The organism is Sulfitobacter sediminivivens, from assembly GCF_042611115.2.
In the GTDB taxonomy this organism is placed as follows: domain Bacteria; phylum Pseudomonadota; class Alphaproteobacteria; order Rhodobacterales; family Rhodobacteraceae; genus Sulfitobacter; species Sulfitobacter sediminivivens.
Genome location: NZ_JBHGAR020000008.1, coordinates 1 through 57671, shown reverse-complemented (window position 1 = coordinate 57671; position 57671 = coordinate 1). Strand labels below are relative to the sequence as shown.

49 protein-coding genes are annotated in these 57671 nt (G+C 55.1%); 30 read left to right on the top strand and 19 right to left on the bottom strand.

Annotation, left to right across the window (positions count from 1 at the left end; translation table 11 throughout):
* Positions 1-249 precede the first annotated feature (249 nt).
* On the top strand, positions 250-780 hold the full coding sequence (locus tag ACEWL3_RS10230; protein WP_386183384.1) for a flavodoxin domain-containing protein: 531 nt from the start codon (positions 250-252) through the stop codon (positions 778-780).
* A gap of 477 nt (positions 781-1257) precedes the next feature.
* On the top strand, positions 1258-4269 hold the full coding sequence (locus ACEWL3_RS10225) for a cyclic nucleotide-binding domain-containing protein (RefSeq protein WP_386183386.1): 3012 nt from the start codon (positions 1258-1260) through the stop codon (positions 4267-4269).
* A 115-nt stretch (positions 4270-4384) separates the two neighbouring features.
* Here ACEWL3_RS10225 and ACEWL3_RS10220 read toward each other — a convergent pair whose 3' ends face one another.
* From ACEWL3_RS10220 to ACEWL3_RS10210, 3 genes are all read right to left on the bottom strand, one after another.
* Positions 4385-5815 (bottom strand): NAD-dependent succinate-semialdehyde dehydrogenase, encoded by a 1431-nt coding sequence (locus tag ACEWL3_RS10220; RefSeq protein ID WP_386183388.1) that lies wholly within the window; start codon positions 5813-5815, stop codon positions 4385-4387.
* 105 nt (positions 5816-5920) lie between these two features.
* Entirely contained in the window at positions 5921-6865 is a 945-nt protein-coding gene (locus ACEWL3_RS10215) for a LysR substrate-binding domain-containing protein (RefSeq protein ID WP_386183390.1), read from the bottom strand.
* On the bottom strand, positions 6862-7638 hold the full coding sequence (locus ACEWL3_RS10210) for an aspartate dehydrogenase (protein ID WP_386183392.1): 777 nt from the start codon (positions 7636-7638) through the stop codon (positions 6862-6864). Before ACEWL3_RS10210 ends, ACEWL3_RS10215 begins: the two co-directional genes overlap by 4 nt.
* 159 nt (positions 7639-7797) lie before the next feature.
* Here ACEWL3_RS10210 and ACEWL3_RS10205 point away from each other — a divergent pair, with 159 nt between their 5' ends.
* From ACEWL3_RS10205 to ACEWL3_RS10185, 5 genes are all read left to right on the top strand, one after another.
* A complete protein-coding gene (locus ACEWL3_RS10205) occupies positions 7798-8751 on the top strand; it encodes a dihydrodipicolinate synthase family protein (protein ID WP_386183394.1) in 954 nt (317 codons plus the stop codon).
* A gap of 87 nt (positions 8752-8838) precedes the next feature.
* A complete protein-coding gene (locus ACEWL3_RS10200) occupies positions 8839-9381 on the top strand; it encodes a 3-hydroxyanthranilate 3,4-dioxygenase (protein ID WP_386183396.1) in 543 nt (180 codons plus the stop codon).
* Between the two features lie 33 nt (positions 9382-9414).
* On the top strand, positions 9415-10389 hold the full coding sequence (locus tag ACEWL3_RS10195; protein ID WP_386183398.1) for a TRAP transporter substrate-binding protein: 975 nt from the start codon (positions 9415-9417) through the stop codon (positions 10387-10389).
* Between the two features lie 65 nt (positions 10390-10454).
* Positions 10455-10982: a TRAP transporter small permease gene (locus ACEWL3_RS10190; RefSeq protein WP_386183400.1), complete on the top strand. Its 528-nt coding sequence runs from the start codon at positions 10455-10457 to the stop codon at positions 10980-10982.
* Positions 10979-12238 (top strand): TRAP transporter large permease, encoded by a 1260-nt coding sequence (locus tag ACEWL3_RS10185; RefSeq protein WP_386183402.1) that lies wholly within the window; start codon positions 10979-10981, stop codon positions 12236-12238. The genes ACEWL3_RS10190 and ACEWL3_RS10185 overlap by 4 nt, the downstream gene beginning before the upstream one ends.
* 61 nt (positions 12239-12299) lie before the next feature.
* Here ACEWL3_RS10185 and ACEWL3_RS10180 read toward each other — a convergent pair whose 3' ends face one another.
* The 3 genes from ACEWL3_RS10180 to ACEWL3_RS10170 form a co-directional block, all read right to left on the bottom strand.
* The gene (locus ACEWL3_RS10180; protein ID WP_386183404.1) at positions 12300-12974 is read right to left on the bottom strand and encodes a type 1 glutamine amidotransferase domain-containing protein; all 675 of its coding nucleotides are present in this window, start codon (positions 12972-12974) and stop codon (positions 12300-12302) included.
* 692 nt (positions 12975-13666) lie between these two features.
* Entirely contained in the window at positions 13667-14749 is a 1083-nt protein-coding gene (locus ACEWL3_RS10175) for a phosphatase PAP2 family protein (protein WP_386183406.1), read from the bottom strand.
* Positions 14750-14778: 29 nt separating this feature from the next.
* Entirely contained in the window at positions 14779-16452 is a 1674-nt protein-coding gene (locus ACEWL3_RS10170; RefSeq protein ID WP_386183408.1) for an adenylate/guanylate cyclase domain-containing protein, read from the bottom strand.
* A 424-nt stretch (positions 16453-16876) separates the two neighbouring features.
* Here ACEWL3_RS10170 and ACEWL3_RS10165 point away from each other — a divergent pair, with 424 nt between their 5' ends.
* The 8 genes from ACEWL3_RS10165 to ACEWL3_RS10130 all read left to right on the top strand — a co-directional run bounded on the left by ACEWL3_RS10165 (position 16877) and on the right by ACEWL3_RS10130 (position 26613).
* Positions 16877-18250: a S8 family serine peptidase gene (locus tag ACEWL3_RS10165; protein WP_386183410.1), complete on the top strand. Its 1374-nt coding sequence runs from the start codon at positions 16877-16879 to the stop codon at positions 18248-18250.
* Between the two features lie 263 nt (positions 18251-18513).
* Positions 18514-19269, top strand: a complete 756-nt coding sequence (locus ACEWL3_RS10160) for a c-type heme family protein (RefSeq protein ID WP_386183412.1) — start codon at positions 18514-18516, stop codon at positions 19267-19269.
* Entirely contained in the window at positions 19266-21965 is a 2700-nt protein-coding gene (locus tag ACEWL3_RS10155) for a response regulator (protein WP_386183414.1), read from the top strand. Before ACEWL3_RS10160 ends, ACEWL3_RS10155 begins: the two co-directional genes overlap by 4 nt.
* The gene (locus tag ACEWL3_RS10150) at positions 21962-22327 is read left to right on the top strand and encodes a response regulator (protein ID WP_386183416.1); all 366 of its coding nucleotides are present in this window, start codon (positions 21962-21964) and stop codon (positions 22325-22327) included. Before ACEWL3_RS10155 ends, ACEWL3_RS10150 begins: the two co-directional genes overlap by 4 nt.
* Positions 22328-22332: 5 nt before the next feature.
* Positions 22333-23883, top strand: a complete 1551-nt coding sequence (locus tag ACEWL3_RS10145) for an adenylate/guanylate cyclase domain-containing protein (RefSeq protein WP_386183418.1) — start codon at positions 22333-22335, stop codon at positions 23881-23883.
* Between the two features lie 313 nt (positions 23884-24196).
* Complete coding sequence (locus ACEWL3_RS10140) at positions 24197-24394, top strand: hypothetical protein (protein ID WP_386183420.1); 198 nt, start codon at positions 24197-24199, stop codon at positions 24392-24394.
* Between the two features lie 276 nt (positions 24395-24670).
* Positions 24671-25918, top strand: a complete 1248-nt coding sequence (locus ACEWL3_RS10135) for an AGE family epimerase/isomerase (protein WP_386183422.1) — start codon at positions 24671-24673, stop codon at positions 25916-25918.
* A gap of 518 nt (positions 25919-26436) precedes the next feature.
* Positions 26437-26613: a hypothetical protein gene (locus ACEWL3_RS10130; RefSeq protein ID WP_386183424.1), complete on the top strand. Its 177-nt coding sequence runs from the start codon at positions 26437-26439 to the stop codon at positions 26611-26613.
* 269 nt (positions 26614-26882) lie between these two features.
* Here ACEWL3_RS10130 and ACEWL3_RS10125 read toward each other — a convergent pair whose 3' ends face one another.
* Positions 26883-27359 carry a TVP38/TMEM64 family protein gene (locus tag ACEWL3_RS10125; protein ID WP_386183426.1) on the bottom strand — a complete coding sequence of 159 codons (477 nt, stop codon included), beginning with the start codon at positions 27357-27359 and terminating at the stop codon, positions 26883-26885.
* A gap of 439 nt (positions 27360-27798) precedes the next feature.
* Here ACEWL3_RS10125 and dctP point away from each other — a divergent pair, with 439 nt between their 5' ends.
* Genes dctP through ACEWL3_RS10110 form a run of 3 tightly spaced genes read left to right on the top strand, consistent with a single transcriptional unit; the run spans position 27799 to position 30586 of the window.
* Positions 27799-28764, top strand: a complete 966-nt coding sequence (gene dctP, locus ACEWL3_RS10120; RefSeq protein ID WP_386183428.1) for a TRAP transporter substrate-binding protein DctP — start codon at positions 27799-27801, stop codon at positions 28762-28764.
* A 6-nt stretch (positions 28765-28770) separates the two neighbouring features.
* Positions 28771-29265 (top strand): TRAP transporter small permease, encoded by a 495-nt coding sequence (locus ACEWL3_RS10115; protein WP_386183430.1) that lies wholly within the window; start codon positions 28771-28773, stop codon positions 29263-29265.
* 4 nt (positions 29266-29269) lie between these two features.
* Entirely contained in the window at positions 29270-30586 is a 1317-nt protein-coding gene (locus tag ACEWL3_RS10110; RefSeq protein ID WP_386183432.1) for a TRAP transporter large permease, read from the top strand.
* A gap of 140 nt (positions 30587-30726) precedes the next feature.
* Here the strand turns inward: ACEWL3_RS10110 and ACEWL3_RS10105 are convergent, their stop codons facing one another.
* Positions 30727-31605, bottom strand: coding sequence for a LysR family transcriptional regulator (locus ACEWL3_RS10105; RefSeq protein WP_386183491.1), 879 nt, complete (start codon positions 31603-31605; stop codon positions 30727-30729).
* Positions 31606-31713: 108 nt separating this feature from the next.
* Between ACEWL3_RS10105 and ACEWL3_RS10100 the strand changes: the two genes are divergently transcribed.
* The 4 genes from ACEWL3_RS10100 (at position 31714) to ACEWL3_RS10085 (ending at position 37500) form a co-directional block, all read left to right on the top strand.
* Positions 31714-33273, top strand: coding sequence for a proton-conducting transporter transmembrane domain-containing protein (locus tag ACEWL3_RS10100; protein WP_386183434.1), 1560 nt, complete (start codon positions 31714-31716; stop codon positions 33271-33273).
* A gap of 23 nt (positions 33274-33296) precedes the next feature.
* Positions 33297-35699, top strand: coding sequence for a YbcC family protein (locus tag ACEWL3_RS10095; protein ID WP_386183436.1), 2403 nt, complete (start codon positions 33297-33299; stop codon positions 35697-35699).
* A gap of 183 nt (positions 35700-35882) precedes the next feature.
* A complete protein-coding gene (gene hemC, locus ACEWL3_RS10090; protein ID WP_386183438.1) occupies positions 35883-36833 on the top strand; it encodes a hydroxymethylbilane synthase in 951 nt (316 codons plus the stop codon).
* A gap of 319 nt (positions 36834-37152) precedes the next feature.
* Positions 37153-37500: a hypothetical protein gene (locus tag ACEWL3_RS10085; RefSeq protein ID WP_435000810.1), complete on the top strand. Its 348-nt coding sequence runs from the start codon at positions 37153-37155 to the stop codon at positions 37498-37500.
* A gap of 333 nt (positions 37501-37833) precedes the next feature.
* On the opposite strand, the gene ACEWL3_RS10080 is transcribed toward ACEWL3_RS10085, so the two are convergent.
* From ACEWL3_RS10080 to speB, 5 genes are all read right to left on the bottom strand, one after another.
* Positions 37834-38616, bottom strand: coding sequence for an amino acid ABC transporter ATP-binding protein (locus tag ACEWL3_RS10080; protein WP_386183442.1), 783 nt, complete (start codon positions 38614-38616; stop codon positions 37834-37836).
* A 30-nt stretch (positions 38617-38646) separates the two neighbouring features.
* Positions 38647-39327: an amino acid ABC transporter permease gene (locus tag ACEWL3_RS10075; RefSeq protein WP_386183444.1), complete on the bottom strand. Its 681-nt coding sequence runs from the start codon at positions 39325-39327 to the stop codon at positions 38647-38649.
* Positions 39328-39336: 9 nt separating this feature from the next.
* Complete coding sequence (locus tag ACEWL3_RS10070) at positions 39337-39999, bottom strand: amino acid ABC transporter permease (RefSeq protein ID WP_386183446.1); 663 nt, start codon at positions 39997-39999, stop codon at positions 39337-39339.
* Positions 40000-40083: 84 nt separating this feature from the next.
* Positions 40084-40929: a transporter substrate-binding domain-containing protein gene (locus ACEWL3_RS10065; protein WP_386183448.1), complete on the bottom strand. Its 846-nt coding sequence runs from the start codon at positions 40927-40929 to the stop codon at positions 40084-40086.
* A gap of 34 nt (positions 40930-40963) precedes the next feature.
* Positions 40964-41941: an agmatinase gene (gene speB / locus ACEWL3_RS10060; protein WP_386183451.1), complete on the bottom strand. Its 978-nt coding sequence runs from the start codon at positions 41939-41941 to the stop codon at positions 40964-40966.
* Positions 41942-42025: 84 nt separating this feature from the next.
* Here speB and ACEWL3_RS10055 point away from each other — a divergent pair, with 84 nt between their 5' ends.
* Entirely contained in the window at positions 42026-42955 is a 930-nt protein-coding gene (locus ACEWL3_RS10055; protein ID WP_386183454.1) for a LysR family transcriptional regulator, read from the top strand.
* 402 nt (positions 42956-43357) lie between these two features.
* Here the strand turns inward: ACEWL3_RS10055 and ACEWL3_RS10050 are convergent, their stop codons facing one another.
* Positions 43358-44284, bottom strand: coding sequence for a LysR family transcriptional regulator (locus ACEWL3_RS10050; protein WP_386183457.1), 927 nt, complete (start codon positions 44282-44284; stop codon positions 43358-43360).
* Positions 44285-44487: 203 nt separating this feature from the next.
* Between ACEWL3_RS10050 and ACEWL3_RS10045 the strand changes: the two genes are divergently transcribed.
* Positions 44488-46923 (top strand): GcvT family protein, encoded by a 2436-nt coding sequence (locus tag ACEWL3_RS10045; protein WP_386183460.1) that lies wholly within the window; start codon positions 44488-44490, stop codon positions 46921-46923.
* 288 nt (positions 46924-47211) lie between these two features.
* Here the strand turns inward: ACEWL3_RS10045 and ACEWL3_RS10040 are convergent, their stop codons facing one another.
* The 4 genes from ACEWL3_RS10040 to ACEWL3_RS10025 form a co-directional block, all read right to left on the bottom strand.
* Entirely contained in the window at positions 47212-47790 is a 579-nt protein-coding gene (locus tag ACEWL3_RS10040; protein ID WP_386183462.1) for a hemerythrin domain-containing protein, read from the bottom strand.
* A gap of 155 nt (positions 47791-47945) precedes the next feature.
* Complete coding sequence (locus tag ACEWL3_RS10035) at positions 47946-48971, bottom strand: TRAP transporter substrate-binding protein (protein ID WP_386183465.1); 1026 nt, start codon at positions 48969-48971, stop codon at positions 47946-47948.
* 26 nt (positions 48972-48997) lie between these two features.
* The gene (locus ACEWL3_RS10030; protein WP_386183468.1) at positions 48998-50173 is read right to left on the bottom strand and encodes a cytochrome P450; all 1176 of its coding nucleotides are present in this window, start codon (positions 50171-50173) and stop codon (positions 48998-49000) included.
* A gap of 1 nt (position 50174) precedes the next feature.
* A complete protein-coding gene (locus ACEWL3_RS10025) occupies positions 50175-50984 on the bottom strand; it encodes a GntR family transcriptional regulator (protein ID WP_435000808.1) in 810 nt (269 codons plus the stop codon).
* A gap of 510 nt (positions 50985-51494) precedes the next feature.
* Between ACEWL3_RS10025 and ACEWL3_RS10020 the strand changes: the two genes are divergently transcribed.
* The 6 genes from ACEWL3_RS10020 (at position 51495) to ACEWL3_RS09995 (ending at position 57196) form a co-directional block, all read left to right on the top strand.
* Positions 51495-52589, top strand: coding sequence for a TRAP transporter substrate-binding protein (locus ACEWL3_RS10020; RefSeq protein WP_386183472.1), 1095 nt, complete (start codon positions 51495-51497; stop codon positions 52587-52589).
* 109 nt (positions 52590-52698) lie between these two features.
* Complete coding sequence (locus ACEWL3_RS10015) at positions 52699-53289, top strand: TRAP transporter small permease subunit (protein WP_386183474.1); 591 nt, start codon at positions 52699-52701, stop codon at positions 53287-53289.
* Positions 53290-53319: 30 nt separating this feature from the next.
* Entirely contained in the window at positions 53320-54687 is a 1368-nt protein-coding gene (locus ACEWL3_RS10010) for a TRAP transporter large permease (RefSeq protein ID WP_114880655.1), read from the top strand.
* Entirely contained in the window at positions 54684-56024 is a 1341-nt protein-coding gene (locus ACEWL3_RS10005; RefSeq protein WP_386183476.1) for an amidase, read from the top strand. Before ACEWL3_RS10010 ends, ACEWL3_RS10005 begins: the two co-directional genes overlap by 4 nt.
* Before the next feature lie 15 nt (positions 56025-56039).
* On the top strand, positions 56040-56234 hold the full coding sequence (locus tag ACEWL3_RS10000) for a hypothetical protein (RefSeq protein WP_114879497.1): 195 nt from the start codon (positions 56040-56042) through the stop codon (positions 56232-56234).
* A complete protein-coding gene (locus ACEWL3_RS09995; protein ID WP_386183478.1) occupies positions 56231-57196 on the top strand; it encodes a 2-hydroxyacid dehydrogenase in 966 nt (321 codons plus the stop codon). The genes ACEWL3_RS10000 and ACEWL3_RS09995 overlap by 4 nt, the downstream gene beginning before the upstream one ends.
* A 310-nt stretch (positions 57197-57506) precedes the next feature.
* Here ACEWL3_RS09995 and ACEWL3_RS09990 read toward each other — a convergent pair.
* Positions 57507-57671, bottom strand: a 165-nt coding sequence (locus ACEWL3_RS09990) for an ATP-binding protein (RefSeq protein ID WP_435000849.1), incomplete at its 5' end; no start/stop codon positions are given.

Here is a 57671-nt window from a genome sequence, read left to right as displayed (position 1 = left end):
AAGCCTGTTCGATTGCATTGTAAGGGACTGGTAAGCCGCAGATCGGATCTGTTGCGCTGCAACTATCAGGAACGGCACGTTCGTTCTGTGCTTGCGGATTCGGGCATCGCATCGTCCGCCACTCTATTTGGAATTCAATAAAGAACTGCTCCTATTTGATCTCGAACAAAGCCAGCGCGGGCTGCCCCCCTTATTGTCTATGCAGAGTTGGTGCCTGATGCGCCGCAAATATAGACAAGGAGAGACCAAATGCCGGTACTCATTCTGTTTGCCTCCATTGAAGGACAGACCCGCAAGATTGCCCAGTTCATTGAAGAAACGGTCAGCGGCGCAGGGTACGAGGCCACGATCGTTGATGTCTCGGACAAAATGGCCGACGTGACATTTGACGGGTTTGACACCGTCATTCTGGCTGCCCCTGTACATGAACGCAGGCATCCACCCAACTTTGAAGTCTTACTGACAGCGAGCCGGGCTGATCTGGAGGCGCGGCGCACGCTGATGATTTCTGTCAGTCTAGGTGCCGCTTTCCCTAAGTTGATGGGGGAGGCACAGGAGTACCTGGATGAAATGAAAATGCGCACTGGGCTCAAGCCAAATGCTGAGGCGCTTGTCGCCGGGGCGGTTCGGCCCAGCAGCTATGGCTATTATGAAACTGAGGTTCTGCGCCACGCGATATTGCGTCACCAGACCATTGATCCGCGCACCCAGGAGCGTGAGTTTACGGATTGGGACGCGCTTGGCGAAGTGGTGACGAATTTTCTTTCTGCCGACAAGTAAGTGAGACCGTCAGGTCATTGCGAGGGCCAACAACCTGCGCGCTTTGGGTAAGCCGCGCAGAACGTCATGATGGTGGCTCATTACTTTGACCTGTCCGTCTCATCGGCATTGGAAGGTGGTGGCCCATGGTGTGATCGATCTGACCGTGATGTGCTATCGTCATACCCAAGAACTCAATAATTAAATCTCAGGTAGAATTTTAATTGGCAATCCCGGTTTATTTGCTGTGCCGGGCCCCATTCCGATGCGCATTGAGTGTCCAAACATAGACGCAGTGCTGTTCATGCATTATCGTTTAGGTGTAACGTTAAATTTTTTTTGCTGCTCAAATTTATCTTAACCTAAATGTGGATCACTCAAAGCCGATGCTGAAAATATGTGATCTCGCCGTCATTGCGAAACAGAGCCATTCTGACGATCCCGTTTCCAGCATTGCCACTTCGATATTGCCCCCTGATATGAACGCATGACCGACTGATGCAAAAATCCCTCATTGCTTTTATCTGGCACCACTCCCGGCGCGAACAATTCATCCTTGTGATTGTGACGCTCCTGCTGTTTCCGCTGCTCTATCTGACGTTGGAACTGCCAAAGCGGATCATCAACGACGCCATCGGTGCTCAGTCAGATGCGGTCCTGTTCTATGGGTTTGAGATTTCACAAACCGCGCTCTTGCTGACATTGTGCTTTGCTTTTCTGGGCTCTGTGATCGCGCACGGGCTGTTGAAGATGCGGGTCAACACCATGAAGGGTGTCTTGGCCGAACGGTTGCTCAGGCGGTTTCGATATACGCTGGTGGGGCGTATTCTGCGCTTTCCAAGAAGCTATCAGGCGCGCGTGTCCGAAGGCGAGCTTGTGGCGATGGTCACGGCAGAGGCAGAGCCGCTTGGAGGGATCATGGGGGATGCATTTGCAAATCCTTTGCTGCAGGCAGGGCAAATGATCACGATTCTGCTGTTTCTCTTTGTTCAAAACGTCTGGTTCGGCTTGGCTGCAGTGGCTCTTATTCCAGTGCAGGCATGGCTGATCCCGCGGATGCAAGCCAAAATAAACGTGCTGAACCGCAGCCGTATTTTGCAGATGCGCAGCCTGTCTTCAGAAATCGGGGAGATGTCTGAGGGGGCACCAGTTTTGCGGCAGCATGGTGGCTGGCGGTACCGTCAGGCAGCGATGAGCGCGCGGCTCGGAAAACTCTTTGAGACCCGGTTCGAAATCTATCACCGCAAGTACTTCATGAAATTCACCAATAACTTTCTTACTCAGCTGACACCGTTTTTCTACTTTCTTGTTGGGGGTCTTTTGGTCATCAACGGCCAGCTCACGATTGGGGCGCTGGTCGCTGCAATCGCCGCGTTCAAGGATCTGTCGAGCCCCTGGAAGGAACTGCTGACCTATTACACCGCCGTGCAGGAAGTGTCGCAACGCTACATCATGATTGTGCGCCGGTTTGCGCCCGCAGATTTGCTGAAGTCCCTGCCGACAGAGGCCGAGCCGACCGCCACAAATGCTGGGGCACCGACGATCAAGCTGGACCGTGTGGAACTGGAAGATGGTGATGGCAGGCATGTCCTGTCAGGAGCTGAGCTGACCTTGGAACCGGGAAGCTGGACCTGCGTGACAGCACAGGATGAAGGCGATTGCACGACGTTGGCGCTTTTGCTGATGAGAGAGCTTTCAGCGCATTCCGGCAAGGTGCTGTGGGATGATGTGCCTTTGGCTGACATGTCGCAGCAGGCCATTGTTGGGCGCATCGCGCATGTGACGTCATCATCGCATATTTTTGAGGGAACGCTGGGTGAGAACGTCATGTTGCCCTTGCGGCAAATGCCCAGCGAGGCGCTGCAGGGTAAACTGCGAGACGAGGCAGAGCGCAGCGGAAACAGCACCGATAGCGCATTGACGGCATGGCATCCTGCCCAGGTTTCGGCGGATGTCATTAAGCGCGCAGAAGACGGGTGGCGCGAGCTGATCGAGATGACAGGTGGTCAGCGGATGCTTCTGGCCCGTGTTCTCGACCATCCGCTGGATGCGGCCCAGGACGCAGCCTTTTTCGAAGCGTTGGTTGCCGCGCGGGCCCATGTGGCGGTGCAACTTGAGCGTCTGGATTTAATGCCTGCAGTCCAGAGATTTGGCTCGGATACTTATGTGGACGCGCTGACCTTGCCGGAGAACCTGCTTGGTGGAACCGCGATTCAAAACCGCTGGCTTGACCCCAAGGCCGCAGCGGCGTTTGAGGTGCTGCTGAGTGATCTGGGACTACGTGATGCGGTATTGGCGCAGGGCAAGGCGATTGCCCAGACCCTGCTTGAGGTTTTCGATACCGTAGAAACACAAAATGTGCCGTTTCAGCGTCTCGGCCTGCCCGATGGGACCATGAAGGAACTTGAACTGGCTCTGCAAAGGGCTGAATTGACACCCCAATCCAAGCCGCGCCAACGGCGGGCGGACGAAGCGCTTTTTCTGTCTTTGTCAGTCAATATTGCTGCCGCACAGCTTGATGGGGTATATTCAGACGACCTCAAAGCATCCGTTGTCGCCGCGCGAAAAGCAGCGGCTGATGTGTCTTCTTCCCTCAGCGCTGACTTTATTGCCTTTGATTTGACGGCTTGGCATCCTGGGATAAGCCCGCTTGAAAACCTGATATTCGGAAAAATCGCGCCCACTTCGCGGGCACGCCGTGAGAAAATCAAAGGGGTAGTTGTCGATGTGCTGAACGGCCAGGTTGATCACGCGACATTGATGGATTTGATCCATAAACTGCCAACAGCTCGGCGCGGCAAGAACTTGCCGCAGCAGGTGCTCGAACAGGTCAGTATTGCTCAGGCGGTGGTAAAGGGGCCGGATCTGGTGATTTTGGACCGGGCATTGGCAAGCCATGACCCGGCCGCACGGACCCGCACACTGGCGGCATTCCGAAGCTTGCTGCCGGAGGCGACCATCTTGCAGCTTGAAACGGAGACGCCGAAAGATGGTCTGCATGACCGCGACATCGAATTGCGTCAGGGACAGTTCAGGGCGGTCGGTCAAGAGGACGAAGACGCCGTTCAGACGCCGGAAACGAGCGATCTGCAACGTAAATTGCAGGCTTTGCGCCGGGCCCCGCTTTTTCGCGAACTCAGCCGTCAACAACTCAGGCTCTTGGCGTTTAGTGCACGCTGGGTCACCTTCAAATCGGGATCGTATGTGTTTCGCAAGAATGACCTGCCCGATGGCGCGTTCCTGATTTACGAAGGGAATGTCGCATTGATTGAGCGTACTGAAACGGGAGAAGAGGCGTTTGCCCTTTATCCCACCGAAGGCACGCTTGTAGGCGAGTTAGGGTTGATCCGGAACGATCCTCGGCGTCTGGACATGCGTGCAGACAGCGACATCACCTTGCTGCGGATTGAGGCTGATGATTTCCTGCCTATTCTTGAAACGGATGCGCGGACGGGTTTCAAACTGATCCAGAGCTTGATCGGGTATCTTGACCGACCGGATCGCCGCTGAGGGTGCGCTTTAGAGGTTTCGACTAAAGACCCAGGATAAAAAATCCTGGCGCATTCAGATTGCCAAAAAGGTCGGATTTCCGGTTGGATGACAGCGATCTGGATCAAGGGGCCAATCAGGTAACTTTGGCAGAATGCCAAACATGTTTGACGGTCATATAATTATCTAACCCTTCCGAACCGCCCTCACGACCATAGCCACTCGATTTGACACCCCCGAACGGGGTTTCGGGCATTGAGGCTTCGAGTGTGTTGATCGACAGATTGCCGACCTCAATTTCGTCGATCATGCGATCAATGTAATCGGCGCGGTTGGTAAAGGCGTATCCGGCCAAGCCGTAAGGGACCGCGTTTGCCTTTGCGATCGCGTCGTCCAGCGATCGAACCGGGTTGATAACAGCAATGGGGCCGAATGGTTCCTCCTGCATGATCCGGGCATCATCAGGCACGTTCATCAGCACTGTTGGCTCAAAGAAATAGCCTGTTTCACCAAAACGCGCGCCGCCAGTTGCAATGGTTGCCCCTTTGGCGTGGGCATCTTCGACCAGGTCGGTCAGCACCGGTACACGGCGTTCATTGGCCAGCGGTCCCATTTCAACGCCGTCATCCATGCCGTTGCCCACGACCGTCGCTGCGGCCCGTTCAACAAAGGCCGAGGCGAAGTCATCAAAGATGCGTTCATGTACAAAAAACCGTGTGGGCGAAGTGCAGACCTGACCCGCATTGCGCATTTTTCGAACGGCCCCCGAAACCGCGGCCATGTCGACGTCAGTATCTTCGCAGACAATTACCGGCGCGTGGCCGCCGAGTTCCATCAAAACCGATGTCATATTCTCGGAGGCCAAAGTTGTCAGGTGACGACCGATGGCCGTCGAACCGGTAAATGCCACCAGCCGGACCGGTTCTTGTGGGATCAGATAACCGGAAATTTCAGACGGTTCGCCAAATATCAGGTTCAGAACGCCGGGCGGCAGCCCTGCATCTTCAAAAGCGCGCGCGATATGGATCGCGCCCGCTGGTGTTTCCTCGGCTGCCTTGAGGATGATGGAACAGCCTGACGCCAATGCCCCGGCAATCTTGCGTGCGGGCTGGCTCATCGGAAAGTTCCACGGCGAGAAGGCTGCAACAACCCCAATGGGTTGATGGTGAACCGAGAATTTATGCCCGTGGGCTGCGGGAATGACCCGGCCATAGGTGCGCATGGCTTCGCCAGCGTCCCATTCGAAAAATTCAGCACCACGAATGACCTCAAGGCGTGCCTGCGGCAGCGGTTTTCCATGTTCGAGTGTTATGGAGTGTGCAATTTCTTCCTGACGCGCACGCATCAAAGCAGCGGCACGCAGGATGACGTCAGACCGTTTGCGCGGCGATGTGCGGCTCCAGATGCGAAAGCCCTTTTCCGCCGCCTCCAGCGCATCATCCAGATCGCTCTTTGCGGCACGTGGGAGACGCCCAATTTCCTGTTCTGTCGCGGGGTTCACCACCGGCATGTCACTGGCAGTTGTGCGCCATTCACCTGCAATAAAAAGCTTGAGCTCGGGATACATAGATCATGTGCCTCCTACAGGTCATGCGTTCAGATCATTCAAAGCCGGACATCACTTCAAGTGAATTGGGTGAATACTGATATCAATTTGGCGAATACCAAGGGGCTATCTTTCGCGGGCGGCACGGTGCAGTGCTTGCCTAAAGGCCTGCCCTGCCGGTGAAAGGCTGGTGTCGGAGCGATAAGAGATGCCAATGGGGCCCTGACCAAAGGGGACGATCCAATCGAGTTTCGAAAGATGACCATTTCCGATATCCTGTGCGATGACCTCGGCGGGCATGAGAGAGATCAAATCGCGTGTTTGTAAAAGCGCGCGGTTGGCAAGGTAAGAAACGGATTCGATTGCCATAGGAGGGTGATATTGCTGCTGGCCTACGAAAAAATGGTCAATCTGCCGACGCAAGGTTGTTTCCAGCGGTGGCAAAATCCACCCGTAGGGTTTGATCCGCTCAAACGAGACCGACCGTTTAGCTGCCAGCGGATGTTGGTTGCCCACAACGGCCAACACGCGATCTTCGAACAGTTTTTCCTGTTTGATCTTGTCGCGGTGCCGATGCGAGGGAAGACGCCCGAGAACCATGTCAATTTCACCAGAGAACAGCGCGGGCATTAAAACCTCGTTGGTGCCTTCGTTGATCTTTATCGCAACCTTGGGGCGTTCGGTCAGCACGATATCAATCGCAGCCGGAAGCAGCCCTGTGGACGCCGCAAGAAGGGTGCCAACGACGACCCGGCCTGAATTGCCTTCATTAAGGTCGTCCAGCTCCTGTGCCGCGTTTGAAACCTGCGCAAAAATGAGTTTGCCATGACGGATCAGCGTATCGCCAAAGACGGTCGGGACAACGCCCCGATTGGTGCGGTCGAACAGCTTGACCTCAAAGTCGAGTTCCAGATCCTGGATCATTTTTGTGGCTGCAGGTTGGGAAACACCCAGTTCACGTGCGGCACTTTGGATGTTGCCGTGGCTGCCGACGGCCACCAGAAGGCGCAGTTGGCGCAGTTTCAGCCGGGTCAAAGCGCGGTCAACGATGCGGGAATGCCGGGCAATCATAGGGTTATCGGCTGGATGATTTGATCCAGCTTGCTCACTACGCTCATCGCGGCAAGGGCGGAACTGCGCGGGTTATCAGGCAGGGATTTTCCGCTGATCCGAAAGTGGAAATTTCCAAATTCACCCGAGGCGTCGATCTCGTGGATGTTATCGGTGACATTTGCATCCGCGATCAATTGAACCTGCGTGGCATCAAAACCGATTCCGGCCAAGGCAACCGCAGCCGCAACATTTGCATTTTTCGGATAGGCCAATGCGGCCTCACGGGCGGTGCCCTGAAAATGGGTCACGGCTCCGTTTGTCAGCGCATAAAGATCCAGCTTTTGCTCGGCCGGCGACCCTTCCCACCCTTTTGGCGGTTTGCGCCCGACATAGGTGACACTGTTTAACTGCCCAATGCGGGCGGCTTGCAGGCAATCAAGCGCGCCAATGGCCCCACTGGCGAGGTGCAGTTTCGACCGCCCTTGTTTGGCCGCGGTTTCGAGGGCCGCATAGACATCATGATCCGCTAAGGCACCCAATGAGACCGTGATAAGGTCTGTTCCGCGCGACAGGATCGCAGGCCCATGTTCGGTCAGCGCCGCGTGTCCTGCGCAGTCGATCATCAGGTCAAGATCGGTGGGCAAATCCTGAACCGATCCAACATAAAAATCAGGCTTTTCAGCCACGCGTGCGGGCCGTAGCAGAGTGACGGCAATCGAGTGGCCCCGCTTTTCCATAGCCGCGCTTACATAATTCGCAATAGCACCTTTACCAATGAGACCTATTTTCATGACCATACCTTTTGCCTGAAGAGCATCTAACCTGAATTGAGGGGCGCTTGGTATATTTATTTTTGATAGCCAGTTTGTTCATTTCTCGTTGGCTGTCCCGGTGAATTACATCCTGTTGGGACATGAAAAAACCAATCTGTCCAGCTTAAGGTCGCGTTCATGAAATACAGTAAATTCGACGCAAAAGAGTATGCGCGTGAGAACATGAAAGGCATTTGGGCGGCCGCGCTGAACCCGTTTAACGATGATCTGTCGCTGAACGAGGCCGGATTGCGGTCAAACATTCGCCATTGGATTGATGATCTGAAAATCCAGGGATTGTTTGTGGCCGGAAAACAGGGCGAGTTTTTTTCGATGAGCGTGCCAGAGCGTAAGCGCAATTTCGAGATTTCCGTTGATGAATGTGCGGGCAAAGCGGGGGTGATTGTCTCAGTCTCGGACCAGAATATGGAGGTGGCATTGGACTTGGCGCATCACGCACAGAATTGCGGTGCTGATTATATCGTTCTTCACGCGCCCGTCCTGAGCTTTGTGCATGATCGTGGCGACGTTCTGTATCAGTACTACAAGCGGTTTTGTGATGAACTTGATATCGGGATCGCAATGTGGAGCCACCCTGACAGCGGGTATCTGATGCAACCTGAAGAATGCGCGCGCATTGCTGAACTGCCGAACATTGTCGCGATCAAATACTCGGTTCCACGCGAGATGTACGCCAGGCTCCATCATATGATTGGTGATAAAATCCAGGTCTCGACGTCTGCCGAGGACGAATGGCTCGATAATATCGAAGAACTTGGATGGCAGCTTTATCTGTGTTCATCACCGCCGTACCAGTTGCAAACAGCCAATGATTTGCGGATGCACGACTATACGCAGTTGGCCTTTTCAGGCAGGTTTGATGAGGCGCGCAAAGTGCGAGACAGCCTCAATCCCGTGCGGGATGCGATGAAGGCAACGCGGCCACCGGGCAAACCGACGGCGTTCGGCAAGTATTGGCAAGAGTTGCTGGGGCAGGTTGGCGGGCGGGTTCGCGCGCCGATGCTGGAACTGACAGGTGCCGAGAAAGACGTCATTCGCAGAGGTTTCGCAGAGTGCGGTTTAAGGCTGTGATATAATTATTTCTGATATCTGAATAGGGAATGAATCTTTGCGGTTAAGAGCAAAGTCGCAGAGGTTTTTCAAAACAGGGGGAGCGATATGTCCAGACTGAAAGCCTTTAATTTTCAAGCGTGGATTGACGAGCATCGCCACCTTCTCAAGCCGCCCGTTGGCAACCAGCAGATTTGGGAAGATGCCGATTTGATGGTCACTGTTGTTGGCGGGCCGAACAAACGTACTGATTATCATGATGATCCGGTTGAGGAATTCTTTTATCAACTTGAGGGCAATATGGTGCTCAAGATCTATGATGGAGAGGAATTTTACGATGTTCCAATCCGTGAAGGGGAAATTTTTCTGCTCCCTCCGCACGTTCGCCATTCGCCACAGCGCCCCGAAGTAGGATCCATCGGCCTCGTAGTCGAACCCAAGCGCCAGAAGGGCGAGTTGGATGCGATCGAATGGTATTGCTTTGAGTGTGGATCGCTTGTGCATCGTGCCGAGATGCAGTTGCAATCCATCGTAAAGGATCTGCCACCGGTCTATCAGAAATTCTACGCTTCCAAAGAAGACAGAACCTGCCCACAATGCAACGCTGTCCACCCCGGAAAAGAACCGCCCGAAGGGTGGGTAAAAATATAATCCGTAGTCAAAAATACGAAACAGGGAAGAAAAATGAAACATTTCACTAAAATACTTGCCTCAGCCACACTGGTTGCGGCATCTGCATTCGCGGTACAAGCCGACGAATTCCGGCTGGGTCTGATCACACCCCCGCCGCATATCTGGACGAAAGCGGCCGAGGCATTTGGTGCCGAACTGTCGGAAAAAAGCGGCGGAGCGCATAGCGTTGGGGTTTTTCCATCCCGACAGCTGGGCAACGAAGCCGAAATGCTGCAGCAGCTTCAGACCGGTGCATTGGACATGGCCTTTATGACAGTGGCGGAAGTCTCTAACCGGGCGACGGATCTGGGGTCTTTCTATGCACCTTATCTGGCGAATGACATCGCACATGCGGGCCGCATTCTGCGCTCCGATACTGCGGCTGCCCTGCTTGAGCCACTGCCCGCGCAGGTCGGTGTGGTTGGATTGGGCTATGGCATGGCTGGTCTGCGCCAGATCGTCAGCCGTGGTGACGTCAGCAGTTCTGCTGACCTTGCAGGTAAAAAGCTGCGGATTACACCGTTCACGCCTATCCTCGATTTCTACAACGCTCTGGGTGCTGCCCCAACACCAATGCCGCTGCCTGCTGTTTATGATGCGCTGGCCAACGGTCAGGTGGACGCGATTGATATGGATGCCGAGCTGATCTGGGTGCTGAAATACTACGAACACGCGGACACGATCATTCAATCTGACCACATGATGTTCCCGATGGTCGGGTTGGTTTCTGCCAAGGTATGGGCGGGACTTTCTGATGATGACCGTGCAATGATCGGTGAGTTGATGGCTAAACATGTCGACAGTACCATTGACAGCTATATCGAAAAAGAAGCTGGCTGGCTGGAGCAGATCGAAGGCACCGGCAAGACCTATACCAAGGTTGATGCCTCGTTCTTTGGCGACGCGATTGATCAATGGAACACCATCTGGTCTGACAAGGCCGCATCACTGGAAAAATTGCGCGCTGTTGCTGCCGAAACCGAGTAACGCTAACACATGACGTATTGGGGCGCGGGGCAAACCAGCGCCCCTTTTCACATGAGGGAACGTTAATGCTCTATCGTCTATCTGCCGCCTGGGCGCGCGTCGAATTATGGTGTGCAGCCTTACTGGCCGTCTGCGTGACATTGCTCGTCCTGCTCAATGTCGTGACGCGCACCGCTGGCAACGCGCTATTTTGGGTAGATGAACTGGCGATCTACGCCATGGCTTGGATGACTTTCCTTGGCGCTTCCGCCGCATTGCACTATCGCAATTCCGTGGCGATTACGCTGTTGCCCGATGCCGTTTCGCCCCACCTCAAAACTGTAATTACCAAAGCCGTTGACGCCGTGATCTTTGTATTTGCTCTTTCGATGCTCTGGTTCTGCTGGCGTTGGTTCATGCCGTTGGACTTGGCAAAGGCGGGATTTGATACAACTGCGTTTCAGGGCCAGACGTTCAACTTCATCTATGCCGAACCCACCTCAACGCTCGGCGTGCCGAAATATCTGTTCTGGAGCGTGATGTGGCTTTTTGCGCTTGGTGCAACGCTTCATTCGGCAACGCATTTGATTAGCCCGGCGGAGACAAAAATATGAGCCCGGTCGTCTTTCTTGCTGCATTGTTCCTGTCTGTTCCTGTGGCAATCGTGTTGGTGATTACGGCCATCTGGTACATCTGGGAAAGCGGCAACACAGTTCTTTACGACAGTTTTGCGCAAAAGATGTTTGCCGGGCTTGAGAATTACGGCTTGCTGGCAGTTCCGTTGTTCATGCTGACCGGCGAGCTGATGAACGAAGGTGGCATGACCAAGCGCCTGATCAACATGGCGCGGGTGTTTGTCGGCGGGTTTCGGGGCGGGTTGGCCTATATCAACCTGTTGGCCAATATGTTCATGGCGGCCATCATCGGCTCCGCCACTGCTCAAATCGCGGTTATGTCTCGGGCCATGGTGCCTGCGATGGAAGAAGAAGGTTATGACAAGGGGTTTTCCGCCGCCACAACTGCTGCCGGTGGCCTGTTGGCACCGGTTATTCCGCCTTCGATGATGTTCGTCATCTATGGGGTTCTGGCACAGGTGCCGATTGGCGATATGTTTATTGCGGGTATTATCCCCGGACTACTATTGTCGCTGGCATTTGTCATGGTGATTACCATCGTCGGGTGGAGCCAGCAGTTTCCAAAGGGCGTTTGGATGACCCGCAGGGAAGCTGGCCGCGCATTAATTCAGGCTTTGCCCGCGTTATTGATCCCTCTGGCGATCATCGGCGGCATTCTGTTTGGCGTGGCAACACCGACTGAATCTGCGGCGATCGCATCGTTGATCGCGTTTCTGGTTGGCTGGCTGGTTTACGGTGAGTTGAAGCCCGGGCATCTGGGCGAAATGTTCAAACGCACCGCAATCAATGCTTCGATGATCATCTTCATGATCTCGGCGGCCAGCGTCTTTGGCTGGGTGATCATATATGAGGAAGTGCCACAGAAGCTGGCTGGTCTCATCACTTCGGTGACCTCCGATCCGTTCATGTTCTTTCTGATTGTGAATTGCGCGCTGTTGTTGGTTGGTATGGTGATTGATGGCATCGCCGCGATCATTCTGATCACACCCATCCTGCTGCCGATCGCGACGGGCTCGTACGATATCAGCCCCTATCAGTTCGGTGTTGTGATCTGCCTGAATCTGGTTCTGGGTCTGTTGACGCCGCCTGTTGGCATCGGCCTTTATATCGCGTCTTCTATGAGCAACACACCACCCGGTGCAATTCTCACGGCACTTTGGCCGTTTCTTTTGGCTGTCGCCTTGGTTCTGGTTCTGCTGAGTTACTTTGCCAGCTTGTCGACTATACTGATTTAGAAACTGAATTGGGTGTATGGGCATCGAGGCCGCCGTTTTCGGACGGCCCCGACGCGTCGAATTACAAGAGTGCCAACAACTTATTCGCGGCTTCTTCGGATGATGCGGGATTCTGACCGGTCACAAGCTTGCCATCGGTCACCACATACGAGGCCCAGTCGTCGCCTTTCTGATAGTCGCCGCCGTTTTCTTTCAGCATGTCTTCGACCAGAAATGGCACGACGTCGGTGAGGCCGACACCTTCTTCTTCGGTATTGGTAAAGCCGGTCACGGTCTTGCCCGAGACAAGCGGCTTGCCATCCGCGCCTTTGGGATGTTTGAACACTGCAGGGGCATGGCAGACGGCACCGATGGGTCGGTCACTGGCCGCAAAGGTTTCAAGCAGTTTCTTGCTGTCGGTGTCTTCGGCCAAATCCCAAAGCGGACCATGGCCACCGGGATAGAAAATTGCGTCGAACCCATCGGAAGAAATGGTGGACAGAACTTCAGTGTTCGCCAAATGCTTTTGCGCGGCGTCGTCCGATTTGAACCGCTGGGTGGCATCCGTTTGGGCGTCATCAGTATTGCTTGAGGGGTCGAGTGGCGGTTGACCACCCTTGGGCGATGCCAAAGTAATGTCCGCACCCGCGTCTTTGAACACGTAGTAGGGTGCCGCAAATTCTTCGAGCCAAAATCCGGTCTTTTTGCCTGTATCGCCCAACTCATCGTGCGATGTGAGTACCATGAGAATTTTCATCGGAATACGTCCTTTTTGTTTTTCTATCAGTCGCATTGCATCATGAGACATTTGCCAAATGCCTTGCCATTGATAGATTAACGAACGCGGTCGGGCCTTGTTCCAACCCGGTGGCCATTTCCTTGTGAAAACTGATTTTACCTTGCGTCAGCCACCACTTGTTCATGAGAAAACAGGGATTGAATACAAGATCGTCTGATCCAGCCAACCATCTTCATAGGCAGCCTGCCGTTTCTTGCCGCGACAGGCGCGAGAGATACCCCAACTTTGCCGGGAGTAACGATACCATTGCCAATTAGAATAGCTGTCACGTTCACCCAGAGGCTCGCAGTCCGCACCACGCCCAAGGTTACGGCGATCAAAATTGGGAGCAATCCGACCATCAGAAAAGGTGTTCCCGAAAGCTTTCCTTGTCAAAACAGATCCGGATGAATGGTGATATCACATGATGAAATCCAAAGAACCACAGATCGATTACGAGTATTTGATAGAATCGGATTGGATTCATCAAGATGACCAGGCCGGTCACGCAAGAAAGGCCAGGGAGATCAAATACGAAATCCGTGTTTAGTATGTTTTCCAGTGGGTTGATGTTTCACTCAACGAACGGGCACCTGCCATTGGGACACAGGCGGTACTTCGTTAGAAAAATGATCCAACGCTCTGGAAATTTCTGTTAATTAGAGAGAGCTTCAAGGTGCCACAGATTTCGTCCCCGCCCATTCTGCCCGCGCCTTATCAAGAAGCTTATTCCCGCCGAGTGCCAGAACAGAAGGGCATTTTTTGACAATTGGAAAAGCGCGTAAGGCCAGCCGTTTTCCTGCTTCGCTGTCAGAGGGGAAATGCACGCCCAGCACTTCGCGGTTTCTTGCAATGCGGCTTGCCATGTCGTGCAGCGCATTGCGGGTCGGCTCGCCTGCCGTGATGGTTTCCATGATCTTACCGTCTGCGCCGTTTCCATCGCGCATAACCTCGTCAAGACAAACGGCTGTGAGCCAAGCCTCGGTTGCATGTGCGCTTGGATACGAGGCGTGCTGGGGCACGTCTATCGGTGGCATCAGAGCCGGATGCAACTGAGATGGACGCGGACGGTTGAATTTCTTCTTGAAGTGAAATGCCAGAAATTGCGCAACGACCAATGCGTTGTGGCATAATTTGTAGGTGTAGGGATGTGACAGATAGGTGAACGGCACAATTCCTTGAAAATAACCGATCAACGTATCACGCTGCTGCAAAGCCTCACTCATCACCCCGGCGCGATACTCAATCAGGCCGACCAACTCGGTAAGCTCATCGTCAAGATCCCACTTGGGCTGACCAGCACCAAAGTCGGTCACGCCCGTTTGATTGTTGGTGGTGCGCGCAGGGTCTGGCAGAACAATGTCTATCCAGTCTGGCTTTTCCTGCGCATTAGAGGACAGTGCCGCGAATTCTGACAAAAAAGCGATGGCGTCATTGCCCGGTGACCAGTTTTTGAATTCGGCCGTGTTGTAGGACTTGTAAATCTTGTGCAGCCGTTTTGGGTTGCCAGTGCCATCCATTACTTCCGGCGACGTCTGCGGCCATTGAAGGCCTGCCCACCAATGGTCCTCTACCGCTGCCGCCGGATTTTCCGGCGCTGTATGCGGCGATATTCCGACGCCAAGATAATCGGGACTGCCCCCATATTGTGTCACTCCTCTCGCATCCCTCGCATCACGTGCGTCCCGCGCATCACGTGCGTCTCTGGCGTCGCGTGCATCAAAAGTTCCAATCGGTCCGTTTGGTCCTGACATGGCTTTCTCCTAATTAAATGCCGCTCCGATTACTGTGGAGCACCAGCCTGACGCAGACGGTCGCGAAAAAGGTTCGCCTGTACAGGGTCGCTGTAAAGTCTTCGGGTACGCCCGTACGCCGAAAGATTAAAATTTGGTTCCAGTTCTAAAAGTTGGGCGATCGCTTCGTTCGCCTTTTCACCATTTCCCAAGGCGATCTGTGTCACCGCCAATGTGCGTAGCGCGCTGGTATAACGGGGATTTTCGGCAAGGCCGCGGGAAAGCCAGATCAGCGCTCTTTCGTGATTGCCGGCATCGTAATTCACAATTCCCAGAAATGCGTAGTGAATGAACAACCACTGATCGAATGGCGACAGCCGCAATGACCGTTCGGCAGCTGCGATGGCTTCTTCATGCCGACCGAGACTGGATAGTGTGACACTGGACAAGAGCCATGCCGTTGAACTGTTGGGATTGATCTGGGTCGCGTGTTCCATGTGGCTGATCGCGGTTTCGAAATCGCCGAACAAATAGGATCTTACGTGTCCGTAGGTTGCCTGCGCCAGCGCGTTGTTTTCGTCGATACGAATAGCCCGCATGGCAAGCTCTGCTGCTTTGGCTGAATCGTCGTGAGGATCTTTGGACCAACCCTGTCCAACGTTCAGACTGTACCACCGCGCCGCCCATGCCAGCGGCAAAGAAAACCCCGGATCGGCTTTGATGGCTTGATTGAGATGGCTTAGGGCGCTCTCGAACTGTTCTCGTTGCAAACTGCCGATCAGATCAAGGGCCTTGAGGTAGTTGTCGTAGCCAGACAGGGACGACGGCCATTTTCGAAAGACCCGGCGTCTTTCGGCCGAATGCACTCCCGGCAACAAATGGGTCAGCGTTGTTTCGACAATCTCGTCCTGAACAGCAAAGATATCTTTTGCTTCAAAATCCCGCCGCAGGCTGGTGAGTTGCTGTCCGGCACCGGCGTCAAGCAACTGGGCGGAAATCCGGATGCGGTCGTTTGAACGACGAATTGTGCCAGTGATCAGGTAACGGACATCCAGAACTTCGCCAACGGCCTTCGGGTCTATCGGCTGTCGTGCAAATGCCAGCGTTGAAGAGCGCGAAATGACGGTCAGGTCTTCGTGGCTGGAAAGGGATACGACAATGTCCTCGACAATGCCGGCACCGAGATAGTCATCCTTTTCCCGCCCGCCTAAGTTCACAAACGGCATCACTGCTATTGAGGGCAATCTGGTGATGCCGGGTGCCGGTTCGCTGTGGTGGCGCCCGTCGGTCATCAGTTCAAAGGCCATCACATCGCCGTCAATGTTACGCAGGGTGACGGGACCGAACGGGCGTGTTTCAAATTCGGCGTGATCTTTGATTTCTTCCTGCACGGACTGGGTCAGAACCACGCCGCCCGTCGGTGTGAGTTCCTGCAATCGAGCGGCGACATTTATACCATCACCCAGCAGGTCCTTGCCATCGCGCAAGACGGTGCAGTAATTCAGGGAAACCCGCATCGAAAGCCCCTGACGGCGTTGTCTTGCCTTGGATTGAAGCTCGCGGCTCCATTGCACGCCGTCTACGGGGTTTTCAAATGTCGCAAAGATGCCATCGCCTGTGGTGTTGACCAGAACGCCGCCATGTGATGCCAGTAGCGGCAATATCAATTCTTCGCGCAGTCCCGTCCAGCGATGAAACGTCCCTTCTTCGTCTGCATGCATCATAGCCGAGAAACCGACCACGTCGACGATTGCGAGGCAAAGCAGTTGCCGTGCCGCAGTCGTTTGCGTTGCGCGTCCAGGTTCGGGTAGGGAGGTCAATGCCACAGGTGTGTCGTCAGTGCCGGTTGTTGGGCTGTTATTGACTGAGACTAAAGCCGCGTAATCAGTACCATTTTCTTTGCCTGGCAAAGAAGGTGCTGGAAAGAAACCCCTGGCAGAACAAGATTGCGGCGACATCAAATTACCACCTTTCACGTGCATTATTGGTCAATTCGGGATAAAAGTTAAGCCTATGATGCAATTGGACCGCCTAGACTGCATCGATATTTTTTGATGCACTGGTCCATGCGACGTTATGCGTGGCGTGATTTGAGCCTGAATTTTTGGCATCTCAAGCCCTGCGCCTCTGTCCGAAGAGGGAACACCGATGGCCGTGAAACTCTATATTTTCGACGAGAGCAAGTTGATGCTGGCGGCGAACCTGGATGCGGTTGGATATGCTCTTTCAGACTTCAATCCACCGGCCGGGTTGGTACCGGACGGGCCGAGCAACAATCCCTGGCAAGCGCTCGGTCCGGACGACAAACCAATCATCCAGTCACCGGCCGCCGGGTTGGGGTATGGCTGGTCATTCGAGGTCGGCTCGGCGGCAGAAGCCCGCACTTTGATTGACGATTTCAGGAACAGAGCGCGGTCCATCGGGAGAGCGGACATATCCCGCGTTCTGGGGATAGATGTGACGCCAAGTTCAATGGGCCTTGCCGAGCGGGGACAGCACTGGTGTTCAAACAGTGGGCATGGATATCACTTTGGCACGCGACGTCTTGGTCGTGGGCTTATTGCGGCGGGTGCGCTGGACGACAAAGGGCTGACTGGAAAAGGCGTCAAAGTCTTTCTCGTCGATCAGGGGGTCAGCCAAACCTATATCGAGGGCCTTGGCGGCACATACGGTGGCGGAATGTCTTGGAAGGTTGATGGTGAGGTCAAGTTTCCGGGCCAAGGGTCTTCTAATGATGTCAGGCTGCCCAACCAGCACGGGTCGATGATGATGCGATCCTTGATCGAGCTTGCCCCGGACGCCCATTATTATGATCTGCCGATGATCCCTGGCAGAATTACTGATGTCGAAAGCTTTACCATGAAGGCACTCTTTGGCTTCTTGTTCCTGAGGTACGTTTATTTGTCACAGCCCGGTCCATGGGTGATCCTTAATGCATGGGGAATTGTCGACCGCTTTGCTGAAAGTCTGAGGGGGTACTATACAAATGATCCGGATCATTACCTGAATAATCTCGTCAAGCTGATTGCTCAGAAACATGATGTTGTATTTGCCGCTGGAAATAGCGGTCAATTTTGTTCGGACCCGCGATCAACCGTCTATGACAGAGGACCCTCCCGCAGCATATGGGGCGCAAACGGCTTGTCCGACGTCACATCGGTGGGGGCGGTGCGCACCGATGGTACCTGGATCGGTGCATCCTCGCAGGGGCCGGGACCAGAAGGGTTCGTTACGGAAACGGACACTGAAACTCCGAAGAAACCTGATCTCTGCGCGCCAAGCTGGTTTGTGGAAAATAACAACGCACATTTGCGCAGCGGTGGTACCTCGTCAGCTTCGGCTGTTGTGGCAGGTGCAATCGCGGCACTTCGAGAGGGATGGGACGTATCCGCAGTGGCACCCGCAGGAATGCGCATAGCGTTGCAGGATGGCGCGCGCCGGGTGACATCGCCGGGTTGGAACGAGCGAACAGGTTTTGGAATTTTGAACCTCAAGGGCACGATGACGCAATTGCCAGCTTAGCTGGCTTGCGGCATTGTCATGGAGCACCGGTGCGGGCGGGCAGGGCGCTGAAATTACGTCAGAATATGCGAAAAGTTTTGTTTTTCCATGTCGGTATTTTGTGAACGTTGAAACCAAAGACCAAAGGCCCAAGAAGTGCATGAGCTGGGGACTGACGCCGTATCATTATTTTTCTGGATCTTTGTCTGCTTCACCCATTACCGTTAGGTCCATACTCTTAAAGATGTTAGATAAGATCATATTAGATAAAAGGAGTGTTTCCGATGACCAGATTTTGGCCAATTCTCCTCGTTTCGTGTTCTTTGCTTATTGCAGCAAAACCAGATTCGATTGACGCACAGCAAAGCTTGGCCGCGCTGGCGGATGAAGGGCAGCGGCTTGCCTCGCTTTTGCGGGTCGGGCGTGGGGTTATTTCCAACAACCAAGACCTCATAAATGATCCCACCATCGGCGACAAAGGCCTGAGCAGCGAGGCTTTTTTGAAAGCCGTTGAAGCGAACTACATGGAATTGTATGGGACCGCGCCGCTTGAAGGTGGGCTGAGCCCGGAACAGATACGTCTGACCGAGGCCCAGTTGGCATCCATGTCCGAAGTGATGGACGAGCATCAGGATTTGATCAATTCGGAAGGTATGGCCTTTAAGGGTTTCATCCCGGCGATATTTGCGCGGCTGGTGAACGAACGCTTTGTCAGCAAGTTGGGTGACGACGCCAAGGTTAAAGTCACGGCACCCCTTCACCTTGTGCGCAACCGAAAGGCCCGACCGGATGAATGGGAAAACGCGGTTCTGACGGACAAATTCAACAGCGCTGACTGGCCAAAGGGCGATGCCTTTTACGAAGAGATATCGGTTGATGGGTCCATGATTTTCCGAATGCTGATCCCTGAATATTACGGTGAGTCCTGCCTGTCGTGTCATGGCGGACCAAAGGGTGAAGTGGATGTCACGGGCTTTCCCAAGGAGGGCGGTGCCGCAGGCGATCTTGCAGGTGCGATCAGCATCACTCTTAAGAAATGAATTCAGGTCCACGACAGACCCTGCGCGCGCGCGTCGCGCGCAACAGCATCGCCTTTAAGATCGGGTCGCTGTCGGCCGTGCTTTTGGCGGCTCTGTTTGTGAGCACTGCCATCATGGCATGGGAGTTGCGGCAAAATCAGAAGTTGGTCGAACAATCGACCGAACGGTTTCACTATCTTGAACTTGCAGCAGAGGCGGACCGTGACTTTGGCGAGATGCGCTATTGGCTGACCGACCTTTCGGTCAGTTTGCTTACCCTGTCTGAACGCCGGGCTGAGGCTGCGCGCGAGCGGCTTAATGAGAAACTTGCAGAAGTTGAGAAATTTGCCCCGGATGCCGCGACGCAGATCAGGCGCGGCGTGGAAGATTACGCGAATGCGGCGCTGGAAGCAGCAGATGCCTATACCGAAGAGAGGCGGGTCATCGGCAACACATTATCCGCTCAGGCGCGGCAGGGCAGCGACGCTGTGGATGGTGCGCTCAAGATCCTGATCAGCGACCTCGCGAGCGAGGCTGCGAACAGCGAACAACTGGCCGCGAGTGCAGCGCGGCGGTCGATGATCAGATCCGTCGTTGCCTGCATTGTGATCCTGATTTCAGGGTCATATCTGACGTGGCGGGTGCTTGGGTCGATCCTGACCCCGCTGAGCAGGATCAATCGGGCAATTTCCGATCTGAACGCAGGCGTCGAGGACGTAGAGCTGCCCACCGAAGGCCCTGACGAGCTTGGCCGTATGTCGAGCGCCGTGCGTGCCCTTCATGAAAGTCAGGGCTACCGCAGGAAACTGGAGGCTGAAGCCGAAATCCAGCGGATGACGATATTGACGGCGATTGAAACCATCCCGGATGGCTTTGCCCTTTTTGATGCGAACAATCGTCTTGTTCTGACAAACGAACGGTACCGGAATATGTTTTCCAACATTGCGCATCTGCTGCACCCCGGCACGCCGTTTCGCGATATTCTTGCTGCGACTGCGGCCAGCGATCCTGAGGCGACTGGCGGCATGGCCACTGAACAATGGATCGAAGAGAGGTTGAGAGATCATAATGAACCAAGTGCTGTTCGCCGCGAAGTGAGGATCAACGGCGCTTGGGTCCATGTCTCAAGAAGCAAAACCCCGGATGGCGGTACCGTTGCCGTCTACAGCGATATTTCCGATCTCATCCAAAAACAGGCCGAGCTTGAGGACGCGCGCGAAGGCGCTGAAACCGCCAACGAAGCAAAAAGCCGGTTTCTGGCCTCTATGAGTCACGAGCTGCGCACGCCACTCAACGCGATTATCGGGTACAGTGAAATGCTGATCGATGACGCGCAGGATTCCGGCGACGACACCACCGTCGATGATCTGGAAAAGATCATGAATTCAGGTCAGCACCTGCTGGCTTTGATCAATGACATCCTTGACCTGTCCAAGATTGAAGCAGGGAAAATGGAAGTCCACATTGAGCGCTTTGCAATTGCACCGCTTGTCGAGGATGTGGCCGCCACCATCCGGCCCATCATCGATAAAAACAACAATACGCTGGTTACTGAGATCAAGACCCGCAGCGCAGACATCAATACAGACAAGACCAAATTGCGTCAGAATCTTTTCAATTTGCTGTCGAATGCTGCGAAATTCACCAAATCCGGAAAGATCGAGCTGATCGTTGACGACGGTGATGGTGCAATCGACTTTACGATCCGCGACAATGGGATCGGCATGACCGAAGAACAAAAGGGGCGTCTTTTTCAGGCCTTCATGCAGGCCGACAGCTCGACCACACGCAACTATGGCGGCACAGGTCTGGGTTTGGCCATTGTAAAACAATTCACGGAAATGGTCGGCGGCACAGTGCAGGTTGAGACGGAACCAGGCAAAGGGTCAGCATTTACGCTGAGCTATCCCAATCAGATGCCAACCGATAAATTGCACATGGGTGCGCATCCTGATTTGGGAAAGGCGGGCTCTGTTCTGGTCATTGATGACGACCCCAAGGCGCTTGAAGCGATGACCCATTTGCTGAATGCCGAAGGATTTAAGCCGATCACGGCTTCCAATGCGAACGCCGGGCTGGAATTGGCGGCCAAGCATCGCCCCGACGCCATCGTACTCGACATCATCATGCCCGAGCGCGATGGGTGGTCCGTGCTGCGCGCGCTCAAGGACGATCCGGATCTTTGCGAGATACCCGTCATCCTTGCAACGGTGCTGGGAGATCGTGAAATGGGGCTGGCGTTTGGTGCTGTGGATCATCTGACCAAACCGATCAATTCACAACGGCTCATTGATACGTTGAATGCGTTTTCCGGCGGTGCCGACCGGGAAGCGCTGGTCGTAGATGATGACGCTGCCAGCAGGGCCCTTTTCAGGCGTATTCTTGTGCGCGAAGGCTGGGCGGTTCGCGAAGCCTCAGACGGCGTCAGGGCTTTGGCGCAACTGGAAATCAAGCTTCCCACGCTTATGGTGCTGGATCTGATGATGCCAAACCTGGATGGTTTTGAAACGCTTCGTGCGCTGCGCGAACGGCGTGAATTCGACGCGCTTCCGGTTATCATTGCAACCTCGAAGGATCTGACACGTGAAGAAATGGATTGGCTGCAATCACATGCCCTTGATGTTGTGATCAAAGGGCAAAGTGGCCGTGCCGACCTGATGGCTGCGATCCGGCGAAACCTTGTCACCTCAGACAGGAAAGGAGATATTGTCCCATGACCAAGATTCTAATCGTTGAGGACAATGACATGAACCTCGACATGTTATCGCGGCGATTGATCCGAAAAGGTTTTGAGATCATCACAGCCCGTGACGGTCAGGAGGGCGTGGACCAGGCAGGCAAAGAATCTCCTGACCTTATATTGATGGACATGAGCTTGCCGGTTCTGGATGGCTGGCAGGCAACGCGGGCGATCAAAGGTGATCCCGCGACATCGGAAATTCCAGTGATCGCCCTTACCGCACACGCGATGGAAACCGATCGTGAGAATGCAAAACTGGCAGGCTGCGACGAGTTTCACACCAAGCCGATCGACTTTGCTGTCTTGCTTGATCAGATCAACCAGCTTACGCCACAATAGTTGACATGGAAGAGGCCGATAGAATTAACCGTCAGGCGCTTTCGACCAGAATTGCGCAGCGGCTATCCGGACCTGCTGAAACCATCCTCGGCTTCCAGACGCTTATCGTCGCAAGTCTCAAGCGCGAGGGCCTGACAGACAGCATCGACGACGCTTTGATAATCCTTGAGGCGGCGCAAACACTTGAGAAAATGATTGCAAAACTATTGTCGTCTGACGGGTTCACAACCTTGTCGCAGCTAGACGACGCGACTTTACGTCATGACCTTCGCACGCCTGTGAATGCTATAATGGGCTATTCTGAATTGATCCTCGAAGAAACGGCTGGATCGCTGGGATCAGCGATCGAGAATGACATTCGTACAGTCTTGAAAGAATGCGGACGGTTGCTGGAACAGGTGGATGGCCTTGTTGGGTTTTCTGGCAGCGATATTGATACGATGGACGTCGAGAAGGTTGATGCCGACATTGCCAAGGCGCTGGCGCAGTCGCTTGCGGTGGCTTCCGTTCCATCCGAGAATACCTCAGGCCGTATCTTGGTGATCGACGATATTGAGGCGAACCGTGAATTGTTGCGGCGAAACCTGATAAATCGAGGTCACAACGTCACGACGGTGGCTTCTGCCAGTGCAGCGCTTGAATTGCTGGAAACGACCGATTTTGAGCTGGCTCTGGTCGATATTCTGATGCCTGATATGAATGGCATCGACCTTTTGGGTCACCTCAAGAGCAACCCGCGTTGGCGCAACATGGCAGTGGTCATGGTCACTGGCCTCAAGGACATCCATGTTGTTGTGAAATGCATCATGGCTGGCGCAGATGACTATCTTCAGAAACCAGTTGATTCAGTGCTGTTGTTTGCCCGCGTCGAAAGCTGTCTGGAGCAGGTGCGCTGGCGTGCGCGCGAACGGGCATTTCTGGCACAGATCGAGCTGGAAAAATCTCGTGCCGACGGTCTCTTGCTGTCGATGCTGCCTGAAATGGTGATCAAACGACTGGCAGCGGGGGAAAAGGTTATCGCTGACCGGTTTGACAATGCAACGATCATTTTCGCAGATATTGTCGACTTTACCCCGATGGTTGCACGCACAAATCCGTCGGAACTCATCAGCCTATTGCACGATCTGTTTTCCGCTTTTGATGTACTGGCCGATCAGCATGGTATCGAAAAGATCAAGACTGTCGGGGATGCTTACATGGCGGTCGCCGGGGTGCCGCATCCGCAGGATGACCACGCGGACCGTGCCCTAGAATTTGCCCGTGGACTGATCAAGGTAATGGCGGACGGTTTTGGGACAGAGGCACCGCTCAAACTGCGGGTTGGCCTGAATTCAGGCCCTGTTATCGGCGGTCTCATCGGGCAAAAGCGGTTTGTCTATGACGTTTGGGGCGAAGCTGTGAACCTTGCCAGTCGCCTTGAAAGTTCTGGTGTTTCAGGCCGCATCCAAATCTCGCAGGCCACGCTGGATGCACTTGCGACACCACCACTGGACATGCGTTCCAGAAGCAGCCAGATCAAGGGCGTCGGCAAGATACAGACCTTCATCTTGGACTAAAGGGCGGCAGGTGCCAGATTGGCGCGCCGCCGATCGATAACCCAGCGCTTCAAAGCGGTTTCATTGCAATCTGGCCGTTTCCGTCACTTAGGTCTAGGACGTCGATCAGGGCTCTCCATCCGAGGGACCTGATTGGCCCGATCCGACCCCCAAACATTGGGTAATAACAGGCCATTTGCGCGATATTGGCATAATTTCGCCATGTTATTGCCACAACAGCCTTACAGGCTCGACGTTGCCTTTACCTGCGCTATTGTAAGGGCGTGAGAAACAATAACGTCATAAATACACTTTTGATGGAGGATCGCACATAATGTTTATACTTGGATTCCTCACCGCCGCATATCTTTTGATCGCACTTTTTGCGCTTTTGATGACGTATGACGAACAGCAGCAAACCGGCAAACGCGGGATCATGCTGACAACGCTGAGCGTTCTTGCTTGTCTTTTCTGGCCCCTTACGTTCCTGACCGTTGCCGTGGCCGCACAAAGCAGCGCAACACAAACCTAAAGCCTGGCGCATTACGGACGAAAACTGCACGAGAGTTTTCAGATTGGTTTCTGGCTCGGACCGATATCCCGCAGCCCTGACTTGGATCGGGGGTGTTTTTGGGTGCCGCACGAAATCGCTTGCAGTTAAAGATTTCGTGCAAGCAGGAACCGTTGAAGATATCTATCTTCCGCACTGAATGGATTCGAACGCAATCTTGCATTCGGTACGGGTGCTCATGCAGGGTCGGGCCGCGGGGAATCTTGCTCCGCTGATCGTCATCGGAAAGGTTTTTGGATGAAACATCAACACCCGCCGGGGCCATCTAAGGTGCCGGGTTTCTGGCTTGACGACATTGAGCATCAGAACTGGCTCAAAGCCGAGGCCATCCGCCAGTTGACATTTTTCGCGGCCAGCGAGCGGGATGGCCCGGGATTTTTTAATCTCGACCCGGCGGGCAATCCGCTGCCGGATGACACACAAGAAACGCACACCACCACCCGTCTCGTGCATTCCTTTGCGCTTGGCAGCAGTTGGGGACATCCAGCCGCGGACAGAATTGTTGATCACGGCATGGCCTATCTCGCAAGTCATCACCTCGACGCAGTCCACGGTGGCTATCTCTGGGCGCTGAATGGGAATGCGATCGTTGATGACCGCAAGCTGGCGTATGGGCATGTCTTTGTCTTGTTGGCCGCAGCAAGTGCAAAAATGGCCGGGCACCCGGATGCCGATGCGTTGATCGTAGATGTGAGCGGCGTTCTAGACAAACACTTTTGGCAGGATGACGTCGGCCTTTTCAAGGATGAATGGAACAGGGACTGGACGCCGTTTTCCACGTACCGGGGCATGAACGCGAACATGCACGCAGTTGAGGCGCTTCTGACCGCGTATGAGGCGACCGGACAAGAGGTATTTTTGAACCGCGCAGGCCGTATCCTCGACTTTTTCACCGCCCGCATTGCACCTGTCGAAGGGTGGCGTCTGCCCGAACATTATACTCAGAACTGGGAGATTGACCGGGCATACGCTGGCAACCCCATGTTTCGTCCTGCCGGGACGACGCCGGGTCATTCGTTCGAACTTGGCCGATTGTTGCTTCAGCATTGGGATCTGTCAGGTCGTTCAGGGCAAGAAGCACCTGTGCGGGCGCGGCATCTGATTGAACAAGCCCTGAATGATGCGTGGCGCATGGATGGTGGCTTTGCCTATACGCTGGATTTTGAGGGGAACATCGCAATTGCCTCTCGGTTTTGGTGGCCCGTGACCGAAGCAATTGGCGCGGTCGCCGCTCTGATCAAGCTGGAGCGACTGACGAATGATGAACAGTGGTATCGACGGCTCTGGACCTTTGCCAGCACGCATTTCATTGATTATGAACACGGTGGCTGGTTTCCGGAAATTGATGACGCTGGTCAGGTCACCAGCACGATCTTCAAGGGGAAACCGGATATATACCATTCTGTTCAGGCCTGCCTGTTTCCGTTGGCTCATGGGCTGTCGAGGCATGTAGATGATCTGAAAGATCTTGCGCGAAGGTCATAGGAAACGGCGTGTCATGCGGGCATTCCGTGACATGCGGCGATTCTGGTTGCTTTGCATAGTTCTTTAGAACCTGCGCAATTGCCATGTTTTTTACATCCGCGCGGCAGCGTCAAAGCGGGCTTAAAATGCCTCTCCTTGATTCTGTGTGGCCGCAGCTAGGACGTTTTTTCCTAACCACAATACATTAAAATCGTCCATTTTGCAGACACTGCGGAGTGCCCTTGGACAATGAATAACAATTCATACAATAGTTTCCCGCTAAGAGGGTAAACCAATCATCCTGTATTGGTGAATTTTCGTTTTCAAAAAAATTAAAATCAATCAGTTCCAGAACCGACTCCCGTTACGATAGAAAGAGTAACAACATTTTAGCCAGACTGATTTTAGGCTGCGTCCTGACTCGATCACATCAGGTAGCTCAAAAGTGTTTTTAACGAGTGCCGGTCGTGCGGGACCCTCCTGCACGGCCTTTTTTAAACCCAGACAACGGTATCTGGGTCTAGCAATTGGAAGACTGTATGACCAAGGCACAGACATCGGGCGCGGCACATCACAAGCACCCGTCTGATGCTCATCCTCTGAAAGAGCCGTCCGAGAAATTGCTTGCTGACCGGCTGGACCGAAAGCATGCTTTGTTCACCGCAGCTTTTATTGTCATTTGCGCTTCGCTGATCGCGTTCCAGTTTGTTCGGTGATGTTTTGTCAGTTCCCCTATTTTCACAGTATGGCCGCTATCGCGGTGCCTGAATAAGCGGGGCAATGTTTCTAGCCCACGCTTGGCCTGTCGGTGTTGGAGGCACCGGCGGGCCTCTAACCTTTCGGGACACGCATGTTTCAGCGTTGAGGCTCGTCCGCCTCGCCCTTGAACATGCAGCCAAATCTAACTTTGGTGCAGGCATTGCAATCTGAGACGACGAGAAAGATCAAGGTCAAGAAACGGCCTGAAAATTGAAAGCCGTATAATCTAGCGGTGTTTTTTCAATAGTTTCGACAATATAACAGCACCGATAATACAGGCAGCCGCGAGGAGTGCGATCGCGTGCCAGCTCAGTGTTTTCATCTGCGAGCCCAGATAGGCCGAAAGTATGGTCAATGGAAGGATGCCCAATCCTGTCGTCCAGACAAATGTCCAGATACGCACCCGAGTTAAACCGGCCGCATAATTGATGAGGTTGAAGGCGATGATCGGAATAAATCGGCAAATGAGCAGTGCAAGTGCGCCGCGATCGTCGGACCAGCTGTCCAAAGCCTCAGCTTGCTTCTCAGATAACCAGTTTCGGATAGCCGCCTGACCCAACCATCGGGATAGAAAAAATGCTGCAAGCGCGCCAAACATCGCGCCAACCCAAATGAGGGCACTGCCCAGCACTGTTCCGAAAACGGCACCGGCGCACAGGGCCAACAGCTCTGCTGGGAAGGGAATAAAACTATGCACGATCATCAAACCGATCACTGCAACAGGGGCCCAGAAACCCAAAGAGTGAAGCTGAGCGGCCATTTCTTCGGGGTCGGGCACGTCGATGCCCCCCAGGTACAAGAAGGCTGTTCCCAAAACAATCACGCCCCCAAACGTCACGAAAATTGCCTTTTGCATAGAATGTCACACCTGATTTCGCCCTGGAAGAGGGACACATGATTGGCGACCGAACATAGCACGGCCTGTCGGGTCATTGATTGCAAAACAGCGTGACGCTTTTTCTTGGAAGAACGCAATGGCCGGAAAAGGGGTATTCAGGCACCTGACAGGTGCTCCATCTGCGCAAAGAACTGTATGGCAAATTGACTAGTCTACAGGGCACCGCTACGGTACATATGCAAATACATATAAAGCGCAGCCGGAACATCACCCCCCGGACTTCGCACTTACCGGGAGGGCCATCATGAAAATCAAGACCTTGCTCAGCGCCGCCATACTGGCGACCGCCACAGTCAATTCCGCAGCTTTGGCACAGGAAGTTACGCTGCGCGGCGTGTCCGCCTTTAACCTCGGGACCACCTTCAGCCGCGAATTCAATGCATTTGTGGAATGGATCAATGAAAACGGCAAAGGTGTCGTGCAGATCCAACTTGTCGGTGGGCCAGAAGCGGTGCCACCGTTTGAGTTGGGCAATGCCGTCCAGTCGGGTGTCGTGGACATCGCCAATAACACCTCGGCTTTTTATCCCAACCTTGTACCGACAGGCGACGCGATACATCTTGCCGAAAACACCATTCAGGAACAGCGCGCAAATGGCTGCTATGACGTCATCGACCGCGTGCACCAAGAACAGATGAACGTGAAATACCTTGCGCATGCGGGCGACGGTATGGGCTTTCATCTGTATCTGACCAAACCGATCAGTGGACCGGACCTGACCGGTCTGACGATACGTACAACGCCCGTTTATCAGGCGATGTTTTCCGCGCTCGGGGCCAACCTTGTACGCACAGCGCCCGGCGAAGTTTACAGCGCGCTGGAACGTGGGGCGATTGACGGGTACGGCTGGCCTTCGCAGGGGGTGCTTGATCTGGGCTGGGACGAACAGACGAAATACCGCGTGGATCCGAGCTTTTACAACGTGGATGTTAATCTGCTGGTCAACCTCGACGTCTGGAACGGCCTGACCGATGCACAGCGTGCCAAACTTGAGGAAGGCGCTGCGTGGATGGAGACGCTGAACGCGAACAACGCCGAAATCAACATTGCCGAATATGCAAAACAAGCTGATGCGGGCATTGAGACAATAACGCTCGACGGTGCGGACGCGGAAAAGTGGCTGACCACTGCGCGTGATGCTGGCTGGGCGGCTGTTGAGGCTGTTGATGCGCCGCTGGCGCAAGAGCTTCGGGCCTGTCTGACCAAGTAACCGGGCATGATCGGACAGGTTTTTGATCGGTTACTTTGGATGCTAGCGGCGATGTCCGCGGGCATTCTGGGAGCAATTGCAGTTGTGATCGCGATCAATGTGGCATTGCGCAATTTTGGCTTGCCGGTGATCTACGGTGCGCTTGATGCGATCCAATATGCGCTGATGAGTGCCACCTTCATGGGCGCGCCCTGGGTTCTCTTGCGGAATGGGCACGTCAAGGTTGACCTGCTCTCCGCTTCTCTGTCCCAGCGCAGCGAAGCCACCCTTGGCCGTGTGACCAATCTTATCGGCGCAATCACTGCGGCAATTCTTGCGTGGTACGGATTGCAGGCGGTCCTTGCTTCCGCTGCACGCGGGTCGATGATCCGCACTTCCTTTGTGATCCCTGAGTGGTGGATGCTGGCTTTCGTGCCTCTATCACTGACGCTTTGTGTTATCGTTTTTGTGCGCAAAGTGCTGCGCCCAGACCCGCCCGATCACGCGCTGAGCGGTCTTTAGCAGGATGGATTGGGGTCTCTTTCTGACGTTGATGCTGGGTGGTTTGGCAGTGCTTCTGCTGATGGGTATGCCGGTGGCTTTCGCATTTATCGCGGTGACAACCGTCGGCGCGTATCACGTGCTCGGCGGTGAGCGTGGCGTCCTGCAGCTGGCACGTAATTCTGCGCAATCAGTGGCCAATTTCCAACTGGCACCAATCCCGCTGTTCATCCTGATGGGCGAAATCCTGTTTCAGACCGGCGTTGCACACCGCGCCATTGACGCAATTGAACGGGTCGTGACGCGCATTCCGGGGCGCATGTCCGTGGTCACGATCTTTGGCGGCACCATCTTTGCGGCTCTTTCTGGGTCGACGATTGCCAATACCGCGATGCTGGGCAGCACGCTGCTGCCGGGCATGTTGAAACGGGGCTATCATCCCTCCATGGCGATGGGGCCAATCATGGCATCGGGCGCGATTGCGATGCTGATCCCGCCTTCAGCGCTGGCCGTTCTTGTGGGGTCGTTGGCAGGGATTTCCATTGCGGGGCTTTTGATTGCTGGCGTTATCCCCGCCTTGCTACTGGCGGTTTTGTTTGTCGTATATGTTGTCGGGCGCAGCATTCTGGACCCCTCTGTGGCACCGCCCGACACGCTTGAACAGATGAGCATGAAGGAAAGATGGACCCCTTTTGCGATCTATGTTCTTCCCCTCACGATACTCTTTTTCGTCGTGATCGGATCGTTGCTGATGGGGATCGCCACGCCGACTGAAAGCGCCGCACTCGGCAGTCTTACCGCGCTTGCGATCGGTGCGGCCTATCGGTCACTGAGTTGGGCCAAGTTGGGCCGAGCGTTGATGGAAACGCTCAAACTTTCGGTGATGATCCTGTTCATCATCGCGGCAAGTCAGACCTTTGCGCAGGTGCTGTCATTTTCAGGGGCCACCAGTGGGTTGATCAGTGCGATCAACAGCTTTGACCCGACCCCGTTGATGGTGCTGTTGGGCATGATCGGCATTTTGCTTTTTCTGGGTTGTTTCATTGATCAAGTGTCGATGCTGATGGTTACCGTGCCCGTGTTCGTGCCGTTGGCGCAAGCGATGGGGATTAACGAACTGGTGCTCGGCGTGGTCTATCTTCTCACAATGGAGATCGGGTTGCTGACACCTCCCTTTGGCCTGCTGCTTTTTGTGATGCGCGGCGTTGCCCCACCAGAAATCCGCATGCGCGATATCTATTTTGCGGTGACGCCATTCGTGCTGATCAAGCTTTTTGTATTGGGCCTGATCGTATGGCTGCCTGCGCTTGGTACCTGGCTGCCCGAGTTGATGGGACGGTAAGAGTTTCGTCGCGGTTAAACGCAACCCCTCTTTGCCAAATTGGTGTTCATATGTCCGATGGGGTGAGCAATGAGGCGCAGGTGGGTCAGCAACAATATCTTAACGGTGCCTAGGACCCCGTTTGGCGGGGTGCAGGCGGCCTAGATGTCGCGGTCCGCAAGCAAGTCCGCCAGCACCGGGTTTGGAAACCGGCGTGTAATTGTCACCGCGAAAAAGGTTTCTCCGATACCGGGCAGGCGATCGACTTCGATCAGCCTTCCGGAGTTCAACTCGTCCTGCACAACAATCGGCGGCAGAACGGCCAGGCCCACGCCTTCGCGTGCAAGCAAGCGCATCATCGCCATGTCGTCGACCTCTGCCGCGATCAACGGTCGGATGCCAAGTCGTTCGACCCAGGCGTCAAATCCCATCCGAATACCTGTGTCGACGGTCGGCAGTATAATGGGCTGGGTGGTCAGAAGGTCGATCAGATCAAGCTTGCCCTTGAGGCGACCCGCCGTGCCGACAAGGCTGACAGGTTGCTCGGTCAGACGGTGCGACACAAAGGGCGACACCGCATCCTGAAACGGCGGGCGATTGCTGAGGACGACATCGAGGTTGAGTGTTTCCAACGCTTGCAACAGGGCCGTGTTGGTCCCGGACCGCAAGATGATTTCCACATCAGGTCGGTTTAATATCGGACGCAAAAATTCCATCTGGAAATTGCGCGACAGCGTTGCAAGCGCGCCGACCCGGATGGCTTGGCGGATGCGACCCTTTTCCTGCAATGTCCCGACCAGTTCGCGCCCAGCCGAAAAGATCGTATCGGCATGATCAAGCGCAATGCGCCCGGCCTCGGTCAACACAAGCTGCCGGCCGCGCCGTTCAAACAGAGTGTGACCCAGATGGGCCTCAAGCTGTTTGATCTGAACAGAAACAGCGGATTGCGACAGGTTAAGCCGCTCTGCTGTGCGGGTCAGGTTACCATCGTGGGCAACGGCCCAGAAATACCGCAGATGATGATAATTGAATTCGACCATATACATTTATAAAACAGAACGGTTTTGAATAAACAATGAATTTTTATTAATATTTGGAGGCTGCTATCTGTCCGGTGCGCCAAATTCCGGCCGATAGGAGACATTGCCTTGTTCATCGCCACACTTCCGCTCTTCGCGCCAACCGCACTGATCGTCGCTGCAGTAATTGCTTTTCGCAGCCCGCAGTTTCGCCCGGCCCGGATGCTGCGCCACGTCGAAATGGCGGCGCTGGCCGCATTTGCGGTTTCTGTTCTGTCGGGCCTAACCCTCGTTCTTGGAGGGGCAGCGACCAGCCCGCTGATCGGGGTTGCCGGATTGGGTCTTGCCATGCGCCTTGATGCGGTCAGCGTCGTGATGTTGCTGCTGGTGACTTTTGTGGGCTGGATCGTTGTGCGCTATGCGGCGACCTACATGGATGGTGAGGCACGGCAGGGGGCGTTTACAGGATGGCTTTGTGCGACGCTGGCGGCTGTGATGCTGCTGGTGATTTCCGGAAATATCCTACAGTTGCTATTGGCCTGGGTCGCGACCAGTCTGTCTTTGCACAAGCTTCTGCTTCACTATCCTGACCGGATCGCGGCGCAACGCGCAGCGCGCAAGAAATGGGTGTCAGCGCGGTTGGGGGATGCGGCGCTGTTGCTTGCAGTGATCTTGATCTATGGCACCTATGAGACAGGAGACATTGCGGCGATCATGGCGACGGCCCAGGTCGAGGGACCACGCGAGGGCAGCATTTGGATCGCTGCAGCGCTTGCCTTTGCTGGGATCGTCAAATCCGCGCAATTCCCGCTGCATGGCTGGCTGACCGAAGTGATGGAAACGCCGACACCTGTTTCTGCGCTGCTGCATGCGGGGGTCATCAACGCGGGTGGCTTCCTATTGATCCGTTGCGCCGATCTGATGCTTTTAGCGCCCGGAGTGCTGGCAATACTTGTGATGGTTGGTGGGTTTACGGCGCTTTTTGGTGGGCTGGTCATGTTGACGCAATCCGCAGTCAAAACATCACTGGCGTGGTCCACAGTTGCGCAGATGGGGTTCATGATATTTCAGTGCGGGCTGGCGCTTTTCCCGCTGGCGTTGCTGCATATCGTGGCACATTCGCTGTATAAGGCGCATGCATTCCTGGCCTCAGGCGCAGCGGTTGAGAATGTCATGGCGATCCGGCGTCCGGGGCCAGTGGCGATCCCGAGTGGGGCCGCAGTCGGCCGGGCCTTTTTAATTGCCCTTGCGATATATGCCATCGTTGCTTTCGTCTTTGGGGTCGCCGGAAAATCACCCCAGGCCATCGCCCTTGGTGCGATCCTGATCTTTGGTGTGGCTTATCTTGTGGCGCAGGGTCTGGCCGATGCTGCGCCCTGGGCGCTGACGCAGCGCACGGCTGCCTATTCGATTGCTGCTGTAATCGGCTACTTTGCGCTTCAGACCGGGGCAGAGTGGCTGATGCTGGGCACCTTGCCACAGACCCCGCTGCCCGGCCCGCTGGAATGGGCGCTGATTGTGCTGGCGCTGCTCAGCTTTGGACTGGTGGCCATTGCGCAGGCGCTTTTCCCGCTCTGGGCTTATCATCCCGCCGCCGCAGGGCTGCGCGTACATCTGGCCAATGGTCTTTATGCCAATGCCGTTTTTGACAAACTGCTGGGTGGTTGGTCAACCACGCGCACCTTTTGATCTTCGTGAAAGGACACACAGCGATGAACATGCATTCAGACATTCCGCCCGCCAAGATCACGTCGGCGGGTTATGCCGCGGCACGGGCCATACCGCCACTTTGGCCGCTGGCTTCTTTTGTTGCCGTGAACCCATTTCTGGGTCAGTCCGGTGAAACGCTGGCGCAGGTTGGTGCGCGGCTGGGCCGTGTAGGTGGGGTGCCTGTCACCATGCCGCGGGACTGGTATCAGACCCGCATCGCGGATGGCACGATTACAGATGCCGATCTGAGTGACGCGCTCGTCGCATACGGTGGCGCAGACATGCCCAGTCTCACAGACCATAAGCGTCTTGCTGGCACTGCCGCGACCCCGCCCATGCCGCAACCAACGGTGGCGGATCTTGCGGCTGAGGTGTCTGGGGTTGATTGGCCCGGCATTGTTTCAAATCGGTTTGGCGCATGGGCGGCAGGGTATTTTGATCAGGGGCAGGCGCTTTGGGCGGCACCGCGCAGGCGCGGGGCCTATGATGCCTGGCGGCAAAACGCGACCCATGACCTGACGCCTGAGATCGTGGGGCTGAAAGGCTTTGCGCAATTTGCCAGCGATACGCCCGATACCGCAGAGGCGGCGACGGCGCGGGCGATCAAGCGGCTTGGACTGAGCGCAGGGGCGCTGGAAACCTATCTGCATCAGCTGCTCTTTGGCCTTGGCGGCTGGGCGCAGGTCGGCCGGCATCACCTGTGGCAGGCAGAACTTGCAGGCGGGCAGGATCATACCCTGACCGATATCCTGACCATCAGGTTGTTGTGGGAAGAGGCGCTTTATGTCCAATACGAGGATCAGATTGCGGCCAAATGGGATGCGGTAAAGGCTGCACATGCCGCGCCCCTGGTCCCTGACGCAGATGTGCTGGCCAATGTCGTCCTGCAGGAGGCTTGGGAGCGGGCGGCTCAGCGTGCACTTGCGCAAACCCTCAGCACGCCAATGCAACAAATCAGCACGGCACGCCCCGCGCTTCAGGCAGCGTTCTGCATCGACGTGCGTTCAGAGGTGTTTCGCCGGGCATTGGAGGCGGTAAACCCCGGTATCCAGACCCTTGGTTTCGCGGGTTTCTTTGGATTGACAGCAGCGCACAGGAGTTTCGCCTCAGATGTGGATGAACTGCGTCTGCCAGTGTTGCTCAACCCCGGTGTGACGTCGACCTCTCGGGGGGACGATGTGGGCGCGGATCAGACTGCCCGTTTCAGGGCCCGTGCCAGCCGCGCATGGGGCCGGTTCAAGCTGGCTGCCGTGTCGTCCTTTGCCTTTGTTGAAGCGACGGGGCCGATCTATGTTGGCAAGCTGCTGCGCGATGCACTGAACCTTGCGCCAAATGCCGTACCGGGCGGACCAGCGCCACGGATTGACCCGGCCCTTGATCTTGACGGACAGGTGAATGCCGCAGAGACCATCTTGCGGGCAATGTCGTTTACCGAGAACTTCGCGCGTTTGGTCGTGCTGGCGGGGCATGGGGCCAATGTGGTCAACAATCCCTTTGCCAGCGGGCTGCAATGCGGGGCCTGCGGCGGCTATTCCGGTGAAGTGAATGCGCGGCTGCTCGCCGGCCTTTTGAACGCGACGGAGGTGCGTCAGGGCCTTGCCAAGCGGGGCATTGAGATACCCGTCGATACGCTGTTTGTCGGCGCATTGCACGACACCACCACGGACAAGGTGACGCTTTATCACGCAGACCATCCTTTGGTGTCGCATATGGCCGACCTGAGCCAGGCCAAGGATTGGTTTGCCGCTGCAGGGGCCGTCACACGGGGCGAACGGGCGCTTTCATTGCCCCGTGCATCAGGTCAGGGCGACATCGTGACCCGCAGCAGGGATTGGGCCGAGACACGGCCAGAATGGGCTCTTGCAGGTTGCAAGGCTTTTGTAGCGGCCCCCCGACACCGGACTGCCGCCAAGAGCCTTGAGGGGCGCGCATTTTTGCATGACTACAACTGGGAGCAGGACAAGGAATTCGGGGTGCTGGAACTGATCATGACCGCCCCTGTGGTTGTCGCTAGCTGGATCAGCCTGCAATATTATGGGTCGACAGTGGCACCGGAGGTGTTCGGATCAGGCAATAAGCTTTTGCACAATGTGACCGGGGGTATCGGCGTGGTCGAAGGCAATGGTGGTGTCCTGCGCGCCGGATTGCCCTGGCAGTCTGTGCATGATGGGCAAAGCCATGCGCACGAACCATTGCGCCTTTCAGTTTGTATCGAAGCCCCACGCGAGGCGATGAGCGACATTCTGGGACGGCATGAGGGGGTGCGCGCCCTGTTTGACAACCGTTGGCTGCATCTTTTTGCGCTGGGAGAGGACGGTCAGATGACCCATCGGTATGAAGGGAACCTGACATGGTCAGAGATCGAACCATCTGCCCAGAAGCGTCCTGAATTGAAAGTCGTCTGACGGCGCTTCGGGGGCGTGTCGAGCGCGGTGCCTTAAGCTGACATGGCGTTGCGTGGTTCAGGCCAGCGCGGGCGGCGGGTGCAGGCAGCAAATCCTTCTCGAAAGCATCTGTTGCTGGTCGTTTCCTGTTGTTTTCTTCCAGTTCCCGTTGTCGGGACAGATATACCGGTTTAGGGATGGCGCATGCGATATTCTTTGCCCACCCCCGCCCAACCTTTCAAGATCGGCACACGTGGCTCGCCGCTTGCGCTGGCGCAGGCCCATGAGACCCGCGCGCGGCTTGCCGCAGCCTTTGATCTGCCGCATGAGGCGTTTCAGATCGAGGTGATTTCTGTCACCGGCGACCGGGTGCAGGATCGCCCGCTGAAAGAGATCGGCGGCAAGGGCTTGTTCACCCGCGAGATCGAAGAAGCGATGCTGGACGGCACAATCGATATTGCGGTCCATTCGATGAAAGATATGCCGGTTCTGCAACCCGAGGGACTGTTGCTCAACACATATCTGCCCCGCGAAGATGTCCGCGACGCGTTCATTTCCCTGAACGGAAAACCGTTGGGTGATCTTGTCGCTGGAAGTGTCGTGGGGACGTCCAGTTTGCGGCGACAGGCGCAGTTAAAATTGCGCAGGCCAGACCTTGAGGTGGTGGAGTTTCGCGGCAACGTGCAGACCCGGTTGAAGAAACTGGCGGACGGTGTGGCCGACGCCACGTTTCTCGCCATGGCAGGGTTAAATAGGTTGAAAATGGACGACGTGCCAAAGGTTGCGATCGACGTCGGTGATATGCTGCCCGCGATCGCCCAAGGGGCCATCGGGATCGAACGCCGCGCTGATGACCACCGCGCCGCTGATATGCTGGCCGCGATCCATGATGGCCCTACCGGTCAGCGGCTGGCGGCCGAGCGGGCGTTCTTGGCGGAACTTGATGGGTCATGTGAAACGCCAATTGCGGGACTGGCGGAGTTGGATGGCACGACCTTGCGGTTGCGCGGCGAAGTGATACGCCCGGATGGGTCCGAGGCCAAAGGGGACGATATCACCGTGCCTGTTGAAGATGGGGCCGAGGCAGGTCGCCAGATGGCGCGCAAACTGTTGACGCAGGCTGGGGATGGCTTCTTTGACTGGCGGTCAGCCTGAGGTTTACGCAACGGATCGCCGAAATCTGATGTTGTTTCTGGCGCGACCGGTGCTGTGGGGCAGGGCGCTGTTTGCGCGTTCCTGAATTAGCGACCAGAAGTTCAATGACATGCGGCCCACCATCACCTCTGTAAACCTGCGGAAAAAACGCGGGATCAAAGTTTCGCGAAAAAGCGGAACTGGGCATCTCAAGGGCCAATTTGCGCGCGCATGTGGCTTTTCAGAATTGGCCGCCACCGACATTGTTGGAGAATTGCGGGCTGGAGGAAACATTTAAGCAGACAGTGCATTTGGCAAAAAGAAGCCGAAAAAGAACCATGTGGGCAAGCCGAAGACGGGCCTTCACATCGTGAGTGATGGTTTGTTGGCAACAGACATCACTGCGTCGAAATATCATTCCGATGTGTCAATTTGCGGTACAGATGTTCGGCTCTGCGCAGGAAGTCGGCCCGAGAATGTCCCATTGATTTGTCCCTCAGATACAGCACGGTTCTATGCACATGCGCTACGAGACCTGATTGAGACAGCAGATACCGATGTGAATCTCGCTGTTAGCCTTCTGGCAGCACGGCTCGTTGTGCTTTATTCGGCAATGTTGTCATCTGGCACGTCGGTTGCGCCGCTTGCGCCCTATGCCGCAACCTTATTGCGCAGACTAATCCGTTGAAAACCACAGTGCTGTCCTGTCAGTTTGGCATGGACGCCTTGGCCGTCCACATTTCTTTGTCTACGACCCTGCAATTCTGGGGGTACACGTCACATGGGTGCAGATCGTCCTGTCCCTTGTAACGGCCGTCGTCGGTCGCATCCGCGCAAGTGCCGCGATGATGGGCCATTTCGCAGGTCGCCGGCTTTTTGACGATCGGATACTGCCCGACTAGGCGGGGGCGGCCGGAAGGCAAATCATGCCTGCGCACAGACTCTCCGCAGGCACCCGGAAACGCAATTCCCGCATGAGGCCGCAGTCTAGTTCGGCGAGGTTTTGTCAACTGCGGCGAAATCAATGCTGCAGGATTTGTTGCAGAAATTTTTGTGTTCTTTTGTTTTGAGGGCTACCAAAGAAAGCTTCTGGGGCGGCGCTTTCGATAATTTGACCCTGATCCATAAAGACCACGCGGTCTGCCACCTTGCGCGCAAAACCCATCTCGTGCGTGACGCAGATCATCGTCATGCCCTCGCTTGCCAATTCCTCCATTGTTTCAAGAACCTCGTTGATCATTTCGGGATCAAGCGCTGAAGTTGGTTCATCAAAGAGCATGATCCGAGGCTGCATGCACAGCGCCCTCGCAATCGCGACGCGTTGTTGTTGTCCGCCCGAAAGCTGGCTTGGGTATTTATCCGCCTGATCCGGGATCTTGACCTTTTCCAGATAATGCCGCGCGAGGTCCTGGGCCTTTTTGCGCGACGTGTTTCGTGCCGACATCGGGGCCAACACACAGTTCTCCATCACCGTCAGATGCGGGAACAGATTGAACTGTTGAAAGCACATGCCCACCTCTGAACGGATTTTGTCGATATTCTTAACGTCTTCTGTCAGTAGGATGCCATCGACAATGATATCACCGTCACGGTGTTCTTCCAGCCGGTTGATGCAGCGGATCAAGGTGGATTTCCCCGACCCCGAGGGCCCGCAGATCACGATCCGCTCGCCAGCGCACACGGTCAGGTTGATGTCCGTCAGCACCTGAAAATCGCCGTAGAACTTATTCATGTTCCGAATTTCGACCATGACTTTTGATGCAGGGGATGCAGGATCCGATTTGGATGTCTGTGAGATTTCCATTGGTTTGATGTCCTTTTGACGGGTTGTGCCCTAGCGGATGGCCACGGAGTTTCTTAGATCATCGGTATCGACATGAGACTGCAACATGCTGGTCAGCTTCAAAAACACGGTGCAGATGATCCAATAGATCACGGCGATAGTGGCAAAGGTTTCCACAGGTGTGAACGTACGCCCGTTGATGTCATGGGCGGCATAGGTCAGCTCTGCTACCGTGATCATCGACAGCAGGGAGGATTCCTTGATCATCGTCAGCGCAATGTTGGTGCCGGGCGGGAACACGTAAGTGTAAAGCTGCGGGAAAATGACCCGCCGCATGTAGAAACCGTATTTCAGGCCCAGAGCTTTGGCCGCATCAAACTGACCCTTGGAAACGGCTTCGACCCCGCCGCGAAACACTTCGGCAAAATAAGCCCCGCCATAGATCGACAGACAGACAAAGCCGGTGGTCAGCCCCGACAGGCGGATGCCATAAAACGGCAACGCATAGAACATCATGAAGATCAGGATCAGCAGCGGGATGTTCCGCATCAGCTCGATATAGGCGATGGCAGGCCAGCGCAGCGGCCGCCGTTGGGAGATGCGCATAAGACAAATCACGACACCGATGAATATCCCGACCGGGATCGCAATGAACGAGATGAGCAGCGTGTTGAAAACACCGTTGATCAGAATATCCCGATTGTCCCAGATGGCTGCATAGTCGAATGTCATGGGACGCTCCTACAGGCGATATTTCTGTGATTGCCGCTGGAGATATTCTCCGTATTGGCTGATCGAAAAGCAGATGACGAAATAGATGAAGGCCGCCAGCAACAGGACTTCGACAGGGCGGAAGGTCTCGTTATAAAGCATCTGCGAAGCGCGGGTCAGTTCCACCAGCGTGATGGTAGACAGAAGCGGCGTGATCTTGATGACCATGGTGAATTCATTGACCAAAAGCGGGATGACTGAATGAAACACCTGCGGCAGAATGATCTTGAACCAGACCTTGCGTTTGGGAAGACCCAATGCCTCGGCAGCTTCCCATTGGCCACTTGGTATACGGCTTAACCCGCCGCGCAGTATTTCCGCGACATAGGCACCGCTGTTGAACCCCACGGCCATGATCCCGGCAGTAAACGGGCCGATGTTGATGCCGGTCAGCGGGGCCAGTGCATAGTAGAACACCAGAATCTGAACCAGCGCCGGTGTGCCCCGAATAAAACTGCCGTAGATCCGAACGAAGGTGCGTAACAGCCAGAACCGGCTGTTGCGCATCAGCAAAAGGCCGGTCCCCACGAAAATCCCAACGCAACACGCAATCAGTCCAACAAATATTGTATAAAGCGCCCCCCACAACAGGGGGCCGGATTTTGGTATGATTTCGATGAACTGCAGGTCCATGGGCGAGTTATTCTCTTTCAAAAAAAGCCGCCCGGACTGGTCTTTGGACTTGAGGACAAACCAATCCGGGTCGGAAGTAGACGCTCAGAGAGCGCCCTCGGGGAGGTAATCTTCGGGCAGGTCCATCTCAAATCCGAACCACTTCATCTGCAGCTCTTTGAGCGTTCCGTTCTGCTCAAGTTTCGCAAGTGATTCATTGATACGGTCGCGCAGATCCGCCCCATTCGGGTGCGCGACCCAAGCAAACAAGGTGCCACTGCCGATGTTGGCAAGTTGCGCAAAGGTATCGGGGCGCTGTTCCTGCATTGTCGCCAGCGAGAACGACGGGATCGTGCCGATGTCGATCTGCCCGCCAGCCAGTGCGAGCCGCATATCGTCTGTGGATTTGAAACCGCTGATGCTGGCGAAACCCGATCCGCCAGTGGCTTTCAGCTCAGCGTCGAGGGCTTCGACTTCCTGTGCTTGCGAGGACCCGATTTCGACGCCAATGATCTTGCCGTTCACATCCTGCAGGCCGGCCAGTCCGTCATCGCCATGCCGCTTGACCAACATGGTCTCGGCCACGGCGAGCGGGCGGGTAAAGGCGTATTTGTCCACGCGGTCTTCCTTGATCGCCACGGAGGTGGCGACAAGATCGTATTTGCCCGCCAGAACGCCGGCCAAAATGCCGTCCCATGGCAATTGCAACTGCTCAAGCTCAACCCCCATATCTGCCACGATCAGGTCCAGGATATCCTTGCCATAGCCGACGACCTTGCCGTCTTTCAGGAATTCCATCGGGGGATAGGCGACCTCTGTCGCGACGGTGATCTTACCGTTGGCCGTCACCGCCTCCAGAACGGACCCTGCGTCGACCGGGCCGCACAAGACCAAGGCGGTCGCACAGGCCAACAGACCTTTGGTCATTTGACGTCTTTGCATATGTTTCATTTTCGTCTCCCTAGGGGTTGCTTTACTTTGGTTGTTATTTGGATCGCGCATCACAGGCGGGTGCCAGAACGCACAAAAGTTCAAACATGATGGAGGCACCGACCCATGCCGTACCGCCTGAAGGGTCAAAAGGCGGGGATACTTCGACAAGGTCCGCGCCAATCAGGTTAAGACCCGCCAGCGCGCGCACCATCTGCTGCGCCTGAAACGTCGTGAAGCCGCCAATTTCCGGGGTTCCGGTGCCGGGCGCAAACGATGGGTCGATCCCGTCGATGTCAAAGCTCACATAGGTCGCTTGGTCACCGACAATATCGTGGGCCTCCTGCATGACAGAGGCGATACCGCGCTCGAACAGCTCTTCGATTTCAATGATCCGAACCCCTTGATCCAGCGCCCAGTCAAAATCCGTTGTTTCGTATTTTACACCGCGGATACCGATCTGGATTGTGCGATTGGGATCAAGGAATCCTTGCTCGATTGCGCGTCGGAAGGGGGTGCCATGGGTATATTTGCTGTCGCCAAAATAGGCGTCATTCATATCCGTGTGGGCATCGAAATGAATCATCCCAACCGCTTTGTCACGGCCAAGCGCTCGCAGGATCGGAAAAGACACCAGATGGTCCCCGCCGGCTGAAAGGGGTGTGATCCCCTTGTCTGACAGTTGATTGTAAAAACCGGTGATCAGATCAAGGCTTTGCATGATGTCCATGGGATTGACTGGCGCGTCGCCCAGATCTGCGCAGTTCACCAACCGAAACGGGTTCACACCGCTGCGCGGATGCGTTGTGCGGATCATGGTCGAGAGGTCCCGCAACTGACGCGGCCCGTGGCGTGGCCCAGGTCGGTTTGAGGTGCCGCCGTCAAACGGAACCCCGACAATCGCAATGTCGGTCTTGTTCGCCTGCGGGTCTTCGATTTCGATATGTGGCAGACGCATGAAAGTCGGCATCCCCGCAAAGCGCGCTGTCTTTAGCCCCGGAATAGGTTGGAATGCCGGATTTTTTGGCTGCATGCGTCATCTCCCTTGCTGCTGTTGTGGCAGAAGTTTACACAGGTCATTTATTTGATAAACGTCGACTTATAGGAAATCAGTTTGATGAAAGGCGACGTAATGCCAAACCGATCCATCGCCGATATTGACGTCAAATTGCTGCGTGTGTTCTGCACCATCGTGGAATGCGACGGGTTCTCTCAGGCGCAGTCCGAGCTGAACCTCTCGCGCTCCACGATCAGTACCCATATGGCAAATCTGGAAACGCGGATTGGGTTCAAACTGTGTAGCCGGGGGCGCGCCGGGTTTGCGCTGACGGCACGTGGTGGCGCGGTTTATGAGGCCTCTCGTGCCATGCTGTCCTCAATTGATGCCTATCACGGCCAGATCGTGCAGTTGAAAGAAGGCATAGTGGGTGAAGTTGCAATTGGCGTTGTTGACAATCTGATCACCAACACGGAATGCCGCCTGCGTTATGCCATTCGCAATGCGCTTGCAGCCCACAAGGGTCTTCGCATTGTGTTACGGATCGGACCGCCAGACCAAGTTGAAGAGCAACTTGTCAGAGGGCAGACCCAAATGGCCATTTCGCCAAAGTTTCCGACCCGAAAAAACGTATCTCAAAGCACGCTATTCATTGAAAAGCAGCGGTTGATCTGTGGCAAAGGCCATCCTTTGTTCACCGTTCCGGATGATGAAATGACACGCGAGCTGATCGCAGAGCAGGATTTTGTACGGCGCGGCTTTGTCTCCGTGCTCACCCCATATTCCACGTTTTTCAATCGACCTGCTCTGGCGGTTTCCCATCAGATGGAGGGGCTTGCACATTTCATACTAAGCGGCAATTGCGTGGGTTTCCTGCCCGAGGTTTACGCCAACTATTGGGTTGACCGGCAAGAGATGCGTATCATCAGGGCAGATCAATTTGGCTTTGATGTGCCGATCTGCCTGTCACGCCACGAAGGTGCGCAACAAAGTTTGGCAGAGTCCCATGTCTACGAAACCATACTGAAGGTCCATAGTGCAACGGTCTGATTGAGAAACGTCCAAATATTGCGCACTTAATAGAATGATCCGCGGTGCTGAATCCGCGAAATCCGTTTTCTGTTCCATAGCGGCCAAGCAAGGCTGTCATTGGAGCAAACGACCCGAAGCTGCGGTATATCCCCGACGCGCTTGCTGTTTTTGATTTCAACGAAAGGGTCGTTTCAGCCTTGACCAGAGCCACGCGTATGGCTGGCCGGTCCGGCGATATCCTCGGCACTGCAAAATGCGAGATGCTGCTTCTGCGATGGTATTTTGCATTAGCGGTGGCCGGGTCAACGAAAACCACCTTTGGACGTCGGTTTCGAGCCATTCGTCATTGTGCTGAGCGATGAACGAATGACCGCCAGGTCATCTTCTTGAACAATTTGGCATGTTCCAATTTCGGCGCAGTTAGGCTTTTGGAACAATCAAATCGGTGCCCAATTCCCCTTTAAAAGATGCAGCGCAATTATCAACGAACATTTGCACCAGTCTTCGTTTTGGCCCCGGTGCAAACCCAAGCGAGAGAGTGACGCCGCTTGTGCTATCGGCGATTGGCACGCAGCTTATGTTGCTTCCAGCGTAGCTCGGGACGTCACGCGGCTTCATGTTCAAAAGGGAAATCCCAATCTTGGAGGCGACAAGCGAACGAACCATTTCGGTCGAATTTGCGGTTGCGACAATACGAAGGTCTTTCTCCCCTTGATCGAGGACTTCCAGATAATACCCGCGTGCGGCGGGCCGGTCCAAAAGGATAAGCGGCTCGGATACGATTTGGGAAACTGTCACAGTGTCAAACTGCGCAAGAGCATGATCTGCCGGGCACAGACAATAGGTGGGTGCAAAGATAAGTGGTTGCGCTTCAATTTGCGGATTTGGCAATTCTTCGACAAACAGGATCACATCGAATTTTCCGTCTAGCAATCCCTTCTGGACCGACACGTTGTCGCCTTCCGTAAATGTAAAAGTCAGATCGGGATGGGCGGCAAACATCTGCGCGGTAAGCGTTGGCAGAAAAGCCGGGGCGATCGGTGCGTTGTAGCCGATCGCCAAATTGCCTGACAGGCTTGATTGCAGGTCAGAGATGCCTGTCAGTAACGTATCATACCTTTCCAACAGATCATCGATGCGCCGCCCGACATCGCGACCTGCCAGCGTGGGGAATATCCCCTTGGCCCGCGCGCGGGTAACAAGCGTCATGCCGAAAGCGGCTTCCGCTTGATCAAGAGCTGCGGCAATGGCGGACGGCGTCACATGCATGGCATCCGCAGCGCCCGTGATACTGCCAAGCCGCAAGGCCGCCTGTACATAGCGCATCGCGCGAAGAGAGAGAGTCATGCGATAACCTCACATTTTCCGAGATATTATCTAAGAAAAAAGTATTTTTCAAAGGTTTGTATTTTTGTGAAGGTCCAAAGCGCCGTCCATGATCACTGAATCATGAACTATCTTTGACGCATTGATTCACCGCGATGTCCGAGCCGGAAATCGTTTCCGATTTACTCACCATCGCCCCAAGGGCCACGAAACGGGAACCTGCCATGAAATCCAGAACCAAAGTTGTCGTCATCGGCGGTGGCATCGCAGGCTGCTCGACCCTCTATCATCTCACGCAAGAGGGATGGTCCGATGTCGCTTTGGTCGAGCGGGACGAACTGACCTCAGGCACCACTTGGCACTCGGCCGCGCAAGTCACAAACTTTGGCATGACCCAGACGATGGTCGGCCTCAAATCTCACTCCATCGCGCTTTACAAGAAATTGCGTGACGATCCCGAATATCCGGTAGGGTATCATCACGGCGATGGCGGCATCCGGTTGGCCAACACCGAAGCGCAAATGCAGGGCTATCGGCATTTCGCCTCGATGGCGCGCGGTATGGGCGTGGAATACCAGGTTATCGACGCGGAAGAATGCGCCCGTCGTCATCCGTTGATCTCGACCGACAACCTGCTTGGTGGGCTTTGGGATGGTGAGGACGGTGATATCGATCCTGCCCAACTCTGTCAGGCGCTGGCCTTTCACGCACGCAAAGCGGGCGCTGAGGTCTATCGCAATACCCCGGTGACCGGCCTGACCCAGCACAAGGACGATACGTGGACTGTTCACACGGAACATGGCGACATAGATTGTGACATCGTCGTGAATGCCGGCGGCTATCGCGTCAACGAAGTGGGCGCTATGATGGGCGTGCAGCACCCAGTCGCCTCGATGGAACATCAGTATTTCATCACAGAAGACATCCCCGCGATAGCAGCGGCCGGGCATCGCATGCCTTTGCTGCGCTGTCCGATCTCGGATTATTATTCCCGTCAGGAAAAGGGTGGTCTGCTAGTTGGGTTCTATGAACAAGGCTGCAAAACCTGGGGTATGGATGGGATCAGCCCAAGCTTTTCCAACGATCTATGTCCTGATGATCTGGATCGCGTTATGGACGTTCTCGAAGGCGCGTTCGAGCGGATGCCCGCACTTGCAGAGGTCGGCATCAAACGCGTCGTTAACGGCCCCATCACCTATACAATCGATGGCGCTCCTTTGGTCGGGCCCATTCCGAGCAAGCGCAATGCATACTGCATCGTCGGTTTGCGCGCGGGCTTGGGTGAAGGCGGTGGCCATGGCTGGCTTCTGGCCCAGCAAATTGTTCATGGCGAAGCTTGCTACGATACTTGGGTGATCGACCCACGCCGGTTTACCGGACACGCAACCGTGGAGCTTACTGCACGTAAGGCGGTTGAGGAATATCAGAACGAATTCCGGTTCTATTTTCCGCATGAGCACCGTCCAGCAGGCCGTCCTGCCAAGACGACGCCACTCACCCCTGTTCTGGCCACAGAAGGGGCCGAATTCACCGTCGTGAACGGATGGGAGCGTGTCGATTACATCAAGCCTTCACCGGATTTTCACCCATCCCTGAGCTTCAACTTCGACGAGGCATTCGACGTGGTCGCGGCCGAAGTGAACAACGTCGCCACAAACGTGGGCTTATCAGAGGTCAACGGCTTCAACCGGATTGAGATTACTGGCAAGGGCCGACACGCATTCCTTGACCGAATGATCTGCGGGACCGTCCCAAAGCGCGAGGGGCGCGTTGGATTGGGCTATCTGCTGAACGATCATGGCTGCATCAAAGGTGAGGCGACGATTGCCAATTTGCCCGCCTCGGATCGTGGTCCTGAACGGGTCTGGTATGGCTCAGCGGCTGCATCAGAATGTCATGACATGGATTGGCTCATCGCACACCTCTTGCCGGACGAAGACGTGCAACTGCGCAGCCTGACCAACGATCAAACGATCCTTCTTTTGGCTGGTCCAAAAGCGCGCCTTGTGCTTTCCGCCTGCGCACGCGGCGACTGGTCAGCCACTGCGTTTCCTTGGTTGTCCGTGCGCGAGTGTTGTATCGGTTTTGCACCGGCTACAGTTATGGGCGTCAGTTTCTCAGGCGAATTGGCCTATGAAATCCATGTGCCCAATGCCTCACTCTACGCCGCCTATCTGGCTTTGCGCGAGGCCGGTGAAGCATACGGGCTCAAACTCTTTGGTGCCCGCGCAATCGACTCCATGCGCTTGGAAAAAGGGTTCCTGCACTGGAAAGCGGACCTGATCACAGAGTTTGATCCGTTCGAGACAGGACTTTCTCGGTTTGTGAAGATGGATAAGGGTGAGTTTATTGGCAAAGCGGCACTGCTCGAACGACAGGCCGCGGGGCCAAAAAGCCAGTTGGTAACACTGGAAATCGATGCGACGCACGCCCCTGCACATCCGGGCGCATCTTTGATGAGTGGCGATAAAGTGGTCGGCACAATCACATCCGCAGATTATGGACATCGCGTGTGTATGAACCTCGCCTACGCCTTCGTTGTACCCGATCTGGCAAAACCAGGGGCAGCGATGGAACTTGATCTATGCGGGGAACGTGTTAGTGCGCATGTCATCAATCAAGCTCCTTACGATCCAAATTTCGAACGGATGCGGAGCTAATTGATGCAAGAAGGAAGTTTACGAAAGCAGCCGCAGGACAGGCCGCAGCGCAAGAGTTTTCTGTCCTGCGTTGCGGACGTCCAGAATAGTTGCTGTTTAGCACGCTAAGCGAAGCGGGGACACTCCAGGTGGCTGAGCAACACCAATAGCCGCCGATTTAGGACGCTGAAACGTCACGACCTCGACCGTCAGCAGTAGGGTGCAGCAGGTCGGTGAAAACCAAACGGATCGATAATTTCGAGATCAACTGAAGCATCTGAAATCTACGCATAGGTCACGGCTTCTGGCTTAGGTTAAATCCCCTGCACCATAGTGTAATATCACCGGCACGACGATTTCTTCCTCGTCGATCAGGTGCCGATCCAACTTTCTTGCGAGATCCGTGAGATTTTTTTGGAAATGTCCAATTCTGGCATCGCCAGCACTTTGCGCTTGAAGCGCGCCGTTCGCGTGTTTGGCAAAGCTATCAATGTGCCCGTCCAGCGCATGGTGGTCTTGATCCAGAAGTTCAAATGCGCGTGCAATACGGGCGTCTTTGCCACTTAAAACCGGAAAATAATGCGCATCTTCAATGCTGTGGTGCCCATGAAGTTCCTGCACGAAGGCAGATCCAAGCCGACCGGTCTGCTGACGAAACTGGGCAAGATCCATGCGTCGATCAAGGGTGTCTTCGGTTTGCGTCAACAATCGTTCCAAGATCCGGCGGAACATCATATGCCGATCCAGCCAAAAACGGATGAGGCCATCATACCCTGCGTGCGCCTCCCAACCGGCGCGGGGATAGTCCATTAGCAGGACCCTCAGCGCATCCGGCAATCCGGATCGCAGATCAAGCCGAAGCGCGTCACCTGATGCTGGGCTTACCATGTCATTGTCCTCGTTGGCGCGAGACGTTCAACTCGGCGCACTCTCTGTCATGCGGAATGTCCCGGAGAACCCCAGCCGATGCGTTCAAAACGGCTGTTCCGAACAACTGGCCGGATACCCCTGTGATACCCGGCCCATTGTTCTGTGCTTTCAAGTTAATCGGCATTTGTCGCGATAAAGTCTGTGGCACTCTGCACCAATGCGGCACCGTCCAGACCTTGGGCGTCCATTTCTGCGATCCAATCCGCAGTCACCTGAGCCCCCACTGCCATCCAGCGGTCCTTTTCACTGTCCAGTTCTGTAATGGCGTTGCCCGCATCCGTAGCGACCTTGCGCCCGATCACATCCGCGGCATCCATCGCCGCCCCGAATAAAGCTGACACCTCTGGACCCGAATTCGCGTCGATCACCGCCTTTAGGTCGTCAGGCAGGGCTGCATAGCTGTCTTTGTTCATCGTCATTACAAAAGTCGCCGTATAAAGCCCGGGTTTTGAGACGAAACCTGAGTGAAATTTGGCCAATTCACTCATCTTCAGTGGCAAGGTCACTTCCCATGGGATGATCGCGCCGTCGATCACACCCTTGGACATGGCTTCGGGCACGGCTGGCACCGGCATGCCAACGGGCGTTGCGCCCAGCTTATCAAGCAGCTGTGCGGTGACGCGGGTTGGACCGCGCAGTTTCTGACCCGCAACATCCTCAAGTGTTGTGACATTCTTGGTGCTGTGTATCCATCCCGAACCATGGGTGTGGAAGACAATCGGATGGGTGTCGCTAAATTCATCCATGCCGTTGGCAAGCACGTATTCATGAAACGCCTTGGACGAACCTGTGCTGCCACCTACCATAAAGGGCAGTTCAAACGCTTCGGTTTTAGGGAACCGGCCCGGTGTATAGCCAATAACGGTCCAGATGATATCAGCCACACCATCCGCTGCCTGATCGTAAAGTTCGGGAGGCGTGCCGCCCAATTGCATCGACGGGAAATGTTCGATTTTTATCCTGCCACCAGATTCCGTCTCAACCTTTTCGATCCAAGGCTGAATGGCATTGGCAGGGATCGTTGCCTGTATCGGCAACAACTGATGCAGGTTCAGTGTGACATCCTGCGCCCAAACGCCCGATCCTGGCAGTGCCAGAAGCAGTGTTGCTATAGCCGTTTTCTTGAGTAATCCGATCATTTCAATCCTCCCCGATTGAGCTGGTTCTACTTGAGTATAACTGGAAAACTCACCGCTCCGCGAAATCCGAAACCGCGAAAACGCACGATCGACGGGTCAGGCAGTGACATATTGCGAAAGCGGTCAAAAAGCCGTGGCAACAGAATGTCCGCCAGCATCCGACGAGCAATATGCTTGCCCAGACAAAAATGCGGTCCGTTGCCGAATGACTGATGGGAATGTTTGTCACGTCTTGCATCATAAAGATGACCGTCGCGCCAGACATCTTCATCATGATTGGCAGATGCCTGAACGGTCATCACCGTCTCTCCCTTGGCAATCATGATGCCCCTGATTTCAGTATCTCGGGTGACCAAGCGCGAGCTGACCTGAATGGGCGCGACCCAGCGTACCCCTTCGTCAAAAGCAGCACCCCATGCGCCCTCTTTCACAACATGATCGCGCTGGTCTGGATTGGTCAGCAATCCATAGAGTATGGTAAGCAACGCGTCGCGAGGTTCATTCAGACCGCCACCAATCGCAATTTTTATGTTCGCGCGGATCTGGCTTAGCGGGATTGGATCATCGGCGGTTACCATGGCGCACAGCGCACTTGGATTTGGGGTCGCCTTATGCTGTGGGATGAACCGATCCATACAGGCATCCATTTCGGCGTTGGCGCGGTCGCAATCCTCAAAAAGTGCCGGATTCCAGCCAAAATTTCCCGCCCCGTCGATCAAGGTCTGCGACCATCTTTGCATATCGTCGTCACTGGCATCCGGCAGGCCGAGCAGCTGCGCAAGACAGCGTGCGGCGAAAGGGCCTGCGAGGGCAGGGAACAAATCAACTGTCTCTCCGGTGGGCAGCCCGGCAATAAGGTCATCAGCAATTTTCTCGTAGATAGGCATCCAATAGTTGGAGATGTTCTTGGAGCTGTAGGCCGGTGCCATCGCCATACGTTCGCGCATATGCTCAGCACCATCTTTGCGCATGAGGGTGTGGGCCAGAAATGCGCGCCGCATCGGAGTATTGGGATCATCAGAACTAAAGATATCTGGATTGTCTTTGACCCATTTGGTGTCTTCTGCCTTGGTCAACATGATGCGGCCGACAGATTTAACCTTGATCACCGGATGCGATGCGCGCAACCGTTTGTAAATTGGATAGGGATCACGCACCAGATCTGCGAGAGCAATCTGTGTATCGACAGGCAGCGTCGTCATGTCACGAACCCGGCCCTCGTTCTGACGCAACCAATGCCAGCCCCGGAACCCTGGTTGAGAGCGTGGCTCGGGCCTTGTTCAGGTGGTTAAAGTTGATCAATGCAAGACGCGCGTGTTCGCGGGTCAGCGCCTCGGCACGGGCACCCTCTCCGCATATGATCGCATCCAGGATGGCACGGTGCTGTCGTTGCGCATACCGCAGTGAATCATGAAAATCAGGGATTACTTCCTGATCACTAAGAAACGCCGACGGCGATGCCAGCGGCAACAGGCTTATGCGGTCAATCTCTTTTTGAATGATGGGGCTGTTAGGAAACAACGCCAAAAGTGCATGAAACCGCGCGTTCTGTGTGACGTAGCGATCAAAGTCGAGCCCCCCCGCGCAGGTAAGCGCGCTGTCGATCTGGTCCAAAGCATCGCCCGACTGCGCCAGCAACTCTGCATCCACGCCCCGCTCAGCGGCCAAGCGCGCGGCGGTGCCTTCGATCACGCCGCGTATCTCAATGGCATCAGCGATGTCTTCTTTACTAAATGTCGCGACACAGCATCCACCGGTCTCGATCCGTTCCAGCAAACCTTCTGCAACCAACCTGTCCATGGCCTGCCGCAGCGGCGTTCGCGAGATGCCCAGTTGTTTGGCCATCGCCACTTCGGGCAATCGCTGCCCTCCGGCAAAATCGCCGCTCAGAACAAGAGAACGGAGACCCAAAAGGGCGCGGTCCAGTTGGCTAAGGTTTCGGATGGACATGGCAGGTTCCAGCGATCGCTTCACATGCGCGATCATGCGTTGTTCTTCAGAGATTGTATACACCTTAGTGAATTTCAAAAGCGATTCGGTCGTTTCACAGGGTTTTAAGGTCGGAATCTTCTAAGAATGTATACATTGATCACGCTGGATCTTATCCGAAGAAAATTGTTTGAGCCCTCAAATCCGCTTTGAAAACAAAACGAAAACCGGCGCGGTGACACTGGCCCACCTAAGAAACAGCCCTAGAAGATGCGCAATATCATGATAGATAACAGACCCTTAGGTGCAGCATGGCATTGGCGGTCCAGCTCTGTGCAACGCCAGTTCGCCCCGTCAATTACCGCAGTTTGGGCTGACACATGTGACGGCGCTGTGATTGCCTTTGACGAAGAAGTCCTTGTCTGAAACAGACTTGCCCCTAAAAGTAACTTCAGGCGAGGGATTGTGCCTCATCAAATCGTCAGGAAATTGCCGCGTTTTGATCGGAACAAGTTGAATACCTGAGCCCCAAAAAAGTAATGCGCGGACCGGACCAGAGATCCGGTACCTGCGTCAATTTCCTTGGGAGGAACTATGAAAAATTCTATCAACCGAAGAAAATTCCTGCGTGGTTCGGCCGTTGCCGGTGCCGCGGCATTGGCAACACCTGCACTTGCAGATGGTCACGGTGTAACGCTCAAGATGCAAGCTGCCTGGGGTGGCGGCATTTTCCTTGAGAACGCTCAGTCCTTTGCGGCACGCGTCAATGAAATGTCCGGCGGATCGCTGACCATCGAAGTGCTTTCAGTCGATTCCGTTGTCAAAACCAGCCAGATGCAGGACGCGGTGCATCGTGGAGTTCTGGATGCAGCTCATATGGTGACAGCATACTGGTACGGCAAATCCAAGACAGCATCGCTGTTTGGCACCGGTCCTTGCTTTGGCTGGTCGAGCCAGGAAGTGTTGGGCTGGATCTATGCTGGCGGCGGACAAGAGCTTTTTGATGAGCTGATGGCAGAACTGCAGCTCAACGTTGTTTCATTCTTCAACTCACCGATGCCAGCGCAACCGCTGGGCTGGTTCAATCAGCAGATCACCGACTCGGCGCAAATGAAGGGTCTGAAATACCGGACCGTTGGTCTGGCAGCTGACGTGATGCTTGAAATGGGCATGTCGGTTGTTCAGCTGCCGGGTGGTGAAATTCAGCCCGCGATGAAGTCCGGCCTGATCGACGCGGCCGAATTCAATAACCCGACTTCTGACCGTGATTTCGGTATGCAGGATGTCTCCAAGAACTACATGCTGGCGTCCTATCACCAGTCTCAGGAATTCTTTGAGATCACTTTCAACAAGGACAAGTTCAACGCTTTGTCACCTGAGCATCAGGCAATCATCAAGAACGCGTCAATGGCAGAAAACTCCGGGTTTTACTGGGGTAACACCAAACGCTATTCCGATGACTTGCTCAAACTCCAAGAAAGCGACGGAGTGGCGGTCCACCGCACGCCCGACAGTGTGTTGGAAGAACAGCTCAAAGCCTGGGACGTGGTGGCAGACCGCATCGCCGGCGAAGACCCGTTCTTTGCCAAGGTGATGGAATCGCAGAAGGCTTACGCCAAGGATGTGATGAACTATCTCAACCTGAACCAGCCTGACTACAAACTGGCTTACAACCACTACTTCAGCTGATTGTAAGATCAATTCGATAAGATGTCCGGGTTCCTTTTGGAGCCCGGACATCGTACGCTTGGGATTGCGCAAATTCTTACGGCCGATCTGTTAGGGGAGCAACAGACACATGAAATTTGTACATGCCATAGAGGGATTGAGCCTTTGGGTCGGACGCGCCTTTGGATGGTGTATTCTGATCCTGACGCTGTCAGTTTCGTATGAGGTTTTTGTCCGTTATGTCTTGAATTCGCCAACCGTCTGGGCCTTTGACATGATGATACAGATGTACGGCGCGCTGTTCTTGATGTGCGGTGCCTACGCTTTGGCGCAGGATACACATGTGCGCGCCGATGTGATTTACCGACTGTTCCCTGTCAAAGTGCAGGCAAGTTTGGACTTTGTACTCTACTTTCTGTTCTTTTTTCCCGGCGTTCTGGCCCTCGCCTGGTACGGCTGGGAAATCGCCTCCGACAGTTGGCGCTACAAAGAGGTTAGCTTTAACAGCCCCGCAAGCATCCAGATCTATTTTTTCAAGACGCTGATCCCGCTTTCAGGCGTTTTGCTTGCCATCCAGGGCATTGCTGAACTGGTACGCTGTGTGATCGCCATGCGTTCCGGCACGTGGCCAGAACGGCTGGCAGATGTGAAAGAAACCGAAGACCTGCTGACCGAGGCCGATCTGGAGGCAATCCGAGCCTTCGCTCCGGACAAGAAATAAGCCGCTTAGCGCTTCAAGAAAGATTAAATGATGTCAAATCCCGAAGTCGCCCTGATGATGCTTGGGCTGTTTATTGTCCTTGTTCTCCTTGGTTTTCCGATTGCTTTTACCCTGCTCGCGATGGGGGTTGCTTTTGGCTACTACGCCTATCACCAAGGCCACCCTATTGAGCAGTTTAGCGATATTTTCGACAATAATATCTTCTATCTGCTGAACCAGAACACCTATTCGGTGATGGAAAACCCGACCCTAGTCGCGATCCCGCTGTTCTTGTTCATGGGCTATGTGGTGGAGCGCGCCAACATCGTCGATAAGCTATTCTTCTCGCTCTATATGGCGGCGCGCAATTTGCCCGGAAGCCTTGCCATCGCGGCGCTGCTGACCTGTGCGGTGTTCTCTACCGCCTCGGGCATCGTAGGCGCGGTTGTCACGCTGATGGGGCTGCTCGCCTTTCCCGCTATGGCCAATGCGAATTACAACAAAAGCTTTGCCTCCGGGGTGATCTGTGCGGGGGGGACACTGGGCATCCTGATCCCGCCTTCCATCATGCTGATCGTCTATGCCGCGATCGCCGATCTGTCGCCCTTGCGCCTTTATGCTGCCGCAGTCTTTCCAGGTCTGCTGCTGGCCGGGCTTTATATCGTCTATGTAATCTTACGGGTCTGGTCGAACCCATCACTGGCACCAAAGCCAACAATGGAAGACGTCCCGCCACCCAAAGAAATCTACAAGGATCTGCTGTTCAGCTTCGTACCGCTCACAGTGCTGATCGCCCTTGTCCTCGGTTCCATCCTTGGTGGTCTCGCAACACCTGCAGAAGCGGCGGCAATGGGGGCCTTAGGGGGCATGGTGCTGGCTGTGCTTTACCGCTCAATGACATGGACCAAGCTTAAGGAAAGCGTTTTCTTGACGGCAAAATCCACAGCAATGGTGTGTTGGCTCTTTGTCGGGTCATGGACTTTTGCTTCCGTGTTTTCCTATCTCGGAGGCCATGACATAATCGCGGACTGGGTCGGCGGCATGGACCTTGAACCATGGGAATTCCTCGTGCTGGCGCAGATTATCATCTTCTTGCTGGGCTGGCCGCTGGAGTGGTCCGAAATCCTGATTATCTTCGTTCCAATCTTCCTGCCGTTGCTCGAGGTTTTTGGGGTCAACCCGTATTTCTTTGCAATGCTGATTGCGTTGAACCTGCAAACGTCCTTTTTGACCCCGCCCATGGCGATGTCGGCGTATTATCTAAAAGGGGTGCTCAAAAATCAGATCGAGTTGATGGAAATCTTCCGTGGTATCATGCCCTATCTGGGTATCGTGATCCTTACGATGGTGTTGATGTACATGTTCCCAGGCATCGCACTCTGGTTCCCGGACTTCCTGTTTGGTGAATACATCCCGTGATCAAGGACAGCTACAAACTAAGTGCAACCGAGGCGCTGGCCGCCAGCGCCTCGGGACGTCTGTCATCGGTCGAACTGGTGACATCCTGTCTTGCCCGGATCCAGCAAACCGACGGCGACATCAAGGCTTGGGCGTTTCTGGACCCCGATGCAGCCCTTGCGCAGGCGGCTGAATGTGATCGCATCCGCAAGGCTGGCATGGCAACCGGTGCGTTGCATGGCATCCCCGTTGGACTGAAAGACATCATCGACACTGCCAAAATGCCGACGCAGCGCGGTACGCCGATCTTTGCGGGCCGCAAGACGGATCATGTCGCACGGCTGGTCGAGCATCTGCGCGAAGCAGGCGCTGTCATCATGGGAAAAACCGTTACAACAGAGCTTGCCTTTGTTCACGCAAACGAGACGCGCAACCCGCACAACAACGCTCACAGCCCCGGCGGCTCTTCCAGCGGCTCTGCTGCCGCGGTAGCCGCCCAGCATGTGCCTTTGGCGATCGGTACGCAAACCAACGGCTCGGTCATTCGGCCAGCATCTTTTTGTGGCACGTTCGGGTTCAAACCCACACGCGGTGTGATCTCGCGCACGGGTCTGCTGCAAACCTCGGTTTCGCTTGATCAGGTGGGCTGTTTTGGACGGACCTTGGCCGATGTCGCATTGCTGACCGATGCCATCGGCAGCTATGATCAGCACGACCCCACCAGCTTTGCCCGCCCGCGTCCCAATATGTCAGCGGGGGCCGCAGCAGACGTGCCTGTCACGCCTGATCTTGCGTGGTTCAATCTGCCCTTTAACGATCGGCTGTCAGATGATGCGCGCGAAGGGTTGGAGGCTGTCCTCGATATCCTGGGACCCCAGGTTACGCGGATGGACCCAGCAGATACCTTGTCCAATCTGGTCGCCGTACAGGCCCGCATCCATGAATACGAGATTGCCCAGCATCAGGCTGAGGTCTTTGATCAGCACTGGGATCAGATCAGCGAAACGCTGAAACCAATCATCAGCCGCGCGCGCCAGATCACCAAAGCAGAATATGAAGACGCACTTGAGGTGAAAGCCTCTGCGGAGGCGTTCTTTGCTGATTTCTTTATCGAATTTGACGCCATCGTCGCCCCGTCTGCGGCGGGTGAAGCGCCCAGGTTCGGCGAGGGCACGGGCGATCCGATCTTTTGCACGCTTTGGACACTTGCCGGGTTGCCCTGTGTGAGCCTGCCGCTTTTGGTGGGCGAAACAGGCCTGCCAATCGGTGTGCAACTCATCGGCCCCATTGAAAAAGACGACCGGCTGCTGCGCACTGCGCGCTGGCTGCAGTCCCAACTTGCGCAAGCAGCGGATTAAGGAGAGGATCAACTTATGTCTTACGGAGTGAAACTGATTGTCGGCCTGATCGGAACAGCGATCTTTTGCATCTTCATCGGGGGGTTATCGAAAAGTATTTCAAGCGGCTTTGCGGGCTTCTTTGGTGGCTTGCCCTTCATGATCATCGCCATCGTTGTCTGCGGGATGGCAGTTTATGATTTTTGGGACGAATGTGTTCGAAAGAAATGAGCCGGAAACGCGTTTGGATCACCCGCCGTTTGTCTGACGCGACGCTGGAGCGCGCCGCGCGCGACTATGATGTTGTGATCAACCACGAAGACACGCCCGGCACTGCGCAAGACCTCATCGCGGCCAGCGCTGAGTTTGACGCAGTCATTCCGTGCCATTCAGAGCACTTCAGTGCCGATGTTGTCGCGCAGTTTGCGGATCGCCTCAGACTCAGAATCGTGGCGAACCATTCCGTGGGGGTGGACCATTGTGATCTGCCTGCCCTCAAGAAACGCGGCATCGCCGTGACCAACACGCCTGACGTGCTGTCAGATGCGACCGCTGAACTTGCCATGCTGTTGATGCTGGGTGCGGCGCGCAACGCCGTCGCGGGCGACCGTATCGTGCGCACTGGTGCCTGGGAAAGCTGGTCGCCGGCATTTATGGTTGGCAAACAGGTAACGGGTGCGCGGCTGGGGATCATTGGTATGGGCCGGGTCGGCCGTGCCTTTGCGGCCAAAGCACGTGGTTTTGACATGGAAATTCACTATTACAACCGTTCTGAATTGCCTGCCAACCAGGCACAGGGCGCTCGATATCACCGCTCAATAGAAAGCTTGCTGGGGGTCGCGGATTTCTTGTCACTGCACTGCCCTGCCACGGCTGAGACAATCAATCTGATGAGCGCCGACCGCTTCTCGCTGCTGCCTCAGGGCGCGGTCATTGTGAACACCGCACGCGGCGCGCTGATAGACGAAGACGCACTGCTACACGCACTGATTGAGGGACGAATATCTGCCGCAGGGCTGGATTGTTTTCAGGAAGAGCCGGGCGGAAACCCCGCGTTCGCCGCCCATGACAATATTTTCATGCTGCCCCACATCGGCAGCGCGACGCGTGAAACCCGTGACGCAATGGGTTTTCGTGCGCTTGATAACCTCGACGCCTTCTTTGCCGGGCAAACGCCAGGTGATCTGCTGTAATATTCGCGATCCCCTCGCGGCGGCAAAGTTCGGAGATGCTTTCCTCCCCGCGCGGTTCCGCCAATAGAATGCGAGTCTTCTCTTCAGGCGAATATGTCTGACGGATCTTACGGCGGATGTTCTCGAATACCTTCTTGGCAGCGTCTTTCGACGTCCGTGGCTTCTTCGTTATCTCGATCTCAACAGTCTAGAGCAGGTCGTAGTTCACACCGTTGGCCAAGTACTCCCAATCGTCCTGTGTTGATTTCCGCCGAGAAGTGACCCGGTATTTTCATCGAGATTTGACCCACCCTTGTTTGTGTCTCAGCGGTCATGTTGTGGTCAATGCTGGTGTCTCCTTTCTTGTTTTCTTTGCCGCCTCGGAACTGGCCTTGAAGCGGTAGCTGTCATTGCCGGTCTTGAGGATGTGGCATCGATGTGTGAGTCTGTCGAGAAGCGCGGTGGTCATCTTTGCATCGCCGAAGACCTGGGCCCA

Excerpts from the sequence above, each read along its gene's own strand:
- ACEWL3_RS10205 (WP_386183394.1), top strand. The coding sequence starts at position 7,798 with ATGAAATACAGTAAATTCGACGCAAAAGAGTATGCGCGTGAGAACATG.
- hemC (WP_386183438.1), top strand. The coding sequence starts at position 35,883 with ATGCGATATTCTTTGCCCACCCCCGCCCAACCTTTCAAGATCGGCACA.
- ACEWL3_RS10075 (WP_386183444.1), bottom strand. The coding sequence starts at position 39,327 with ATGACATTCGACTATGCAGCCATCTGGGACAATCGGGATATTCTGATC.
- ACEWL3_RS10225 (WP_386183386.1), top strand. The coding sequence starts at position 1,258 with ATGCAAAAATCCCTCATTGCTTTTATCTGGCACCACTCCCGGCGCGAA.
- ACEWL3_RS10125 (WP_386183426.1), bottom strand. The coding sequence starts at position 27,359 with ATGATCGTGCATAGTTTTATTCCCTTCCCAGCAGAGCTGTTGGCCCTG.
- dctP (WP_386183428.1), top strand. The coding sequence starts at position 27,799 with ATGAAAATCAAGACCTTGCTCAGCGCCGCCATACTGGCGACCGCCACA.
- ACEWL3_RS10175 (WP_386183406.1), bottom strand. The coding sequence starts at position 14,749 with ATGTCAGGACCAAACGGACCGATTGGAACTTTTGATGCACGCGACGCC.
- ACEWL3_RS10020 (WP_386183472.1), top strand. The coding sequence starts at position 51,495 with ATGAAAAATTCTATCAACCGAAGAAAATTCCTGCGTGGTTCGGCCGTT.
- ACEWL3_RS10150 (WP_386183416.1), top strand. The coding sequence starts at position 21,962 with ATGACCAAGATTCTAATCGTTGAGGACAATGACATGAACCTCGACATG.
- ACEWL3_RS10155 (WP_386183414.1), top strand. The coding sequence starts at position 19,266 with ATGAATTCAGGTCCACGACAGACCCTGCGCGCGCGCGTCGCGCGCAAC.
- ACEWL3_RS10015 (WP_386183474.1), top strand. The coding sequence starts at position 52,699 with ATGAAATTTGTACATGCCATAGAGGGATTGAGCCTTTGGGTCGGACGC.
- ACEWL3_RS10115 (WP_386183430.1), top strand. The coding sequence starts at position 28,771 with ATGATCGGACAGGTTTTTGATCGGTTACTTTGGATGCTAGCGGCGATG.
- ACEWL3_RS10190 (WP_386183400.1), top strand. The coding sequence starts at position 10,455 with ATGCTCTATCGTCTATCTGCCGCCTGGGCGCGCGTCGAATTATGGTGT.
- ACEWL3_RS10110 (WP_386183432.1), top strand. The coding sequence starts at position 29,270 with ATGGATTGGGGTCTCTTTCTGACGTTGATGCTGGGTGGTTTGGCAGTG.
- ACEWL3_RS10040 (WP_386183462.1), bottom strand. The coding sequence starts at position 47,790 with ATGGTAAGCCCAGCATCAGGTGACGCGCTTCGGCTTGATCTGCGATCC.
- ACEWL3_RS10105 (WP_386183491.1), bottom strand. The coding sequence starts at position 31,605 with ATGGTCGAATTCAATTATCATCATCTGCGGTATTTCTGGGCCGTTGCC.
- ACEWL3_RS10210 (WP_386183392.1), bottom strand. The coding sequence starts at position 7,638 with ATGAAAATAGGTCTCATTGGTAAAGGTGCTATTGCGAATTATGTAAGC.
- ACEWL3_RS10055 (WP_386183454.1), top strand. The coding sequence starts at position 42,026 with ATGAAAGGCGACGTAATGCCAAACCGATCCATCGCCGATATTGACGTC.
- ACEWL3_RS10065 (WP_386183448.1), bottom strand. The coding sequence starts at position 40,929 with ATGAAACATATGCAAAGACGTCAAATGACCAAAGGTCTGTTGGCCTGT.
- ACEWL3_RS10080 (WP_386183442.1), bottom strand. The coding sequence starts at position 38,616 with ATGGAAATCTCACAGACATCCAAATCGGATCCTGCATCCCCTGCATCA.
- ACEWL3_RS10030 (WP_386183468.1), bottom strand. The coding sequence starts at position 50,173 with ATGACGACGCTGCCTGTCGATACACAGATTGCTCTCGCAGATCTGGTG.
- ACEWL3_RS10095 (WP_386183436.1), top strand. The coding sequence starts at position 33,297 with ATGAACATGCATTCAGACATTCCGCCCGCCAAGATCACGTCGGCGGGT.
- ACEWL3_RS10140 (WP_386183420.1), top strand. The coding sequence starts at position 24,197 with ATGTTTATACTTGGATTCCTCACCGCCGCATATCTTTTGATCGCACTT.
- ACEWL3_RS10230 (WP_386183384.1), top strand. The coding sequence starts at position 250 with ATGCCGGTACTCATTCTGTTTGCCTCCATTGAAGGACAGACCCGCAAG.
- ACEWL3_RS10185 (WP_386183402.1), top strand. The coding sequence starts at position 10,979 with ATGAGCCCGGTCGTCTTTCTTGCTGCATTGTTCCTGTCTGTTCCTGTG.
- ACEWL3_RS10135 (WP_386183422.1), top strand. The coding sequence starts at position 24,671 with ATGAAACATCAACACCCGCCGGGGCCATCTAAGGTGCCGGGTTTCTGG.
- ACEWL3_RS10010 (WP_114880655.1), top strand. The coding sequence starts at position 53,320 with ATGTCAAATCCCGAAGTCGCCCTGATGATGCTTGGGCTGTTTATTGTC.
- ACEWL3_RS10180 (WP_386183404.1), bottom strand. The coding sequence starts at position 12,974 with ATGAAAATTCTCATGGTACTCACATCGCACGATGAGTTGGGCGATACA.
- ACEWL3_RS10045 (WP_386183460.1), top strand. The coding sequence starts at position 44,488 with ATGAAATCCAGAACCAAAGTTGTCGTCATCGGCGGTGGCATCGCAGGC.
- ACEWL3_RS10130 (WP_386183424.1), top strand. The coding sequence starts at position 26,437 with ATGACCAAGGCACAGACATCGGGCGCGGCACATCACAAGCACCCGTCT.
- ACEWL3_RS10220 (WP_386183388.1), bottom strand. The coding sequence starts at position 5,815 with ATGTATCCCGAGCTCAAGCTTTTTATTGCAGGTGAATGGCGCACAACT.
- ACEWL3_RS10070 (WP_386183446.1), bottom strand. The coding sequence starts at position 39,999 with ATGGACCTGCAGTTCATCGAAATCATACCAAAATCCGGCCCCCTGTTG.
- ACEWL3_RS09995 (WP_386183478.1), top strand. The coding sequence starts at position 56,231 with ATGAGCCGGAAACGCGTTTGGATCACCCGCCGTTTGTCTGACGCGACG.
- ACEWL3_RS10145 (WP_386183418.1), top strand. The coding sequence starts at position 22,333 with ATGGAAGAGGCCGATAGAATTAACCGTCAGGCGCTTTCGACCAGAATT.
- ACEWL3_RS10160 (WP_386183412.1), top strand. The coding sequence starts at position 18,514 with ATGACCAGATTTTGGCCAATTCTCCTCGTTTCGTGTTCTTTGCTTATT.
- ACEWL3_RS10050 (WP_386183457.1), bottom strand. The coding sequence starts at position 44,284 with ATGACTCTCTCTCTTCGCGCGATGCGCTATGTACAGGCGGCCTTGCGG.
- speB (WP_386183451.1), bottom strand. The coding sequence starts at position 41,941 with ATGCAGCCAAAAAATCCGGCATTCCAACCTATTCCGGGGCTAAAGACA.
- ACEWL3_RS10200 (WP_386183396.1), top strand. The coding sequence starts at position 8,839 with ATGTCCAGACTGAAAGCCTTTAATTTTCAAGCGTGGATTGACGAGCAT.
- ACEWL3_RS10170 (WP_386183408.1), bottom strand. The coding sequence starts at position 16,452 with ATGATGCATGCAGACGAAGAAGGGACGTTTCATCGCTGGACGGGACTG.
- ACEWL3_RS10000 (WP_114879497.1), top strand. The coding sequence starts at position 56,040 with ATGTCTTACGGAGTGAAACTGATTGTCGGCCTGATCGGAACAGCGATC.
- ACEWL3_RS10195 (WP_386183398.1), top strand. The coding sequence starts at position 9,415 with ATGAAACATTTCACTAAAATACTTGCCTCAGCCACACTGGTTGCGGCA.
- ACEWL3_RS10215 (WP_386183390.1), bottom strand. The coding sequence starts at position 6,865 with ATGATTGCCCGGCATTCCCGCATCGTTGACCGCGCTTTGACCCGGCTG.
- ACEWL3_RS10165 (WP_386183410.1), top strand. The coding sequence starts at position 16,877 with ATGGCCGTGAAACTCTATATTTTCGACGAGAGCAAGTTGATGCTGGCG.
- ACEWL3_RS10035 (WP_386183465.1), bottom strand. The coding sequence starts at position 48,971 with ATGATCGGATTACTCAAGAAAACGGCTATAGCAACACTGCTTCTGGCA.